Raw genomic sequence first — 57,671 nt, forward strand, 5'->3', positions numbered from 1 at the left:
GTCTACGATGACTTCCTGCTTCTGCGTGTCCCTTTCGCGGGGAGTGAATACATTGGCTCCTGCATTCTCTAGCATGGGCAGGAGGTAGGGCAGGATGAAGGATTGGGTGAACTGGTCTTCTGTAGTGCAGAACAGCCTCGGGCGTTGCCATCCCCATTTGTCCTTGTCATTGATATAATATTTCCCGTGGCTTTGCCAAAGGGCGATGTGGCGTCCTTCCAGTCCGCGGGTGATGTCGTAGGGGCGCGAGGTACGGGTTACCCAGGGGGTACCTTTGTATTCCAGGTGGCTGAACAGACGTGCCTTGTCTTTCTTCCCTTTCCGGTAGAGGTTGGGGATAAGCTCTTCGATGCTCTTCCCGTCAGCAAAGACGGTGAGGTCGAAATAGTTCACCGGTCCTGGCAGGATTTGTCCCAGATGGCGGTAAATGGCATCAACGGTTTCAGGCCGTAGAGGCTGGTAGGCAAAGCGCTCGTTTGTATAGACAAGCAATTTCTTCTTCCGGAAGTCAATGCGGAAACTATCCAGCTTGCAGGTACCGATGTTGGCCGTATGGGTGGTGTATTCCCTAAAGAATGTCTGGAGGCGTTCTTCCACATTCTGCTCTAGTTCTTGTGCCGGAAGGAGGAATCCACACAAGAGCCATATGCCGGTTAGGATAAGTTTTTTCATACTGATGAAATATTGAAGTTGCCAATATCTGCTTTTACCAGACGGTGGTGCGTGCAAAAGTACATAAAAGAAAGCTTCACTGATGAGCGGGTTACTTTCTTTTTATTATTTTGCAGACATATAAGTAAGTCTTAAGAATTAAAAAGCATTAATCGGCAATCTTTTTCAGTTCTGTCAGTTCCGTAACTTTGTCCGGATAGAGGATGGCGTTGTGCGCAGCCATTTGAGCTGCTTTCTTATGGATTGGGTCCATTCCTTCGGGAGAATATGGGTTTTCTGTTACATTCTGATGGGTCAATGCCTCAAACCATGTGCAGGCAGCTGTATATCTGCCTATGGTTAAGTCAAGGTGGTATCCGTCCCTATTCATATGGTCGCCGATAAAGGAGGTACGTGCATTTTGTATGGCGGTTCCCGAAGGGATAATTTTCTTGATACCCACCAGGTTGGCGGCTTTCTTTACTGCATCCACAATGCTGGTGTACATTTTCATTTGGTTCTGGTCATAGTTTTTGAATCCGGTGTGGTTGGCATTGGTAGCATAAGCCCATGTCTGGTGCACCATTAATACGGTTTCCTTTCCAATTCGTTCCCTGATATAGTTAACCAATTCAGGTAGGGAAGCTTTGTAGCTGTCATAGATACCAGACAAAGGGCTGGCCTGCTGAACACTGATATAGTCCCATTTCTCATCGGCCAGTGCTTTCTCAATAGTCATTGACCGGGTTTCTGTTTTTTCCCCGTCTTTCTCTACTTTGCGATAGGCATAGGCCGGAGCGTTGTTGCGTATGTTTTGCACGTGCCGTTCCAGTGAACATCCTCCGATAAACATATTGCCGATAATCATGGTGATACCTTCAGCTTCTCCCAGTTCGTGCAAATATTGCTCTACTGCATCTTGTGAAAAGCTGTTGCCTATTGCCAATACTTTGATGGTGTCGTTATTGGCATGGCATCCATTTGCAAACAATGTAAATGGCGTGAGTAGGAATAAAATGACAAGGATGTTGATAGCATACTTTTTCATAATGGTGTTTGTTTTTAAGTTTTGTCGTTTCGATAAATAAGTAACAAAATTATTTGATTGTTTTTATATCTGCAAATATTCCTTGGGAATATAAGAAGGCTGAGACATGAAAAAATGAGATGCATTGCCGGAGCAATACATCTCATCCTATTGTTAATATTTTATCCGTTTATAGCGGAATGTATTCCACAAAGGCTTCCATCGCCTCATAGGAAGCAAGTCCGAGGCTGTCATACAAGGCAGCTGTTCCGCGGTTACGGTCCTCGCTGCGTTGCCAGAACAGACGTTCGTCATTGCCCAGGAACGGTGCACTTTCCATCTGCGATTGATGCTTCAGGATAGAGTTACGCTTGGCACGCAGTTCTTCCGGGCTGATGGGCACAGCCATCTCGATGTTTTCGATTTCCCATTCGGCCCATGCACCGCGGTACATCCAGATGCGGCATTCCTTCAACCATTTGGCACCTTCTTCTTTTTCCAAGTCAATGGCGGCAAATACGGCGTCCGTACAAACACGGTGTGTGCCGTGCGGGTCGGCCAGGTCGCCGGCAACGAAAATCTGATGGGGTTTCACTTCACGCAATAGGTTGCGTACAATTTCCACGTCTGCTTCGCTGATAGGATTCTTCTGTATCTTGCCCGTTTCGTAGAATGGCAGGTCAAGGAAATGACAGTGATCCAGAGGGATATTATTGTATGTACATGCAGTGCGTGCCTCACCACGGCGAATCAGTCCCTTGATGGTCAAGATGTCGCGTGTATCCATGTCACCGTCTTTCTTCTCCTTCAAGTATTTACGGATTTCAGTATATTTGTCATTGATGACCTGGTCTTCGCTGTTGTTGAAGATTTGGTTGAACCCGTTGATGAAGTGCAGGAAGCGGATAACTTCTTCATCGCCTACGGCAATGTTACCGGAAGTTTCGTAAGCTACATGCACGTCATGTTTCTGCTCTACCAGACGACGGATGGTGCCTCCCATGGAGATAACGTCATCATCGGGATGCGGAGAAAATACGACCACACGTTTTGGATAGGGCTTTGCACGCTCAGGACGATAGGTGTCGTCAGCATTCGGCTTGCCGCCCGGCCATCCGGTGATGGTATGTTGCAGGTCATTGAATATCTTGATGTTCACGTTATAGGCTGAGCCGAACAATGCCAGCAGTTCGCTCAGACCGTTTTCGTTGTAGTCCTTGTTGGTCAGTTTCAGAATGGGTTTTCCGGTGAGTTGGCACAACCAGACGATGGCACTGCGGATGAGCTTGTCGTTCCATTCGCAGGAGGTTACCAGCCAGGGGCGTTGGATACGCGTCAAATTGGCGGCGGCAGACAAGTCGATAGCTACATGTGCATTGTTGTGAGTCTGCAGATAAGATGCAGGGATAGTATCTGTTACCGGACCTTCAACGCATTCTTTCACCTTTTGCGCTTTCTCCTCACCCCATGCCAGCAGATATATTTTCTTTGCCGAGAGGATGGTGGCTACTCCCATGGTGATGGAGCTGATGGGGGTATTTTCAATGCTACCGAACATCTTGGAAGCTTCATTGCGGGAGTCGTTGTCCAGCAATATCAGACGAGTGGTAGAGTTCAGGCGTGAACCCGGTTCATTGAAACCTATATTACCTACACGGCCAATGCCCAGCAAAGCGATGTCTAAGCCACCGAAACTTTCAATGCGCTGCTCGTAAAGACGGCAATATTCAAAGATGGCGTCTTTGGCGATGGTGCTGTCGGGGGTGAAAACATTCTGTTTGTCAATGTCCACATGGTCTATCAGCATTTCCTTCAATGCGTTGAAGTTGCTGTTGATGGCATTGGGAGCTAATGGATAATATTCGTAGAGGTTGAATATGACTACGTTGCGGAAACTTAATCCCTCTTCCTGGTGCATACGTACCAAGTCTGCATATACATTGCGCGGAGAGTTACCGCCTGCCAGTGCCAAGACACAGAAACGTCCCGCCTTTTGCTTGTCACGGATTAACTGTGCAATGTCAAGGGCAATCTGGTTGGCGCCTTCTTCTGCAGACTCATAAATATCAGTCGGGATTTTTTCCAGTCGGGTCAATACCGACCGTTCAAATGCATTCTCAGGTCTATAGTACCTGGGGGAGACTCTGTTGAGAGTGATTTGAGAGCTTAGATTGGTTTTCATAAAATTTATTATTAATAAATGATTAAGTATTGAACTGTTCTTTCAATCAACAAATATACGAAAAACAATGTTCATCCGCATATTGCTGAAGATTAATTAAGAAATACTGGTCGTCCCATATCTCATATGGGTTTTGACGGTTGTACGGAAAGTGTCTTCGGTCATTCCATAAAGTCACGGCCAACCGCCACCGTGAGTATGGATTTTACGTTGGGTCAACATAGGATTTAGGGGTTAGAATTATTAAATTAATCATGTTGTCGCTTTGACATTGTTTCGAAGGACAAAAATAGGTACTTTTTGGAGAAGATGTACTCCTTCTTTTGGGTATTTTCATTAAATACTCTAAAAAAGAGGATTTGGTGCATTTTGTATAATGTCTCGTTCGTTTGGGGTATAAGTGAGGATAATCATATAAAAATAGACCATTCATCGCACTTTTTGTCGTTTGGGTTTGTTATATTTGTGTGTGTTTATAAACTCTAAAATATCAATGTATGAAAAGCTGGAAAGTAGAAGCAGCCATCATAGCCGTGGGGCTGCTTTTGTTGGGAATCATGGTAAAAGGCGGTATCAACAATTTTGTGAATAAGGACCGTGTGGTCAGTGTGAAAGGGCTGGCCGAAATGGAAGTGCCTGCCGACAAGGTAGTCTGGCCTCTTGTCTACAAAGACATAGGTAATGACCCTGCACTGCTTTATGCCAATATGGAGAAGAAAAACGCTGCCGTCGTGAGTTTCCTTGAAAACAACGGTATTGAGAAGGAGGAAATCAGTATTGCACCGCCCGAAGTGATTGATATGCAGGCCGAACGTTACGTTGACCGCAACGTGGCCTATCGTTATAATGCCACGTCTGTCATCACTGTCACTTCCAAGAATGTGGATAGGGTGCGTAAGCTCATGTCGGGGCAGGCTGAACTCTTGAAGCAGGGTATTGCCATCACGGGAGGGGATTATAAATATAATGTGTCTTATGAATTCACCGGTCTCAACGAAGTGAAGCCCAGAATGATAGAGGAGGCCACGAAGAACGCTCGTGCTGCAGCCGAGAAGTTTGCCAAGGATTCGGACAGTGAACTGGGGAAAATCCGCAATGCCTCGCAAGGGCAGTTCTCCATAAGTGACCGCGATGCCTATACTCCTTATATAAAAAGCGTACGTGTAGTGACTACTGTGAACTATTATTTGAAGAAATAACGAACTCGTCCGCATCTTTCCAAGCGGGAAACTTTAGCCTGAACTCCTGCAGGGAGGAAAGGTTGAGGGAGGCGGTGGCAATCGCCTCTTCGTTGTCGGGCACAGTGGCAAGCACTTCCCCCTTCGGAGAGTAGACCACACTGCCTCCGCTGTGTGGAATGTCTCTGCCGTCCTTGCCGATACGGTTGACACCGCAGACATAACTGATGTTTTCCAGCGCGCGCGCTTGCAGCAGGATGTCCCAGACTTTCCGGCGGGGAATGGGCCAGTTGGCGACGTAAATCAGGAGGTCGTATTCATTGCTCGTATTGCGGCTCCAGACCGGGAAACGAAGGTCATAGCATACAAGCAGCAGTATATTCCAGCCGCGATATCGGATGATGGGACGCCGGTTGCCGGGGGTGAAATGTTCTGTCTCGTGCCCCATCCGGAAGAGGTGGCGTTTGTCGTAATAGTAAGCATTGCCTTCGGGCGTAAGGAAGAATGCGCGGTTGTAGTAGGATGGCTTTCCGCCTTCCGAGGCTGTTTCGCAGGCAATATAGCTGCCGGCAAGAGCAAGCCGGTACTCTTCGGACCATTGGCGCAGTGTTGCTATGGTTTCTCCCGTTGTGGGTTCGGCCAAGCTGGCGGTGTCCATACTAAAGCCGGTGGAGAATGTTTCCGGTAAAACAACAATCTCCGTTGTTCCACGAAGAGTTTCTAACTTCTCGCGGAGACGACGGAGATTTTCTTGTTTATTTTCCCAGACGATGTCTGTTTGCAAGATGCTTATTCGCATGGCATTAATGCTTAATACCTGATTAGATATTTCCTAAATCAAAATTTTCGGGATTTTTTCCTTTAAAGTTCTTGAAGTACAGTTTTATCTCGCGCATATCCTTTTCGATGTCTCCGGTAGGCATGACAGCCTTGGTAGAGGAGATGGTCTTGGAAGGATAATCAATCCCGATAAGCATGATGGGCACTTGTGCTTTAAGTGCTATGTAATAAAAACCTTTCTTCCAGTTGGGATTGGCTTTACGGGTTCCTTCCGGTGTAATAGCCAGGTGGAAATGCTTGCTGTTTGCAAACTTTTCGGTCATTTGGTCCACTAAGGAAGATTTACGTCCCCGGTTCACCGGAATGCCGCCAACGGCTTTGAATATCAGTCCCAGAGGAAAAAAGAACCATTCCTTTTTCATCATGAAACTGGTCTTGCGGCCGATGGCACCATAAAACAATTTACCGATAAATAAGTCCCAATTGGAAGTATGGGGTGCCGCACAAATTACACATTTGTCGTAGTCGGGCACCGTCACGTTTGTCTTCCAGCCCAGCAGGCGATAATAAATGAAGCTATAAAAGGCTTTCTTCATCTTATTTCAGTTTGCCCATTGCGTCAATAATTTCGTCTACTTTTGCATTGAAGTCAGCACGAAGTTTTTTGTAGAAACCTTTTACATTTCCTGGCTCGGTGTGGCTGATGCGGCTTATGAATTCATCTTGCATTTTCAGAATTTCAGCCATCAGTTCATCGGCTTTTTGTTTGTCTGTTCCAGGCACATATAAGCTGTTTACAAGACACTCTGTGAACAATTCACCTGCAATATAGTTTATATTCTTCTTTAGTTCTTTTCTACTTGCCATAATCTTTACGTTTAAAATGAATAATCTGAATTATTTTCGGTAAAGATAATGTTTTTCTTTGTTAGTGTAGAGCAAAAAAGGTTTTTTATGTGTTTTTAATTTAGTGGTTTTGTGGAATTATTCCACAAACTGTGGACACATTCCACAGGGAAAAATGGAGGATGCCACCATGAATAAAGAACTGCCGTCTGCTTTTCTGCTTGATATATAGTTTGTTAGACGTAATGGATGAGATGGTGATAGATTGGCATCGGATTTGCTTTAATAGAAAGAAACAGGGTTAAATTTAATATACAAACAAGCATGAGACAGTTTTTTACGAAAAAAGAATTGAAACTAAAGAAGAAGAGGTTGCTGATGATGGTTGCCTGCATGGCGGTATTGTTGGCAGGTTACGTTATTCTGACTTGGCCTAAGAAGGTGGAATCGGAAGCTCCTACCGTGATTGTGGAATCTGCGGAAAAAGGAGATGTGGAGATATATGGCGAGTACGTGGGACGTATTCGCGCTCAGCAGTTTGTAGAGGTACGTGCGCGTGTGGAAGGGTATTTGGAGAATATGCTTTTCGCAGAAGGAACATATGTCACCAAGAACCAGGTACTTTTTGTGATAAACCAGGACCAGTATAGGGCAAAGGCTGACAAAGCTCGTGCACAGTTAAAGAAGGATGAAGCGCAGGCATTGAAGGCAAAGCGCGATTTGGAGCGTATCCGCCCCCTCTATGCGCAGAACGCTGCCAGCCAGCTGGATTTGGACAATGCCCAGGCTGCTTACGAGACTGCAGAAGCCTCAGTAGCGATGAGCCAGGCCGATTTGGACCAGGCTGAATTGGAATTGGGATATACGTTGGTCCGTTCTCCGCTATCGGGACATATCAGTGAAAGAAATGTGGATTTGGGAACATTGGTCGGACCGGGAGGCAAGTCCTTGCTGGCTACGGTTGTGAAAAGTGATACGGTTCTGGTAGATTTCAGCATGACGGCATTGGATTACCTGAAAAGCAAGGAACGGAATATCGATATAGGGCGTCAGGACTCTACACGTTCCTGGCAGCCGAACATTACGATTACTTTGGCGGATAATACCGTCTATCCTTATAAGGGCTATGTGGATTTTGCCGAACCTCAGGTGGACCCTCAGACCGGAACATTCTCCGTGCGTGCCGAAATGCCGAACCCTAACAAAGTGTTGTTACCGGGGCAGTTTACAAAGGTTAAGCTATTGCTGGATGTACGTGAGGGTGCTGTCGCCGTTCCTCAAAAGGCGGTTACCATTGAGAAAGGTGGTGCATATATTTTTGTGATGCGCCGGGACTCTACGGTTGAAAAGCGTTTCATTGAACTGGGACCTGAATTTGGCAACAATTGGGTGGTTGAGCGTGGTCTGGTTGCCGGAGAACAAATTGTGACTGAAGGTTTCCACAAGCTGACTCCGGGTATGAAAGTACGTGCCCAGGCTGCCGTTCCTAAAAAGGAGGAAGAGCAGACGAGTGATTCTCTGAACAAGCAGGTTGTTTCCGAAACGAAGCAGACTACTCCGGCTGAGAATAAATCAAAGGACAACAACCCTTCAAAGTAATGATGTTATGAAAGTAAGTTTCTTTATAGACCGCCCGGTATTCTCGGCGGTGATATCGATTGTGATTGTAATTGTCGGTATCATTGGCCTGACCATGCTGCCGGTAGACCAATATCCGCAGATAACGCCTCCCGTAGTGAAAATCAGTGCTTCCTATCCGGGAGCCAGTGCATTGACTGTTTCGCAGGCGGTGGCAACCCCTATCGAGCAAGAGATAAACGGTACTCCCGGTATGCTGTACATGGAGTCCAACAGTTCTAATTCCGGAGGATTTTCAGCTACGGTCACTTTCGACGTGTCTGCCGACCCGGATTTGGCTGCCGTAGAAATACAGAACCGTGTGAAACTGGCGGAGAGCCGTTTGCCAGCCGAAGTGATTCAGAACGGTATTTCTGTGGAAAAGCAGGCTCCCAGCCAATTGATGACTATCTGTCTGACTTCCAGTGACCCGAAGTTCGACGAAATTTATTTGAGTAACTTTGCTACTATCAATGTACTCGACTTGTTGCGCCGTATCCCCGGTGTGGGACGTGTTTCCAACATCGGTAGCCGCTACTATGCCATGCAGATATGGGCGTTGCCCGACAAACTTGCCAACTTCGGACTGACGGTGCAGGATTTGCAGAATGCCCTGAAGGACCAGAACCGTGAGTCTGCTGCGGGTGTTTTGGGACAACAGCCGGTGAAGGGACTCGACATTACTATCCCTATCACTACCCAGGGACGTTTAAGTTCGGCAAAGCAGTTTGAGGACATTGTGGTCCGTGCCAATGCCAACGGTTCCATTATCCGTCTGCGCGATGTGGCGCGTGTTTCATTGGAAGCATCTTCATATAGCACGGAGAGTGGCATCAACGGTGAGAATGCTGCCGTTCTCGGTATCTATATGCTTCCCGGGGCCAATGCAATGGAAGTTGCAAAGAGCGTAAAGGCTGCTATGGAGGAAATCAGTGCAAATTTCCCTGAGGGGATGAGTTATGAGATTCCCTTCGACATGACGACTTATATTTCCGAATCCATTCACGAAGTGTACAAGACGTTGTTCGAAGCGCTGATTCTGGTGGTGCTGGTTGTATTTCTATCCTTGCAAAGTTGGCGTGCGACGGTGATACCGATTGTTGCGGTACCTATTTCCCTGATTGGTACCTTCGGTTTCATGCTTATTTTCGGTTTCTCTCTGAACATACTGACTTTGCTTGGATTGATTCTCGCCATCGGTATTGTGGTGGATGATGCCATTGTGGTGGTGGAGAATGTAGAACATCTTATGGAGACGGAGAAATTGAGCCCGTATGAAGCTACCAAAAAGGCGATGAACGGATTGGCAAGTGCCTTGATTGCCACATCATTGGTGCTCTGTGCCGTGTTTGTGCCGGTAAGTTTCTTGAGCGGAATCACCGGACAGTTATACCGTCAGTTTACCATTACTATCGCCGTTTCCGTATTGCTTTCTACGGTAGTGGCCCTGACGCTTAGTCCCGTCATGTGTTCGCTCATATTGAAGCCCGACAGTGGAAAGAAAAAGAACATAGTTTTCCGCAAAATCAATGAATGGCTGAACTTGGGCAATCACAAATACGTGGCTGTCATTAACCGGGTCATCAGGAATCCCCGCCGCTTGATGAGTGCGTTCGGCCTGGTACTGGTTGCCATTTTCATTATCCACCGGTTGGTGCCTACCAGCTTCCTGCCGGTAGAAGACCAGGGCTATTTTAAGATAGAGTTGGAGTTGCCGGAAGGTGCTACTTTGGAGCGAACCCGTGTGGTGACCGACCGTGCCGTGCAATACTTGGAGAAGAATCCCTATGTGGCCTATGTGCAGAACGTGACGGGTAGCAGCCCCCGTGTGGGTAGCAACCAGGCACGCAGTGAGCTGACGGTTATTCTGAAACCGTGGGAAGAGCGTAAGGGGATTTCCATCGATAAGATAATGGAGAATGTGGAGCAGGATTTGAAGGAATATCCCGAATGCAAGGTCTATCTTTCCACGCCTCCGGTCATTCCGGGATTGGGTACCTCGGGAGGTTTCGAAATGCAGCTTGAGGCGCGTGGAGAGGCGACGTTTGACAACTTGGTGCAGGCGGCAGATACGCTGATGTATTATGCCCAGAAGCATAAGGAGCTGACGGGGCTTTCATCATCCTTGCAGTCTGAAATACCGCAACTTTATTTTGATGTGGACCGTGATAAGGTGAAAATGCTGGGTGTGCCCCTGGCGGATGTATTCTCTACCATGAAGGCCTATACCGGTTCAGTATATGTGAATGACTTCAATATGTTCAACCGTATATATAAGGTGTATATCCAGGCCGAGGCTCCTTATCGTGAGCATAAGGATAATATCAACTTGTTCTTTGTAAAGGCAAAAGACGGAGTGATGGTGCCGCTTACTTCCTTGGGAAATGCCTCTTATACCACCGGTCCGGGCAGTATCAAGCGTTTCAATATGTTTACCACTGCCGTCATCCGCGGTTCTGCGGCACAAGGCTACAGTTCCGGCCAGGCAATGGAGATTATGGAGCAGATTGCACGTAACCACTTGCCGGACAATATCGGTCTGGAGTGGAGTGGCCTTTCCTATCAGGAAAAGAAGGCGGGAGGACAGACGGGTCTTGTGCTTACGCTGGTATTCCTTTTCGTATTCCTCTTTTTGGCTGCGCAATATGAAAGTTGGACGGTGCCTATCGCTGTATTGCTTTCACTGCCGGTTGCCGCTTTGGGTGCCTATCTGGGCGTTGTGATATGCGGATTGGAGAATGATATTTATTTCCAGATCGGCTTGGTGATGCTGGTGGGGCTTGCGGCAAAGAATGCCATTTTGATTGTGGAGTTTGCCAAGGTGCAGGTTGACAAGGGAGGAGACTTGATACAGTCTGCCATCCATGCTGCCCAACTCCGTTTCCGGCCTATCCTGATGACTTCCCTCGCCTTTGTATTGGGAATGCTTCCTATGGTGTTGGCAAGCGGACCGGGCTCGGCGAGCCGTCAGGCCATCGGTACGGGTGTTTTCTTCGGAATGATATTTGCCATTGTATTCGGTATTGTGCTTGTACCGTTCTTCTTTGTCCTGGTATACAAGACAAAAGCCAAAGTGCAGCATAAGATTAAGAAAGACTGATTTTAAAGACAACGTTTATGAAAAGAAAGAACATATATATTATTTTGTTGCTGAGTATGTTTGCCCTTACCTCATGCAAGGTGGGCAAGAGCTATGTGCGTCCGGAGATGGCATTGCCGGATAGCCTGGCACAGCAGCAGGATAGCATGAGCATAGCCGATGAACAGTGGCAGGCAGTTTATACGGACAGCACGCTGCGTGCTTTGATAGACCGTGCTCTGGAATATAACAAAGACATGCTGATTGCAGCTTCCCGTGTCAAGGAGATGGCTGCCCAAAAACGTATCAGTGTTGCCAACCTTCTGCCGCAGCTCACCGGAAAGGTGGAGGCTGAGCGCGAGGTGGAGAATTACGGTGGTCATAGCCGTGATGTAGGCAATACTTACGAAGCCAAGGCGTTGCTCTCTTGGGAACTGGACCTTTGGGGAAACTTGAGATGGAAAAAAGTGGCTGCTGTGGCCGAATATTTGCAAAGTGTGGAGGCGCAGCGTGCGTTGCGCATGACCATCGTTGCCGAAGTGGCGCAGGCTTATTATGAGCTGGTAGCCCTTGATACGGAACTGGAGATTGTGCGCCAGACACAAAAGGCGCGTGAAGAGGGAGTGCGCTTGGCGCGTATCCGTTTTGAAGGAGGGCTGACCTCGGAGACCTCTTATCAACAGGCTCAAGTGGAGTTGGCTCGTACGGCTACTCTTGTTCCGGATTTGGAACGCCGTATCTCTCTGAAAGAAAATGATATATCCTTCCTTGTGGGGGAATTCCCTACCCGTATCAAGCGTGTCAATTTTCTGCAGGAACTGGATGTGCCGGAGTCCTTACCGGTAGGTCTGCCTTCCGATTTGTTGGAACGTCGCCCCGATGTCCGTGTGGCGGAGCAGCAGTTGAGGGCTGAACATGCCAGAGTGAAAGTTGCTTATACCAATATGTTCCCCCGTTTGGCCCTGACCGGACAATTTGGATTGGAAAGTGATGTGTTATCCAATTTCCTGGAATCTCCCTATTCCTTATTGAATGGGGCAGTCTTGGCACCACTTTTCGGTTGGGGAAAGAACCGTGCTGCATTGAATGCACAGAAGGCTTCTTTTGAAGCCGAAGTGCATAGCTATGAAAAGACAGTGCTGAATGCTTTTAAGGAAGCGAAGAATGCCATTGTAGATTTCAATAAGATAAAGGAGGTCTACCAACTGCGTGCCAAACTTGAACGTTCTGCCAAGGGATATGTGGATTTGGCACAGTTGCAATACATCAACGGCGTCATCAATTATATGGATGTGCTCGATGCCCAGCGTGGTTATTTCGATGCCCAAATAGGGGTGAGCAATGCCATCCGCGACGAACTTATTGCCATGGTAAATGTCTATAAGGCATTGGGGGGTGGCTGGCAAACCGAATGACGTGTGATTAAAGAAGACAGCAAGGGCGTGTATGTACCGAAATATTTGATGGTATATACACGCCCTTGTTCTATAATTGGCTTATTTCATCTAGGATTCTGTATTTAGAGTCTCCTTGTTTTCTTTCTTTTCCTTTGCCTTTTCTACTTCAAGAGCTACGTTTACAGCATTCATGCCTTTAAGGCCACGTTCGAGGTCGAACGTCACAATATTGTTTTCTGCTATATCTGTCAGCACATTGTTAATGTGGAAAAAGTATTTTTCGACCCCGGATAAGTCCTTGATGAAGCCGAAGCCTTTCGATTCATTGAAAAACTCGATACGTCCTCTGCGGATGACCGGTTCTTCCTTGTCTTTTTTGGGAGTTGATATGACGATTTCTTCCAGCTTTATTTCTTCTTTGGGAGTGTTTTCTGCCGGAGGAGTAGAGGTTATCATGCCGTTTTCGTCAACATAGGCAATCATATCTTCAAAGCTATTGGCTTTGTTGGATAGTTTTTTTTCTTCTTTCTTTTTTTGTTTTTCAGCTCGTCGGGCGAGTCTTTTCTTTTCATTTTCACGCTTGTCTGCGGAGATGGATTTGGCCATGTATTTTTATTTATTGAGTTATAAAAAAAGCAGGGGGCATTGCTACAACACCTCCTGCTTTTGTCAGTAGTTAAGAATATTAATATCTTCTAGAGTTGTAACCGCCTCTTCTGTCGCGATTGCCGCCATTGGAAGGTCTTTCTTCGCGGGGGCGTGCCACGTTTACCGAGATTTGTTTGTGGTCAAATTCAGCACCGTTCAATTCGTCAATGGCTTTTTGGCCTGCTGCATCGTCCGGCATTTCTACGAAACCGAAACCTCTGGATCTTCTTGTTTCTCTGTCTGTAATGATTCTTGCAGAAGAAACTTCTCCGTACTCTGAAAATAAATCGCTCAAATCAGCGTCTGTTGTGCTGAAGTTTAAACCTGAAATGTAAATGTTCATTTGAAATTTTAATTAATTGTAATTATTAAATTGGAGTATGGAGAATAATTATGGAAGAGACCGCCTAATAATAGTTGTATATTAAAAGAAGAACAATGCGATAACGACTCGTAACTCAAACTTTGCGGCAAAGATAACACAATAAATCAGTTAATTGCTTTCTTCTCCTTTTTATTTTAGGATAAAAAACGATAAATGTCATTTTATACATTATTTCGGCCTCTCGTTTGCATATCTTACGAAAAAAAGCGAAATTTGCGACGCTTTTAAACGGAACTTTACTAACACCTTTAAATAATTAAGAGAAATGACTAAAAGTGCATTGCAAATTGCAAGGGCTGCCTATCAGCCCAAACTTCCGAAAGCGCTGAAAGGAACTGTTAAGGCTGCAGAAGGCGCAGCTACTCAGTCTGTTGCTGACCAGGAAGAAATCAAGAAATTGTTCCCCAACACGTACGGAATGCCTTTGATTAAGTTTGAAACTACCGATGAGGTGGTTAACTTCCCCGCAATGAACGTGGGTGTTATCCTTTCCGGTGGACAGGCTCCTGGCGGTCACAATGTGATTTCCGGTATTTTCGACGGTATCAAGAAGCTGAACAAAGACAGCAAATTGTATGGCTTTATTCTGGGCCCTGGCGGCTTGGTTGACCATAATTATATGGAACTGACTGCTGACATCATTGATGAATACCGCAATACGGGCGGCTTTGACATCATCGGTTCGGGCCGTACCAAGCTGGAAAAGGAAGAACAGTTTGAGAAAGGTTATGAAATCCTGAAGGAACTCGGCATCAAGGCACTGGTAATCATCGGTGGCGATGACTCCAACACCAATGCTTGCGTACTGGCTGAATACTATGCTGCCAAGAATTATGGCGTGCAGGTAATAGGTTGCCCCAAGACCATCGACGGTGACTTGAAGAATGATATGATTGAAACTTCTTTCGGTTTCGATACGGCTTGCAAGACTTACTCTGAAGTAATCGGCAACATCCAACGTGACTGTAACTCTGCCCGTAAATACTGGCACTTCATCAAGCTGATGGGACGTTCTGCTTCTCATATCGCTTTGGAATGTGCATTGCAGGTACAGCCCAATATGTGTATCATCTCTGAAGAGGTTGAAGCTAAGGATATGTCTTTGGACGACATCGTGACCAGCATTGCCAAGGTTGTTGCTGAACGTGCAGCCCAGGGCAACAACTTCGGTACGGTTCTTATCCCCGAAGGATTGGTTGAATTCATCCCGGCCATGAAGCGTCTAATTGCTGAGTTGAACGACTTCCTTGCTGCCAATGCAGAAGAGTTTGCTCAAATTAAGAAATCTCACCAACGCGATTATATCATCCGTAAACTCTCTCCGGAGAATGCTGCCATTTACGCAAGCTTGCCCGAAGGCGTGGCTCGCCAATTGTCTCTGGACCGCGACCCGCACGGAAACGTACAGGTATCTCTGATTGAAACTGAAAAGTTGCTGTCCGAAATGGTGGGTACCAAGCTGGCTCAGTGGAAAGAAGAGGGCAAGTTCGTAGGCAAGTTTGCTGCACAACACCACTTCTTCGGTTACGAAGGACGTTGCGCTGCTCCGTCAAACTTCGACGCTGACTACTGCTACTCTTTGGGTTATGCAGCATCTGCATTGATTGCTAACGGAAAGACCGGTTACATGTCTTCTGTACGCAACACTACTGCTCCTGCCGAAGAATGGATTGCAGGCGGTGTGCCCATCACTATGATGATGAACATGGAACGTCGCCACGGTGAAATGAAGCCGGTTATCCAGAAGGCTCTGGTGAAGCTGGACGGTGCTCCGTTCAAGGCATTCGCCGCTCAGCGTGATCGTTGGGCTATGGAAACAGACTATGTTTATCCGGGTCCTATCCAGTACTTCGGTCCGACAGAAGTTTGTGACCAGGCTACGAAGACTTTGCAGTTGGAGCAGGCTAAATAAGTTGACGCATCAACTAGTTGACAATAAAACGGAGGGGCGGTTCATTCCGCCCTTTCTTTTCATTTACTCATGGCAACCAAGACCTCCACAAATTCCCGGCGCAGAACTGCTGCCGTTCGTCGTTCTTCCTCTCCGCGGAGCAAGAAGAAAATGCAGCCGCGTACCATGCCCGTATGGTTGCGCAATCTTTTGGCGGTCTGTATCATTCTTGTTTTTTCTACCGGCTTTTACTGGTTTTTCATTCGTCCTTATGCTTATCGCTGGAAGCCTTGTTATGGTCAGAAAGGTTACGGTGTATGTATGCCTTGCAACTATGAGGTGCATGGCATAGACATATCCCACTATCAGGGAAAGATAGATTGGGAACTCCTGACACATAATAGAGAAGCCCAATTTCCCATTCACTTTATTTTTCTGAAAGCTACCGAAGGCGGCGATCATGGTGACGATACGTTTACGCAGAACTTCGGCCAGGCGCGTAAATACGGTTTTATCCGTGGTGCCTATCATTATTTTATCCCTAAGACCGATGCCCGCAAGCAAGCCGATTTCTTTATCCGTACCGTGCAGCTGGCAAAGGGAGACCTGCCTCCCGTACTTGATGTGGAGACTACCGGCAAGCAGTCACCGCAGGAACTTAAAACGGCAGTCAAGACTTGGCTGGATAGAGTAGAGGCGCATTACGGCGTAAAGCCTATTCTTTATACTTCCTATAAATTCAAGAAACGCTATCTCAGCGATTCCATTTTCAATGCTTATCCTTATTGGATAGCCCATTATTATGTAGATTCCGTGCGCTATGAGGGCAAGTGGCACTTTTGGCAGCACACCGATGTAGGCACTGTGCCCGGTATCGAAAAAGAGGTGGATTTGAACGTCTTTAACGGGACACTGGAAGAGTTGCAGGCGCTTACATTGCAGAAGTAATCCGTCGTTACTGTTTTTCATCTGTCCGATAGTGGACATGTGTTCATTTTCGGACACAGGCTTAGTTTCGTTTTTCTTTGATAATCTGATTGTTGGCAGTTTGGTCTGTCTTTTGCTTTTTATCATACATTAATATGTATCTGTATGATAGGAAAATACTTGCAACAATCTTTTATGATGCTGAAGCAGCAACCCTTGTTCAGTTGCTTCTATATTGTCGCTACCGGACTGGCTATCTCTATGGTCATGGTACTGGCTGTCTTGTATTATATAAAGATAGGGGATATCTATCCTGAGACCCATCGTAGCCGTATGCTTGTTGCATCTTCAGCTCATATGCAATATACAAAAGATACGGACTGGAATACTACCTGGAAATTTTCCATCCCTTTTGTAAAGGATTGCTTTTACTCTTTGGAGGGAGTGGAAGCTGTGACTGCCGTGAGCGATGCCGATAGCTGGTTTGTGAAAGTAGGGAATGTGAAGCGTCCTCTTTCAGCACTTGTGAAGCTGACCGATACCGGCTTCTGGAAAGTATTCGATTTTTCCTTCATTTACGGACAACCTTTTACTGATGCCGATTTTCAGAGTGGCATGCGTACAGCGGTTATTTCGGAAGATATGGCTCGCCGTGTTTTTGGAAAAGGGGATGCCGTGGGGGAGTATATCAAACTGAATTATACGGATTACCGTGTATGTGGGGTCGTGAAGTCGCCAAGCTATGCCATGAAGCTGAGTTACGCGCAAGTCTGGTTGCCTTATACCTGCCAGCCTGCCTATGTGAGAGACAATAACCAGTGGGGAGTAATCGGACCGTTTCAGGTGGCAGTTCTTCTGCCCTCGGCAGCAGATGCCGACCGGGTGAAATTGCAGGTAGATGAATATGTACGCAAATTCAATACTCTGCCGCATGATGATTATCATCTGGTGATGCACGGTCAGCCTTATCTTTATTGGAAGACGCTGTTTTATGTCAATGACATGGACGACTTGGATTTCTTTGTGATAGTCCGGCAAATGGGATTGTGGCTGCTGATGCTGTTGTTAGTACCTGCACTCAATTTGTCAGGAATGATTTCCTCGCGCATGGAGCGCAGGCTTCCTGAGATGGGAATACGGAAAGCATTCGGTGCTACCGGGGAACGTCTTTTCTCACAGATTGTATGGGAGAATCTTTTGCTGACGTGCTTGGGAGGCATTATGGGGCTGATACTCTCTTTCAGCATGGTGTACTTTGCTAAGAGTTGGTTGCTGACCATGCTTGACGGAGGAACGCAACCGTTACCGGACAGTGTTCAGATGAGCATAACGACGGATATGCTGTTCAATCCTACCTTGTTTGCAGTTACGTTTGTGGTTTGTGTGGTACTGAATTTACTTTCGGCATTGATACCCACCTGCGTGGCTTTGAAGAAAGATATTGTTTATTCGCTCAGCCGACAAAAATAATAAGTTATGTTACAACAAATCATGAATATGCTGTGGAACAGCCGTCGGCACAATCTGTGGATTATGCTGGAACTGGTGGTGATAACGATAGTCAGTTGGGCTGTTCTGGACCCGTTGTTTGTCTTGACATACAACCAGTCCATCCCGAACGGTTACGATGCTGAAGGACTCTACCGTCTGGAGGTGACGCGTAATAAGGCGGATACACTTTCCGTTCCTGCCCGGGACTTTGAACGGATTATGCAGGGATTGCGCCATCACAAGGACATTGAGTCAGCTACATGTGTGCTGTCCGGAGCCTATCCCAGTTCTCCGGGTAATAATATGAATAGAGTTTTTAAAGATTCAGTAGAGGTACGCATGACGTATATTCCCTTTTTTACGAACTCCGGCTTTTTCCGGACTTGGCGTTTCCGTTCGGCTAAGGATGGTGCTTGGGAGACACTTGAGAAGCTGGAAGTTCCCAAAGGCAGCGTGATAATGTCGGAAGATGCCGTCATGTTGCTTTCCGAAGGCAAGGATTTGATCGGGCAAAGCGTGTACAGTACTTATGATTCCACGGAAATTCGTGTTGCAGGAATCATGAAGCCTATTAAAATGCGGAACAGTATGCAACCTTATCTGGTACGCTTGGTTTCCTATGGAAATGAAGAACAGATGCCCTCATGGGCCTTTGATAGCGGGCTGCGTATATTTTTCCGGACAAAGGCGGATGTTTCCGAAGGGCGTTTTATAGAAGAATTCATGTCGTGGGTGGATGATAACCTTTCGTCCGGTTCGTTGGTGTTCACGAAACTGACTCCTTTCCATGAAGTGCAGCGTGAAAGTGATTTGCAGGAAGGAGCTACGAACGAGATACGGATGAAGTATGCTTTGGCCTATTTCTTCATGATAAATTTGCTGTTGGCTGTAAGCGGTACCTTCTGGCTGCATACACGGACTCGCCGCGAGGAAATAGGTATCCGCCTATCCTATGGAGCCTCTCCCGGAGGTATCTGCCGAATGTTGATAGGAGAGGCTTTTATCATGACAACCATAGCTGTCTTTGTCGGTTGTTTCTTGTATTTCCAGTGGGCCTATTATGAAGGATTCTATACGCTGGATGACGGCGTGCCGGGATATGGCGACCTTTACCTGACCAATCATTTCTTTGCACATTTCTGCATCGTATCACTGCTGGTATATGTGGTGATGATGGCGGTGACATGGCTTGGTGTATACATTCCAGCGCACAGTATCAGCCGTATATCGCCGGTAGAAGCGTTACGGGATGAATAAATGCTCATTTTCTGAACTTCACCGCTGCCCATCGGTTCTTCTCACGATGGTGGACAAAGTGCAGTCCGTTACGTTCGGCTTCTTCGCGGATGACGGGAATGTCATCTATGTAGAAACCGCTCATCAACAACTCCGCTCCGGGATTCATGCGAGCTATGTAGTGCTTCATGTCCGCCAGGAGGATATTGCGGTTGATGTTGGCGATAACCATATCAAACGGACCTTTGCTTTTCAGAGAGGAGGCATCGCCTTGGGATACGGCAATGTTGTCCACTCCATTCAATGCTATATTTTCGAGGGAGTTGCGCACGCACCATTCATCTATGTCGATAGCCGTACAAGGAGAGGCTCCACGCATGCGTGCCAGTATGGCAAGGATGGAAGTTCCACAACCCATATCGAGCAGTGATTTGCCTTGCAGGTCACTGTCCAGCAGTTCGCCGATGATGAGGCTGGTGGTCTCGTGGTGCCCCGTGCCGAATGCCATCTGCGGATTGATGACGATGTCATATTCAGCCTGGGGAACATCATTGTGGAAAGTGCTGTGGATGACACAGCGGTCTCCGATGACGATGGGCTGGAAGAAGTTCTTTTCCCATTCTTCGTTCCAGTCTTTATCTTCGGCTTCCACATAGCTGTATGCTATTTGCGTGTCGGGCAGGGGGAAGTCGGCAAGTGCCTCTTTGAGGACGGTTTCGCTATAAAGGTCTTTCTGTATGTAAGCGGTGATGCCGTCGGTCTGCTCGACAAAACTTTCAAAGCCGGCTTCGCCCAAGACGCCGGAAAGTACATCGTTGACTATTTCTGTGCACGGAACGGTGCGGAATGTAAATTCTAAATATTTCATCGGAATATGATTGTTTGTTAAATACAGAACATGATTTTTAGAAGCAAACCAGTTTCTGCGTATATTTGTTTATCTTTCTGCAAAGGTAATGCAAACCGAGGGTAGAATAAAACGAACGTGCTCTTTTTTATCCGGCAGGGACTTTGATTTATTGAATGATAGGGTATTTAGGGAATTCCCTATAAATCTTTGGGGAAAATCTGCTGCATGGGATAAAATCCGGCGTTATCTTTGTGACGTGAAGAAATAGATAAACGTAAAATCCATAGACCAAACTAATATGAAAAAGATTGTTTTTTTATCGCTTTTTGCCTTGTGCCTCCCATGGACACTGGTGGCACAAAGTATAGATGACGACCTTTACTACACTCCTTCCAAGAATAAGGAAGAGAAAAAAGAAGAGGTGAAGCAGGAGAAGAAAGTCGCTGCTCCCGTAGAAGAGATTGTAGTAAAGTCGAATGTACCGACCACTGTCTATTCATCGCCGGGAAGCACTACTGTTGTAGTAAAAGACCGTAAGGGAAACACCCGCGATGTGGACGAATATAACCGCCGTTATGACTCCCGCGACAATGATTTCGTGATGGAGAACGATACCCTTTACATCAATGAAAAAGAAGATGACGGCCTGGACGGCGAATGGGTGAACGGTGAATTTGAAGGTTCGCAGGATGATTACGAGTATGCTACCCGTATCATCCGTTTCCGTAATCCCCGTTATGCCATCAGCATCAGCAGCCCGCTATATTGGGATGTGGTCTATGGCTTGAATTCCTGGGATTGGAACGTGTATACCGACGGATTATATGCATATGCTTTCCCTACATTCACCAACCGCTTGTGGTGGGATTGGCGCTATAACTCTTATGGTTGGGGCGGTTATCCTTACTATGGCTGGGGATGGAACAGCTGGTACGGTCCGAGCTGGAGCTTTGGCTGGGGCGGCTGGTACGGCGGTGGCTGGTGGGGACATCATCATCACCATCACTATCATCCCGGATATTATCCCGGTGGCGGTGGTCATTGGGGAGGCGGCCATTGGGGAAATGCATATACCAATAGACGTTCTTATGGTTCGAGCCGTTCTTCATATGCCGGAAACAGAGTATCGTCTTCCACTTCCCGCCGTTCTTCTGTTGTAAATGGAGGGCAGACTGTACGTCGTAGCAGTACTACTTCCGGTCAAGTGAGACGTAGCAGTACCGGTACGTCAGCCCGTCGGGTGGTGGGTACAAGAAGTTCGTCTACAGTTCGTTCGGGTTCTTCTGCAACTCGCTCAAGTGTAAATCGTTCGAGTGCAGCTTCTACCCGCCGTTCCACTTACACCCGTCCAAGCAGTACGCGTAGTAGTTCATATAATAGCAGTGTAGAAGGAGTTCGCAGCAGTCGTTCTTCCGGTGTACGTTCTTCTGTTGGAACTTCAACACGCAGCAGAACTTCATCGACTTATAACAGAGGTTCAAGCACTGCGCCGACACGCAGCTATTCTAATGATAACAATCGTAGCAGCAGTCGTTCATATTCTGCTCCTGTACGTTCATCCGGTAGCACCCGTTCTTCTTCCAGCTTCTCTTCAGGCAGTAGCTCACGTTCCAGTTACTCCAGTGGTGGTGGCGGTGGTGCCAGTCGTTCCAGTGGCGGCGGTGGTTCCAGAAGACGGTAAGTATAAGTATGTTTTAATCTAACAAGACTAAGAATTATGAAGAAGATAACCATGATAGCCCTTGCTATGTTTACAGCTGTAGGCGCAGGGGCACAGACAATATATGATGCAACGAATATTGCACAGAAGGAATTGAATGGAACCGCCCGTTTTGTCGGAATGGGCGGAGCTATGGGAGCATTGGGTGGTGATATTTCTACCATAGGAACCAATCCTGCCGGTATCGGTATTTATCGTAGCAATGATGCTATGCTTACCTTTGGCTATTCAATGACGGGTACAGAAAGCAATTATGTAGGTAATAAATTTGAAACGAACAAGAACCGCTGGAGTTTTGATAATGCCGGTTTTGTGATAGCTTCGAAGATAGGCAATCATACTCCTTTGCGGTATGTGAATTTTGGTTTTAATTACCACAAATCAAAGTCATTCTATAAGAATATGACGATGCAGGGGTTGATGGGAAGCATAGATAATCAATATGTATCTCAAGTGCGGAGTATGGCGCAGCAGGCTACGGATGCAGCTTATGCGTTCTATCATCGTCCTCAATATGATTACCCGGATCAAGGAGCTTATTTGGACTATGGGCGCAAGGATATTTATCAACATAATTATGCTGGATGGCTGGGGACTATGGGGTATCAAGGTGCACTTGTTCTTGAGGATATAGAAAGTGAGGACTATAATACTTATCCTCCTTATATTCCTTCCGAAGCGGATGCTTACTTCTTGTCGCGTGAGCGTGGCGGTGTTGACCAATATGATTTCAATATCTCCTTCAATATAAATGACCGTTTTTACTTTGGTGTTACTCTGGGTGCTTATGATGTGGATTACAACAAGTATTCCCTTTATGATGAAAAGTATGCCTATACATTGGAAGGAGATACACATGTTTATGATGACGAAGGTTATTCCTTGGAGAGCTTTAATCGTATACATGGTTCGGGTTTCGACTTTAAATTCGGCGCCATTTTCCGGCCGATTGAAGATTCTCCGCTTCGTATAGGTTTAGCTGTGCATACTCCTATCTATTACAAACTGACTTATACTACGGGGGCATTACTGACTTCGGATTTGTATTTGCCTGATGATGCGGGGAATGAACGTCTTACTCGTACAACTGTAGATACTTATTCTGCATTGGGCGGTAGAGACATGGACCGTGACTTTAAACTGCAAACCCCGTGGGTGTTTAACGCCAGTTTAGGCTATACGGTAGGTAATAATCTGGCTTTGGGAGCTGAATATGAATATGAGGATTACTCAAGCATGAAGTTCAAATATCCTGAAGGTGATGAGATGGCATGGGAAACGGGTGAGGCTGACCTCTGTATGAAGGGGGTAAGTACGCTTCGTTTAGGAGCAGAATACAAGCCGATACCTGCTTTCTCTCTGCGTGCCGGTTACAATTACAGTACTGCAGCCTATAAAAAGGATGCTATTAAGGCATTGCCTTCCAATTCTATAAATACAGATACGGATTTTGCCAATAGCAAATCGATGAATACTTTCACTTTAGGTATCGGTTATCGCTTTTCTTCGTTTTATGCGGATTTGGCTTATAAATTCGATACTTATAAATCTGATTTCTATCCGTTTTATAATGATATAAATGGCTTGGTAACACCGCCAACAACGGAAGTTACCAACACTCGCAGTAAAGTGCTATTTACATTGGGCATGCGTTTTTAGAAGAACAATTTTTATTGCAGATAACCTTTCATTGTCAATACCTTAGGGTATAAAAGAACTCCCCGGAATGTACAAATACATTTCGGGGAGTCTTGTGTTATAGGGGAGGGATTACAGATACCATGCCACGCCAAATGAATAGGGAGATACTTCCGGTCCCTTGTCTTTCTGGAATAATCCGTATGTGGAGTAGCGCAGGTAAATGCCGATATTACCATAACCGGCTTGTGCCAGCAGGTTTATGCCGACGGGCTGCACATACATACCTTTGCCTACGGTTTTCTTCTTGCCTCCGTTGATGTGTGAGAATGACTTCACGCTGTGACGTATCTCAAATTCGGGACCGGCATTGAAGAACACTTTGTTTCTTCCCACTCTTTGCTGCCATTCCATCAATACGGGTATACGGAAGAAGAAATGGCGCAGACGGCTTTTATTGTAACTGGTGTCTTCGTTGCCTGCGGTGAAGATGCTGGTTCCGTTTTCCTTCAGCAAGGCATAGTTACCGTCGATATTGAAAGAACGGTATCCCCAGCTGACTCCCAGGTTGATTCCCCAATGCGGGTTCTTCTTGAAGTTGTGATATACGGAGAGGATGTTGAAGCCGAATTCCCATGACTTGGATAAGTCGAGTCCCATCTTGTCGCTTGCTCCGAAGGAAAGGAAGTCGTTAGCCAGCCGGCTGTAGCCAATATACAGACCGGAACAGTGCGGTTCGTAAGCATTGTATCTTCTCTTTTTGGGGATGAATGGCAGTGCGTCGAGGAAAGTGCGCTTGTCTGCATCCACTTTCTCGAGATAGACTCCTTCATAAATTTGTACTTCTTTCTTTTCTCCGTCTTCCAACTGCTCTTCGTACACCTTGATGCGCATGTCTCCTTTTCCTTTCCGGATGATGATGGAGTCGCCTTGTGTCTGTACTGTAGCTTTCTGTTCAGGGTCAGTCTGTTGTTGTGCTGCCATGCGGCCGGCCGGCACAGCAAGCAGGCAGGCCAAAATCATAATTCTGGTTTTCATATCGTATATTGTTTTTAGTGTTATTCCGATTTGTAAAGCATATCCATCATTTCCTTTTCACTGAGCAGACCCTCTATGTAAATCAAAGTGCCCATGGAGTCTTTTCCTATCTTGAAAATGATGTAGCGGTTCAGCTTCTTTCCATTGCGTTCCACCTCTTTCAGTTGGTAATAAGCGCTACGCAGCACACCGCTTTCCATTACCTCCTGCGCCTTCTTTGCGTTATCTTGCTTGTCGTGTACAATGGCCTGCTGAATTTCCCGGCGATAGGGGGATACATTCTTGAACACAAGGCTCTTGTAGGTAGTCATGCGGTAAGATTTCAGGATACTGCCGTTCAGTTCTACCCTGGTCACGTCCTTTTGCTCGCCATACTTGCTGAATAGGTCGGCTATTTGCAGTCTCTCTTGTGCATGTACAAAGGCTGGCAGGCAAATCAGCAGGGAAAAGAGGCACAGACTACGTATGCAAATCAGTATAGATGTTTTCATAACCTTGTTATATTAGTGTTGAAACAGTAAGTTGCTTAAATCTTCATCCGTGAAGCTGGCGTTCTGCAGGGCTTCCAGTGCTTTGGCTTCCACCAGTTTCTCGTCTGTATACCGCTGGCCGTCGATGACGACATAATTTTCGGGAACATCGGAAAGCGGAAATATAATCTTAGCTACCCCGAGAAGCAGGAGCAATCCGGCGGCAATGCCGCTGACAGCATAGAATGTGCGATAGAGACGGAAAGGCTTCCGCTGTGCGGGTACTTCCTTTGCCGATTCTGTTGTTACGGATTTTTCCTCTGTCGGTTCTGCCATTGAAGTTGCTTCCCGGTTCAGATAAGCGAATAGGGGGCGGTACGTTTGCAGGTGCTCCGGCACTTCCTCTTCGGTAAAGAAACGGCGCAGTTCACGCTCTTCTTCGCAGGAAGTTTCCCCTTCGAAATATTTATCCAGCAGTTCATCTATCTTCATGGCTCATTTCTCCTTTCTTTTCTTTCTTGTATGGTTCGCAGGTAAACGTCTCTCACTTTCTTCCGGGCTCTTGACAGATTGCTGCGGATGGCTTCCGGTCCGCATCCCGTGATTTCGGCGATTTCGTCCGTTTCGTATCCTTCGATGTCCTTCATCTGCATGATGGTGCGTTGAAGATTGGGCAGCGAGTGGATGATTTCGTGCATCAGGTGGATTTCATCTTTGATTTCCAACAGCCGTTCCGGTGTTCCGGTGGGGGATGCCGCCTGCACTATGTCGAGAGATAGGGTGTCGTTGCGTTTGCAGCGCCACATATCTATACAGATGTTGTGCGTCAACGTCATGGCAAATGCTTCGATGCTCCGGTATTGCTCCAGTTCAAGCCTTTTGTTCCATAGCTTGAGCAGTACCTCCTGGACGGCATCTTCTGCATCCTCCGGTTCGTCGGTCAACTTCCGTGCATAGTTCAACAGCTTGGCACGGAGTGGAAGAACGGTTATTTTGAATTCTTTGAGTTCCATTTACACAGATAAGACGAATGGGAAATACAAACGTGACATTGTAAAGTGAAAAAAGTTGGAATAAAAAAAGGGACTTACTAACATTAGCAGTCCCTTTTCTTCACATTACTATAAAAGTATAGGATTATTTCTTGAAATAGCGGTTGTACAGACCTTCGAAACCTTTACCGTGACGGGCTTCGTCCTTAGCCATTTCGTGAACGGTGTCATGGATAGCGTCGAGGTTCAATGCTTTGGCACGGGTAGCGATACGCTTCTTGTCTTCGCATGCACCTGATTCTGCGTTCATTCTCTTTTCGAGGTTTGTCTTGGTGTCCCATACGCAGTCGCCCAGCAGTTCGGCAAACTTGGAAGCGTGTTCTGCTTCTTCCCAAGCGTAACGCTTGAAAGCTTCTGCAACTTCAGGATAGCCTTCACGGTCTGCCTGGCGGCTCATTGCCAAGTACATACCAACTTCTGTACATTCGCCCATGAAGTGGTTGTTCAGGTCTTTAATCATTTCGTCGTCGCAACCTTTGGCTACGCCGATTACGTGTTCGTCGGCAAATACCAGCGGGCCGTCAGCTGTTGCTTCTTCAACTTCTACGAACTTGCTTGCGGGAGCTTTACACAATGGGCACTTTTCGGGAGCTGCATCTCCTTCGTATACGTAACCGCATACAGTACATCTAAATTTTTTCATTTTCTCTCAGATTTTAATTAGTTGAATTAGTTATTCTTTGTTGTTCTTAAACGTTCTTCTTCTATGCAATGTTTACAGATTCCTTTATAATAGTAGTGGATTTCCTGCACATCGTGCCCGTCCATATCCATGTCGACCACTTTCTTGATGTTGTTATTGCACATCAAGTCATAAATCTTTCCGCAACGCTTGCACAAGAAATGACCGTGCGGGCTGGTATCGGCATCATAACATGTGTTACGCTCGTCGATAGTCAGGGTTTGTGCGGCACCTTGCTCGCTCAGTAGTTTCAAGGTATTGTATACCGTTGTTTTAGACAGTGTCGGTATGGAGGGAGACAGTGCCGTATAGATTTCATCCACCGTGGGATGCGTACGATGCTCTATCAAGTAATTCATGATGGCTATGCGCTGTACTGAAGGCTTGATATTATGATTCTGCAATCGTTTTACTACATCCATATAATCTAAAGTTTCAAACTTGTAATTATTACATTTTTAATTCACTTGCAAAGATAGGAAGTTCCTATAATTCTCCAAAAGATTTTTGGAAAATTTTTAGTTGCGGTCATTAAAATTGTTTATATATGTTCCTCTTCTTGTAGGTAGGTTGCCGTATTTTTGTCATAAAAGCGAAGGCAGGATGCACCCGGTTTTAGTCAGTTTCTCGTGCCGATATAGATAAAACGTTTTTCCCTTATCTCTCTTAATCAGAATTTTGCCGTATCTTTGCACCGAATAAATAATATAGCATCCTTATGAATTACGGATATGTAAAAGTAGCGGCGGCTGTGCCCCGTGTCAAGGTGGCTGACTGTAAGTTCAATGCCTCAGAGATTGAAAAAGAGATTATTATAGCCGATGGGAAAGGTGTGCAAATCATTGCTTTTCCGGAGTTGTGCATTACCGGATATACTTGTGGCGACCTCTTTGCCCAGCAACTTCTGCTCGAAGAGGCGGAAATGGGGCTGATACAGATTCTGAACAATACGCGCCAGATGGATATCATTTCGATATTGGGCATGCCCGTTGCACTGAACGGTGTGTTGCTGAATGCGGCGGTTGTCATTCAGAAGGGGAGAGTGCTGGGCGTTGTCCCGAAGACTTATCTTCCCAATTATAAGGAGTTTTATGAGAAGCGCTGGTTTACTTCCGCATGTGATGTGGCAGAAAACAGTGTGCGCCTTTGCGGGCAGATTATTCCGATGGGGAGAGACCTGCTGTTCGAAACGGCAGATACCACTTTCGGAGTGGAGATATGCGAAGATTTGTGGGCACCCATACCGCCCAGTTCCACGCTGGCACTGCAAGGTGCGGAAATCTTGTTCAATCTTTCGGCCGACAATGAAGGTATCGGCAAGCACAATTATCTGCGCTCGCTTATCAGCCAGCAGTCGGCACGGTGCATTGCCGGTTATGTATTCAGCTCATGCGGTTTCGGAGAATCCACTACGGATGTGGTGTTTGCCGGCAACGGACTGATTTATGAGAACGGGACTCTGCTGGCGGCAAACGAACGCTTCTCTTTCGAAGGGCAGGTGGTCATCAGTGAAATTGATGTGGAACACTTGCGTACGGAGCGCCGGGTGAATACGACCTTCGCGGCTTGCCATGCAAATTGTGTTTCGGCCCTTCCGGTACGAATCTCTACGGAGTATGTCAACAGCAGGGATTTGAACCTAACACGTACTTTTGAACCGCATCCATTTGTTCCGCAGGGGATAGCGTTGGACGAACGCTGTGAGGAGGTATTCTCCATCCAGGTGTCCGGACTGGCGCAACGTCTGGTGCATACTAAAGCGAAGAGTGCCGTTATCGGCATTTCGGGCGGACTGGATTCTACGCTGGCGCTGCTGGTTTGCGTAAAGACTTTCGATAAGTTGGGATGGTCCCGCCAGGGTATTGTCGGTGTCACCATGCCGGGATTCGGAACGACCGACCGTACTTACACGAATGCCATCGACCTGATGAACTCCCTCGGTGTGACTGTCCGCGAGGTCAGTATCAAGGAGGCCTGCATACAGCATTTCAAAGACATAGACCATGATGTCCATGTGCACGACGTGGTTTACGAGAATGCGCAGGCACGGGAGCGTACCCAAATCTTGATGGATATTGCCAACCAGACCTGGGGAATGGTTATCGGTACGGGCGACCTTTCGGAACTTGCTTTAGGATGGGCCACTTACAACGGCGATCACATGTCGATGTACGGTGTGAATGCCAGCGTCCCCAAGACTCTGGTGAAGCACTTGGTGAAATGGGTGGCAGAGCATGATATGGACGATGCTTCACGTGCTACCTTGCTCGATATTGTGGATACTCCCATCAGCCCGGAACTGATTCCGGCAGATGAGAACGGTAATATCCAGCAGATTACCGAGGATTTGGTGGGGCCGTATGAGCTTCACGACTTCTTCCTTTATTACTTCCTGCGCTGCGGTTTCCGTCCTTCCAAGATATTTTTCCTGGCAGCACACACATTCAAGGGGATGTATGATGAAGAAACCATCAAAAAATGGTTGCAGACTTTCTGCCGTCGTTTCTTCAACCAGCAGTTCAAGCGTTCCTGTTTGCCGGATGGTCCGAAGGTGGGCAGTATCTCTCTGAGTCCGCGCGGTGATTGGAGAATGCCGAGCGATGCTTCGTCGGAGATGTGGCTAAGGGAGGTGGAAGGACTCTAATTCTTTACTTCGGGTATGCCGTAATATCGATATGGGTATTTGATGACTGCATCTTGTTTGCATTCTTGCTGCATGTATTTTGCAGTGCGACTGCAAACGTGTTGCAGTATCACTGCATAACTGTTGCAGTCGTACTGCATATCGGTGTGCAGTGCCACTGCAACGGCTTTGCAGTGGCACTGCAAAATGTATGCAGGATTTTGCAGTAATAAGCTGCTGATTGATAACTAGTTGTAAAAGTAGGGATATGCTGCGTGTATGGAAAAGTGCAGCTTAGTTTCGTTTCCCGTAGTATCGTTTGTAGATTTTCTTGTATTCTTTTCCCTTTTTGAAACTATCCAGCCATGTGTTGAGGCTGTCCAGCAGGATAGGGGACTGTTTGCTTACCCCCCAGGAATAGAATTGCGTGAAGCTGATGGCGGTATTGATGTCTATTTGAGGAATGCTGTCGGCTGCGGTACGGGCAATGCTTTCGTCGCATACGGCATAGTCGATGTCTCCATGGGCTACCAAGGCAATCAGTTGTTCGGAACCGTACTTCTCTATTTCCTCAACGTAGATGGTGTCGCCTATCTCATTTCCCAGGTTGCGGATGCGTAGTATGGAAGGGGAGCCTTTCACTACGTGCAGTGTCTTTCCAGCCAGGTCCAGTTGGCTTTTGATGAATAATGACGAGTCGGAAATATTCTCAAGCTTGCGTTGCACCAGCACTTGCTTGTTCAGCACAATAGGGGTGGTAAGCAGCAAGGAGTCTTTCAGCTCACTGGTGGCGAGGATGCCGTAGGCAATCACGTCATATTGCCCGTCGGCCAGGCCTTCCAGCCGCTTGTTGAAGCTCATTTCCGGTGATATGGCCGCTTGCAGCCCGTGGTCGCGTGCAAAAGCTTCTATCAGCTCGTAGTGGAAACCGGACAAGGTGTCATCATCCACATAGAAACTGATGGAGTTGTATTCCGTCGAAGCATGTATGATGCCTTCGGCAGCTATCTCGGCATAATCGCGCGGATGACCTTTCGGTTTCTCTTCTTTCTTGATGAGATAGTGGGCAATGAGAGCCGCTGCAATTCCCAGAAGTGCGTATTTGAGCAGTCTGCTTTTCGTCATACAGTCATCTGTTAGTCATAGAAATTCCATGAGACGCCAATTTTGAACAAGCGCGGATTGATGGGGTAGTGCGGCACCAGGAAGGAATTGGCGCTTCCCATACCCGCGTTGACGTGATACATCATGGCAAAGATACGCGTCCGCTTCAAGTGCAGGTTGGCATATACGTTTACGATGGGGTAACCGCCTATTTCCACCAAATCGTCCGTAGGTTGCAGATGGAATTGCTGGACGCCGGGTGCATAGGCGGGTGCGTTGTACTTGGTGAAGTAACGGACATCGGCACCCAACTGAACGGTCAGCACCTTCTTGGCGAGTTTAGCCAATATGTAGAAGTTATGGTAGAGCGAGAGTTGGGGCAGTGGAAGTACTGTTTCATTGCTCGTCTTCTGCCAGGTCACCTCATTGTCCAGGTGGAAGACACCGAGGCGGAAGTCTTGTTTCAGTGTGGCGGACAGCACTTGTATGTTGCCTCCGTTCTGTTCGGGCAGGGCGCTTTGGTTGAAGTAGGTGTAGTTCTTGATATTCTCTACGCCGGCACGGAGATTGGTTCCCCAACGGGAAATGTTCAGCTCGCCTTCCACACGCGTACGGAATTCCTTGTCCATGTTGTCGTTGTCCCAGTTGTAGTGGTTGGAGTGATAATGACGCATATAGAAGGAAGGAAGCGTGTTGCTCACATAACCGCGGGCGTAGAAGTTCACCGTATCTTTCCATAGACGGAAGTTCAGGTCCAGATTGGCGTTGACGCGGAACTGCCCGATGGCTTTGTCTACCAACCCCACTTCACCGTTTACGTTGTAGTGCAACAGTTTGCCTTCGCGCTTGGCGAGCTCGCCGCCCACGAAGATTTCCTGTTCGGTGTAGCGGATGCGGCGCATGTCGGTAAGCGTGTCCGTGTTCATCAGGTCGTACCGGCTGAACTTGTGGGAGATATAAGCCGTAAGTCCGGCTTTGGCATATTTGTTGAAACCTTCCAGCAAGGCTATTCCGAACACGTTCTTTACACTGAATGCCGTGGTGGAGTCGTTGCTGTAATTCTTGTAAAGCTTGTAGTCTTCCGGGAAGAATCCTTCGGGCTCGCTTCCCGAACGGAATTGGTGCCGCGACCGCTCTACTTTCAAGGTATGGATAAAGCTGGTGACGGGGACGAACTCTTCTTCGAAAAGTGAGTCGTTGTCTGCGGTAGAAACAGACGGCAGGCTGTCATTGGCAGCTGCAAGTGTGCTGACCGATTTTGATGCTATGCTGTCGTTTGGCAATGCTATGTCGTTGTTCGAAGCGGATATTTCGGATTCAGAGGACGGGGAGGATGAGGCTTTGGGTGCGGATACCATCGGTTTGCCTTCTTGTGTGTTCCGTACTCTCCGCGTAAAACCAAGACGATAGCGCTGTGTCAGATAGATATAAAAATCCTTGTTACGGTTGGAACTCTGTTCCAATTTGACCGGAATAGTGGTGGACTCGTACTCTTTCTTTCCTCCGGACATGTTTTCGGGACGGGTGATGTATTGGTCGTCTGCAATACCGCCGTTCTCGTTCATCTTCAGGAAAAAGTTGTTGTAGACTGCTTGTACCTGGTATTTCTCGCCGATATAGCTACCGAACAGACCTGCATTGAAGTGCGAGGTGGACTGGTTCTGGTAATAACCGCGCCCGTACAGATAGTCGATGTTGAAGCCAAATGCCAACTGCTTGTTGACGTTGACGGAGAAATAGGACTTGAAGCGTTCTTCACCGTTCACTTTGTTGCCGGCCTTGTAGTAGGTAAGATTGGTGTAAGGCACGTTGCTGTTGGTGAAAAGCACCTGGTCGGGACGTGTGAAAAAACTGGAGAAGGGAGCCATGAAGATGGTAGGTTCGCTTTCCTCCCGTTCGAAGAACAGACGTGAGAGACGTGGAGAACCTAGATTTCCCAAGTAGTTGTAATGGCCGAACATTCCTTCCACCAGATTGGTGCTCTGGAAGTTGAGGCTGGCTGTGTCGGCAGGTATGATGGTACGGTTGCCCAGTGTCTCACTTAGTTTCCACATGTAAAGCTTGGGTGGAAGACTTTGAATCTCAGTATTGGTACTGTCTTCCAGATTGTCCGGCTGGGTATTCGGGTCAATCTGGTTACCGAACCGGTCGCGATTGTTCATCGGGTTTAAGGTGTTTTGCGCCATAGCCCCCCATATCCCTATAACGGACAGAAATATATATGTCAGTACAATTCGTCTCATAATTAGGCGCAAAGATACAATAAAAAATTATTTGCTTACTGAATTCAGCCTTTTTTGCTTCTTTTAAACTGTCTTGTTTTCTGTTTTGTTCTATACTGCTTCCGGTTCTCTGCCCTTGAATCCATGCTTTTTCCGGCTTGAAATGAAATAAGCCCTTGCAATAAAATATCACAAGGGCTTATCCGTTTTCCTTTATCTCTTATTCTGGCGTAAAGTTCCTCCTCTTATGGGGAGTGGCTTTACACAGCCTTTCATTTCATTTCCTGAATAAGTTCCATCCCTTTCTTGATAGCTTCTTCGTTCATCGGTATCAAGTGGTGGTGGCGTTCGGGCAGTGTCTTCTTCAATCCTCTGAGTACACTGTCCAGTGTAACCATCGGCTTGATTTTCAATAATCCACCCAATACAATCATGTTGAATGCCTTGGCGTTGTTCATTTCATTGGCGGCATCCATGGCGTTGATGCGGTAAACGTGGATGTCCTTACGCGTCGGCGGGTTGATGATGCCGTAACCGTCGTAGATAAGTACGCCTCCGGGTTTTACCTTGCTTTCGAATTTCTCCAGTGACGGCTGGTTCAGGATGATGGCGGCATCGTACTTGCTTAAGATAGGTGAGGATATTTTCTCGTCACTTACGATGACTGTTACGTTGGCTGTACCACCACGTTGTTCCGGTCCGTAAGCCGGCATCCAAGTCACCTCTTTGCCTTCCATCAGTCCGGAATATGCCAAAATCTTTCCCATGGACAATACACCTTGTCCACCGAAGCCTGCTATAATGATTTCTTCTTTCATTGTTCTTCTGTCTTTAGCATGATTATTTATCTTTCAGGTCGCCCAGCGGATAGAAGGGGAACATGTTCTCTACCATCCATTCATTGGATTTCGCAGGAGACATCTTCCAGCCGGAGTTACAGGTGGAAACGATTTCCACAAGGTTGGAACCTTTGCCTGCCATAGAGTTCTCGAATGCTTTGCGGATAGCCTTTTTCGCTTTGCGGATGGCGGGAACGGACTGTACGCTTTGGCGTGTCACGTAAGCGGTTCCTTCCAATTGTGCAGCAATATCGGCCATCTTCAGCGGATAGCCGTGCAGATGCACGTCACGTCCGTAAGGGCTGGTCGATGTCTTCATGCCTACAAGGGTAGTGGGAGCCATTTGTCCCCCGGTCATACCATAGATGGCATTGTTGATGAAGATGATGGTGATGTTTTCGCCGCGGTTCAAGGCGTGGATGGTTTCGGCAGTACCGATACAAGCCAGGTCGCCGTCTCCTTGGTAAGTGAACACCAGGCGGTCTGGCCAAAGGCGCTTGATGGCAGTGGCAAGTGCGGGCGCACGTCCATGGGCGGCTTCCTGCCAGTCGATGTCTATATAATTATAGATGAACACGGCACATCCCACGGGGGAGATGCCTATTGCTTTGTCTTCCAGTCCCATTTCTTCGATAACTTCGGCTACGAGTTTATGAACTACGCCGTGACTGCATCCCGGGCAGTAGTGCATGGGATTGTCGTTCATCAGAGTCGGTTTCTTGGCAACCAGATTCTCGGGCTTTATAATATCTTCTTTTGTCATAATCACTTCTCCTATCTGTTGGTGAACCGTATGAAAAACTCCATCAACTTGACGAATATCGCCGCGCCGCAGACGTAGATGAACAGCTTGAAGTCATCTTTTGCAGCAAAATATATAATGATAGCTGCCAGGGCAAGTACCATGAAGAGAATGTTCAGTACGTTTCTTATTTTATCAGGATTCATTTCTTAATCAGTTTTTCTTTCAATGCATCTACTATCTCATCCGGATCGGGAACAATGCCGCCGAGGCGTCCGAAATGTTCCACTTTCACTTTACCGTTCACGGCAAGGCGGACATCTTCCACCATCTGTCCGGCATTCAATTCTGTAACGAGCATACCTTTCACCTTGTCGGCATACGCGGCAATGGCTTTGGTCGGGAACGGCCACAACGTGATGGGGCGGAGCATACCTACCTTTATTCCTTCTTCGCGTGCCAGCTCCATTGCTTTCTGTCCGATGCGTGCCATAGAGCCGAAGGCTACAATCAGGTAGTCGGCATCATCGCAATGAATTTCCTCGAAGCGAACCTCATTCTCTTCTATCTGCTTGTATTTGGCCTGGAAACGGATGTTGTTCTTTTCCATTTCTTCCGGTTTCAGTTCCAATGAGGTGATGACGTTGGGTTTGCGGCCATTGGTTCTGCCGGTAGTGGCCCATGGGCATTGTTCGATGACTTCCGCATCGGTGCGGCGTGGCTTTTGTACCGGGAGCACCACTTTTTCCATCATCTGGCCGATGACACCGTCGGCAAGGATGATTGCCGGATTACGGTATTTGAAGGCAAGTTCGAATGCCAGTCCTACGAAATCTGCCATTTCTTGTACGGAAGCCGGAGCAAGGGCAATCAGACGATAGTCACCGTGGCCGCCTCCTTTTACTGTCTGGAAATAGTCGGCCTGGCTCGGTTGGATGGTTCCCAGACCGGGACCGCCGCGCATAACGTTTACAATCAAGCAAGGCAGCTCGGCACCTGCCAGATAAGAGATACCTTCCTGCTTTAGGCTGACACCGGGGCTGGAGGAGGAGGTCATGACCATTTTACCACTTCCGGCACCGCCGTACACCATATTGATAGCTGCCACTTCACTTTCTGCCTGAAGAACCACCATGCCGGTCGTCTCCCAGGGTTTCAGTTCGGCAAGAGTTTCCAATACCTCCGATTGCGGAGTAATGGGATATCCGAAGTAACCGTCTGCACCGCAACGGATGGCTGCGTGGGCGATGGCTTCGTTTCCTTTCATTAATACAACTTCTTCTGCCATATTCTACTGATTTACAGATTTATTCTACTTTTATTTTATATACTGAGATACATCCGTCCGGACATACTGTGGCGCACGAGGCGCAGCCGTTACAAGTATCTTCCAATATCTGGTGGGCATAGTTATACCCTTTCACATTCACCTCCTTGGTGAGGGCTATTACGTTGAGCGGACACGCTACCACACACAAGTTGCAGCCTTTGCAACGTTCGGTGTCTACTACGATTGCTCCTTTGATTTTTGCCATAATTTACGTTCTTTATTTATTGATTGTACATATCCTTGTTGTAGAAGTTCAGGATGTCCATAGCCATTTGATAGGCATGTTGTGCCGGGCTTTCGGGGTTCAGGTCGATGGCATACTGATAGTTGTTCAGTGCTTGTTGCCAGTTGCCTTGTTTCCGATAGGCATTTCCCCGCAGGTAGTAAGCTTCGTCTTTGCCGGGAAAGTCTGTTTGCAGTATTTCGTCAAGCTGCTGGATGGCTTGCTCTACATTTCCCTGGTTGATAAGCTCTTTTATGGTATTCAGTCGTTCCATATCTAAAAAATATCCGGGTTATCGAACCACAAAGATAGTTTTTATTTGAAGACAATGAGCATCTTCACTGTGAAAAATAAGAAAAAGGGGCAAATAAAAAGCCCGAAGTTTCTCACGATTCTATCAGAATGTCAGAGCTTCGGGCGGATATCATAAAGAATGTGATTCTACTGCTTTACAAGTGTACCGGTATCTTGTCCACTCTTCGTTGGTGGCGTCCGCCTTCGAATGGTGTACTGAAGAATTCCCTCATAATCATGTCGGCTTCTTCGGTACTGATGAATCGCCCTGGCATGACAAGCACATTGGCATCATTGTGCTGGCGTGCCAAATGGGCTATTTCTGCCGTCCAGCAGAGGGCTGCGCGGATACCCTGATGCTTGTTCAGCGTTATGCTGATACCTTCACCGCTTCCGCAGATGGCAATTCCCGGATAGCACTCTCCGGCTTCAACGGCCAGTGCCAAAGGATGTGCAAAGTCGGGATAGTCGCAACTCTCGGTTGAGTAGGTCCCGAAGTCCTTGTAAGCCCAGCCTTTGGCTTCCAACCAGCCGCGAACATATTCCTTCAATTCGAAGCCTGCATGGTCGGAACAGATTCCTATTGTTTTCATGATGGTCAGTTAATATACCAATGTGCCAATGTGCTGATGCCTGCAGCTTGTAGGGCGCGGGCAATCAGCACATCAGCACATTGGATAATGATTATAACATTGCTTTTACTTGTTTGTAAACGTTCTCTGCGGTGAAACCGAGCTTTTCGTCCAGCACTTTATAAGGTGCCGAGAATCCGAATGATTCCAATCCCCATACTTTACCGCGGGGACCTACCAGCCCTTGCAGTGTGACGGGCAGACCGGCTGTCAGGCCGAATACCTTGGCACCACACGGGATAATGCCTTCTTGATATCCCGGAGCTTGGCTACGGAACAGACCTTCGGAAGGAACGGACACGATACGCACCTTGATGCCATCCTTGCGCAGCAATTCAGTACCGGCTACCAATGTGGCAACTTCCGAGCCTGAAGCAACGAGGATTATATTTGGATTTTCATCGGAGCCGGCTACAATATAAGCGCCTTTGGCAGCTTGTTCGTAATCGTTGCCTTCGGGCAGGTTGGCGATGTTCTGGCGGGAGAAAATCAAACCGGTTGGGGTTGTGGTATTTTCCATTGCCAGTTTCCATGCCACAGTTGTTTCTTCTGCATCTGCCGGGCGGAGTACCAACATGGAATTATGTCCCTTGTGGTTTTTCAGTTTTTCCATCAGGCGGATTTGGGCTTCCTGCTCTACCGGTTCATGGGTAGGACCGTCTTCACCTACACGGAAGGCATCGTGTGTCCAGATGAACTTCACGGGAACTTCCATCAGGGCTGCCATACGTACGGCAGGTTTCATGTAGTCGGAGAATACGAAGAAAGTTCCGCAAGCGGGGATTACACCGCCATGCAGTGCCATACCGATACAGCAACATGCCATAGTCAGCTCGGCAACACCGGCCTGGAAGAATGCACCGCTGAAGTCACCTTTCTTGAAGGCATGTGTTTTCTTGAGGAATCCGTCTGTCTTGTCGGAATTGGAAAGGTCGGCAGAAGCAACAATCATATTTTCTACTTGAGTGGCGAGAGCACTGAGCACAGTGGCAGATGCTGCGCGGGTGGCAACGCCTGCTTTCTGTTCGATGGCGGCCCAATTCACTTCGGGAGCCTTGCCGGAGAAGAACATTTCCAGTTTGGCAGCCTTTTCTGGATTGGCTTTTGCCCATGCGGCTTTGGCTGCATACTTTTCAGCCATGATTTTCTTCAGCTCAGTTGCACGCTTGGCATATAGTTCGGCCACTTCGGGGAAGATGACAAACGGATTTGTCGGGTCACCACCCAAATTCTTGATAGTGTTTATATAAGCGTCGCCGCCCAGAGGAGCACCGTGCGTGGCACAATCAGCCTCGTAGCTGCTGCCGTCTGCCTTGCGGGCACCTTTACCCATTACGGTATGGCCGATAATCAGCGTCGGACACTCTTTCTCAGCTTTGGCTTCGTTCAGTGCACCGCGGATGGCATCGGGATCGTTGCCATTGATTTTAATGACTTTCCAGCCCCAAGCTTCGTATTTCTTGCCGGTGTCTTCGATGGTTACATCCTTTGTTTCGGTAGAAAGCTGGATGTCGTTGGCATCATAGAACATGATGAGATTATCCAACCCTAATGCTCCGGCAATACGGCCTGAGCCTTGGGAGATTTCTTCCTGGATGCCACCGTCGGAAATATAAGCGTAGATGGTCTGTGGCATTACTTCTTCGAAACGTGCCTTCATGAACTTGGCTGCGATGGCCGCACCGACTGCAAATGTGTGTCCCTGGCCGAGCGGTCCGGAAGTGTTTTCGATGCCGCGCATGATGTCACGTTCGGGATGTCCCGGAGTAGGGCTTCCCCATTGACGGAACTCTTTCAGTTCGTCCAGCGTGAACTTGCCGGTCAGGGCCAATGTGGAGTAAAGCATCGGTGACATGTGTCCCGGGTCGAGGAAAAAGCGGTCGCGACCTTCCCAAGCCGGATTTTCAGGATCATATACCAGGAACTCTGAGAAGAGTACATTTACAAAGTCGGCACCACCCATGGCACCGCCCGGGTGTCCGGAGTTGGCTTTCTCAACCATGGATGCAGCAAGGATACGGATATTATCCGCTGCACGGTTCATAAGTTTGTTGTCGTTCATATTGAATCTAATTAATTTTGAATATTATCAATAGGTTATTTGGTCCTTGTAGGTTTTCCAAGGGCAAAGATAACTCTTTATGCGTAATTCACAACACTCGAAGAGTGTCTTTTTTATCAGTATTACTGCCTTTTTGCTGCTAAAATGATACTAAACGTATTTAGCTGATTTTGTGCGGTGCACGGTAGTTTTACTGTAACTCAATAGTAACGATTGATTTGGCCGGAAGTTTAATCTTGAGAATATCTTTATTGACTTTTACCTCTTTGAACGGAACGGGTTTCACATTGTCGGGATTTTCAAATGAATTGTAGTCCGTCAGATTGGTGGAAGTCAATATTTCGCCAACTGCTTTCTTGGCTTTCGTTCCAGACAGATTGATGGTCACTTCTTGTGCATTGTCTGCATCTACGTTGGACATGGAAATGTGTATCTTGCCATTTTGGTCTTTGGAGGCGGTAGCGCTGACCATTGGTATTTTGCGGTTGTCGCGTACATCCATCATGTCGCAGTTCAGCTCAAGAGGAATGTAGGTGGCATCCTGGTGTACATTGTACATTTTGAATACATAATAAGTGGGGGTGAGTACCATGTTTTTTCCGCTGGTCAGAATCATGGATTGCAATACATTGACGATTTGGGCAATGTTCGCCATTTTCAGACGGTCGGTATATTTATGGAAGATGTCGAAGCTGAGGGAGGCGACAAAAGCATCACGCAATGTATTCTGCTGGTACAGATGTCCGGGATTGGTACCCGGCTCAGTGTCCCACCAGGTTCCCCATTCGTCAAGCATCAGCGCCACGTTCTTTTGAGGGTCGTATTTATCCATAATGGTGCAATGCTTCTTGATGACATCTTCTATTTCGCGGCATTTGCCCAGTGTCCAGTAATAATCGTCTTTACTGAATCGGGTGGCGGCGCCTTTACTGCCGTTCCATCCGCTGACGGTATAGTAGTGCAAGGAAAGACCGTGCATACGGCCGCCTACGCGGTCCATCAGCACTTTGGTCCAGTTATAGTCGTAGTCGCTGGCACCGCTGGCTATCTTGAAGAGGCTATTGCCGTCATAGTTGCGGCAGTAGGTGGAATAGCGGCGGTAGAGGTCGGCATAATATTCGGGACGCATGCTCCCACCGCAACCCCAGCTTTCGTTACCCACACCGAGGTATTTCACTTTCCAGGCTTTGTCGCGACCGTTCTGGCGGCGCAGGCGTGCCATGGGGGAGTCTCCTTCGGAGGTCATGTATTCCACCCATTTGGCAAGTTCTTCTACGGTACCACTGCCTACGTTTCCGCTGATATAGGGTTCACAACCCAGCATTTCGCAGAGATTGAGGAACTCATGGGTTCCGAAACTGTTGTCTTCGATAGTGCCTCCCCAGTTGTTGTTCACCATTTTGGGGCGGTTTTCTTTAGGGCCGATACCGTCCATCCAGTGGTATTCATCGGCAAAACAGCCGCCCGGCCAGCGGAGGACGGGTACACGGAGCTCCTTCAGTGCATTGAATACGTCGGTGCGATAACCGTTGATGTTGGGAATATCGGAGTTTTCACCTACCCAAAGTCCGCCATAGATACAAGTTCCCAAATGCTCTGCAAATTGGCCGTAGATTTCTTTGGGAATGATTTGCCCGCTCTGGTCTGTGTGTAAAGTGATAGTGGCACTTTTCTGTGCGAAGAGTGACAACGAGGTGGAGAGAAATATGCTACTGATAAATAACTTTGTGTTCATAGTTTTTTAGTGTTATTAAATACTTAGTTCTTGAATCTTACTGCTGCTTCTTCGATGGGCAAACCTGCTTTATAGCTTTCAATGTAGGTGTTGAATCCGCTTACATCTTCGGCTGTCGGTGAGATTTCAATACCGGCATCTCCGGTGAATACATGCTTGTCCAGGAAGTCGGCAAGGGATTGGCTGTTTCCGTTATTTGCGAGGTAGGAAGCGAGGAGGGCAATACCCCAGGCACCACCTTCGCCGGCTGTTTCCATAACGGAAATGGGTGAATTGATGGCAGCTGCCAGTATTCTCTGGCCTACTCCTTTGGTTTTGAAGAGTCCTCCGTGACCGGTGATTCTGTCTACTCTGATTTTCTCTTCATTGAAAAGGATGTCGTTGCCGATTTTGAGAACTCCCACTGAAGCATACAGATGGGTGCGCATGAAGTTGGCAAGGTTGAACTTGTCGTTTGCCGAACGTACAAACAGTGGACGTCCGTCTGCCAGTCCCGTTATAGGTTCGCCTGATATGTAGTTGTATGAGATGAGGCCTCCGCAGTCTGCATTGCCTGTCAGGGCGTGGTTATAGAGCTTTCCGTAGATTTCGTCCATATCTACGGGGATACCCATCAGTTCCTGGTATTCTTTGAAAATATTGATCCAGGCATTGAGGTCGGAAGTGCAATTGTTGCAATGCACCATAGCTACGAGGCTTCCGTCGGGGGTGGTTACCATGTCAATCATTTCGTAGGGCTTGGACAATTCTTTCTCCAATACAATCATTGAGAAAGAGGAGGTGCCTGCCGATACGTTTCCAGTGCGCTGCTTTACGGCGTTGGTGGCAACCATGCCGGTTCCTGCGTCACCCTCGGGCGGACAGACGGGAATTCCTGCTTTCAGATGTCCCGATACGTCGAGGCGACTGGCTCCTTCGGGAGTAAGGAAGCCTGCGTTTTCACCGGCCGACAATACCTTCGGCAGAATATCTCGAAGCCTCCAGTCGTATCCTTTCGGAGCAATAAGTCTGTCGAACTTATCCACCATTTCAGAAGAATAGTTTTTGGTGATGGGATCGATGGGGAGCATACCGGAGGCATCTCCTATGCCCAGTACCTTTTGACCGGTTATTTGCCAGTGGACAAAACCTGCAAGGGTGGTCAGGTAATTGATGGATGGAACGTGTTCTTCATTATCGAGGATGGCTTGGTAGAGGTGGGAAATGCTCCAACGCAGAGGGATGTTGTAGACAAATAGTTCGGATAGGGCTGCGGCAGCCTGGCCGGTATTGGTATTTCTCCAGGTACGGAAGGGCACAAGGATTTCTTCTTTTTCGTTGAATGCCATATAGCCGTGCATCATGGCACTGACACCGATGGCTGCCAGGGTTTCTATCTCTGTATCGTAAAGGCTCTTTACATTAGCACGAAGGTCTGCGTAGCAATCCTGCAACCCATACCAGACAGCTTCGACGCTATATGTCCACAGTCCGTCGACTAACTGATTCTCCCAAGTATGGCTTCCCTGGGCGATGGGTTTGTTTTCCTGGTCAATCAAAACCGCCTTGATTCGTGTGGAACCGAGTTCTATGCCAAGGATGGCCTTACCTGCCTCAATGGTTGATTTTGCATCTAATTTCATGGTATTAATGATAATTTACGGATTTATAGTACGATTATAAACAACGGATTACTAATTGCAAACTACTAGTTACGTTTGTGGTACGTGTAATTAGTAGTCCGCAATCGGTAATCCGTAATGATTATCAGCAAAGTGCCTTGTTCAGCATATAGTAGACTTCATTCATGCGCAGTTCTTTTTTGAACTCGCTGATGGTGGTATTTTCATCGATGACTACCATTTCGATGCCGGCCATTTCGGCAAAGTCTTCCCAATATTCCACCGTCAGGTCGTAGGAGAAGCTGGTATGATGTGTACCTCCGGCCAGAATCCAGGCTGCAGCGCCCACCTCGAGGTTGGGCATTGGAATCCACAGTGCGCTGGCAACGGGCAACTTGGGCAGAGGCTTGCTCTTGATGCATTCTACTTTGTTCACAATGAGGCGGAAGCGATTGCCCAGGTCTACGATGGTAGCGGCTACACCTTCACCTTGCTTGCTGGTAAATACCAGGCGGGCTGTTTCGCTGTCGATACCGATGCTCAGACGGTGCACTTCCAGTTTCGGCTTCTGTTCGGCAATCAGTGGACAGACTTCCAACATGTGTGCCTGCAGGATGGCGCTCTTTTCTCCGTCGAAGTTCAGCGTATAGTCTTCGAGGAAGGAGCACCCCTTCGGCATGCCTTGACTCATCACCCAAGTGGTACGGTATAGTGCCGCAGTTTTCCAGTCGCCTTCGGCACCGAAGCCGTAACCTTCTGCCATCAGTCGCTGTGAGGCCAGTCCGGGGATTTGGTCAAAGTCGCCCAAATCGTTGAAGTTGGTGGTGAAGCCTTTGGCACCCGTGTCTTTCAGCACGCGGCGAATGGCGATTTCGGCCTTGGCGGAGTTCCATACTTTGGTGTAGGCTTCCGTACGTGCGTCTTCCAGTTCGGGAGCGTGGTCGTAGAGCTTGAAGTATTCTGCTACGAGTGCCTTCACGTCCTCGTCGCTGACAGCATTGTAGTATGTCATCACATCATTGATGGGATAGTAGTCCACATGATAGCCCAATACTTGTTCGGCACTGACCTTGTCACCGTCTGTCACAGCCACGTTGTTCATCTGGTCGCCGAAGCGGATGATGAGCATATCCTGCGCATCAGCCCATGCGGCAGCTACGCGCATCCATGCGGCAATCTGGTTTTGGGCTTTTTCGTCCTGCCAGTGGCCTACTACCACTTTGCGGTTCTTTCGCATACGTGTCACGATGTGTCCAAATTCGCGGTCGCCGTGAGCCGATTGGTTTAGGTTCATAAAATCCATGTCCATCGTCTCCCAGGGAATTTCCTTGTTGAACTGTGTATGGAAGTGTAGTAATGGCTTCTTCAGTTCCTGCAAACCGTGAATCCACATTTTGGCAGGAGAGAAGGTGTGCATCCAGGTGATGACTCCGATACACTTATCGTCGTTGTTGGCGGCTTTGAAGGTAGCGGTTACTTCTTTGGATGAATTGACCGTACCTTTATATACTACCTTTACGGGCAGTTTCCCGGAATCATTCAGACCTTTCACCATTTCATTACTATGTGCGTCTACTGCGATAACTGCGTCACCTCCGTACAAGAGCTGTGCTCCGGTTACGAACCATACTTCATATTGTTCAAATGTGTTCATACAATTTATTTTTATAGTTTATATTTAAAGAATGATAGTTATTTCTGTCCATAATAAGCGTTAGGACCGTGCTTGCGGCTGAAATGTTTTTCTATCAGCAGCGGATTCATGGTCAGATTGGGGTTCACGGCATAGGCTATACTTGCCATTTTTGCCACCTGCTCCATCACTACGGCATTATGTACCGCTTCGTGTGCGTCTTTTCCCCACGAGAAAGGACCGTGGTTCTTTACCAATACTCCGGGAGTATGTACCGGGTTCAGCCCCTCAAAGCGTTTTACGATGACATTTCCCGTTTCCAGTTCATACGCTCCTTCCACTTCCTCCTTCGTCATGTCTGCTGTGCAGGGTATGGCGTCGTGGAAGTAATCGGCATGTGTTGTCCCGATATTCGGTATGTCACATCCGGCTTGTGCCCAGGCTGTGGCGTAAGTAGAGTGCGTGTGCACCACACCGCCGATTTCGGGGAATGCTTTATAGAGAACCAGGTGGGTCGGCGTGTCTGAAGAGGGCTTTAACCGTCCTTCCACGACCTTACCGTCAAGATTCACCACTACCATATCTGTAGCTTTCATGTCATCGTAGCTTACACCACTGGGCTTGATGACTACCAATCCCGTCTCACGGTCGATGGCCGAAACATTGCCCCAGGTGAAGATAACCAGTCCATGCTTCACCAACTCAAGATTGGCATGGAATACTTTTTCTTTCAGTGCTTCTAACATAACTCTATTTTACAGTTTAAATTTCGGTGCCTTACGATATAGATTCTCGTTGAACTGATATAGTGCAGCTCCCCGTTTGGAGCCGGTTTTGTCTATTTTGTCCGTCTTTTCGATACAGTCCAGTTCGGCTATCCGCTTACGGAAGTTGCGTTTGTCCATGGCTTCTCCATAGATGGCTTCGTATAGACTTTGTAGCTGCGATAAGGTGAACAGCTTGGGTAGCAGGTTGAAGCCTATCGGCTCGGTAGAGGCCTTCTGCTGCATCAGCTTCCGTGCCTGCGCTACCATTTGCGGATGGTCGAAAATCAGTTCCGGCAGTTCGTTGATATTTACCCAAAATGCATTGTGTTTCTGCACCAGTTCTTTATCATACTCATTGATGTTGATTAGTGAGTAGTAGGCAATAGAGACAACACGTTCGCCCGGGTCACGGCCGATGGCTCCGAATGAGCCGACCTGCTCCATGTATACATTGTCCAGTCCGGTCAGTTCATGCAGTACGCGTTTGGCAGCATCGTCCACGCTTTCATCCTCTTGTACAAATCCTCCCATCAGAGACCATTCGCCCATTGCCGGCTGAAAGTTACGCTTCAGCAGCAGCAGGTTCAGTTCCCCTTCGTTGAAACCGAAAATGATGCAGTCCACGGAGACGTAGAATTTGGGGTTCTTACTATAATAAGTTGTCATAAGTATGTATATTTATCGTTTGACAGTTGAGTGTTACCAGAAATAAATATAGAATAGAGCACAGAGAATCACAACTCCCAGTGAAGCAATGACATCCCATTTATTCCAACTTTCTCTGATTAGTTTTTTGTAACTGCCGGTGAAGGTTATGGCTTCTATCTGCTCGGCAGTGGGTTTGGGAGTGAAACAAGAAACTACTGCCATCAGTACGAGCAGGAATACAAGCAGCCAAATTTCGAAGATGAGCCAGTTGGTCTGCCAGAACCAGCTGGTGTATTCCCAGTACCAGCCGTTCATGACGTCTTTACCGGTATTGGTAAAGATATTCGTCAGTAGGCGTACCATACCGATGATGAATCCTACAATCATGCCTACTTCACCCGCTTTCGGTGTAATCCGTTTTGAGAAGATACCCAATGCAAATACGGCTACCATGGCAGGAGCCAGGAGTGACTGGATGCCTTGGAGGTAATCGTATAGACTTCCTAGACTCATCATGATGGGAATCCATGCCATACCAAGGATAACAACTACTACTGTGGCAATACGTCCTACCAATACGTAGGTAGCTTCACTTTTACCTTTGCACATGGGTTTATAGAAATCTTCAGTGAAGAGAGTGGCACATGAATTGAAGAATGCAGCCAGCGAAGCAACCAGGGCACAGATGAAACCGATAGTTACAATGCCTTTTACACCGGCGGGCAACACGTCTTTTACCATAACGGCAAAAGCGGCATCTGTGTTTGACATGTCGAACTCGCCTTTGGCGGCCAGGGCTGCTGCCACCATGCCCGGAATGAGGAACATGAATACCGGCAGAATCTTGAAGTAACCGGCTGCAATGCTACCGCGACGGGCGCGCTTCATTACGACATCATTCGCTTCTCCTTTACTTTGTCCAAGCACACGTTGAACAATGTGCTGGTCTGTACACCAATACCAGAAACCGATGATGGAAGCTCCGATGAATACCCAAAAACCGGGATATTCCTGATACATCGGGTCTGCTTCACTCCAATGGAACATGTGGTTGGCACCGTATGCATGGCCGTCTGCTCCTACATTCATGGCATTGCGGGCATGTTCCATCATTTCTGTCCAGCCGGTAGCGATACTTCCACCACCTAGAGCTGACAGCCCCAGGAACAGAACGAGAAAGGAACCGATAATTAGAATAGGGGTCTGGATAGCTGAAAGGGTCATTACCCCCTTCATACCACTCAATACCGTGAAAAGACCGGTCAGTACAATCAGGCCGATAGCTCCGTACCAGAATGGTAGTCCAAGAAGAAATTCGAGGAAGATACCTCCGGTATAGGCTGTTACGCTCACTTTAGTCAGAATGTAGGCAATCAGTGTTATGATGGAGAGCCATGAACCCGTGCGTTGTGTGTAACGGTATTTCAGAAAATCGGGCATAGTGATGATTTTTCCCATCTTATTATTCAGCAACTGATAGAACGGAACAAACAACCATCCTAAAAGAAGAATCATCCAGCCTTGCATTTCCCAGTGAGCCATGCCTACTCCCGATTTTGCTCCGGTTCCGGCAAGACCTACCAGGTGTTCCGAGCCAATGTTGGCAGCAAAGATTGCTGCACCGATAATGTACCAGGGTTCTCCTTTACCAAATAGATAATCAGCACTGCTTGCTCCTTGTTGCATACGTTTGTCTTTCTGGACAGCACGCCATACAGCCCATATTACAGCTGCCATGCCGACTATGAGGATTACCCAGTCGAGCCATATAAATTCATGTGAATTCCAATTCATTGTACGATGTGTATTTAAAAGGTTATTTTTCTATAGTGAATTTAAAGATACATTCACTGTTGTATGTTTGTCCGGGTTCCAGTACGACAGAAGGCCATTGGGCTTTGTTGGGGCTATCCGGATAATGTTGTGTCTCAAGGCATACGGAAGCGCGCTGGTTGTAAGTAATGCCTTTTTTACCTTTTACGGTGCCGTCCAGGAAATTCCCGGTATATACTTGTATGCCTGGCTCATTGGTATAAACTTCCAGGGTGATGCCGCTTATAGGCGATGTCAGTTTGGCTGCCACTTGGGATAGGTCACCTTTAGTATTCAGTACCCAATTATGGTCATATCCGTTTCCGTTCTTTATTTGTTCAAAGTCAATCCGGTTGATGTCTTGTGCCACACTCTTGGGAGTGGTAAAGTCCATTGGTGTTTCTTTGACGGAGATGATGTCACCCGTTGGCATGAAAGTACTGTCTACCGGAGTATAGTTGTCTGCATTGATGTATAAGATGTGGTCTGTTGCTGCCTTTGAAGGATCACCTGATAAATTGAAATAAGAATGGTTAGTCATATTGATAACCGTCTTTTGGTCTGTTGTTGCACTGTATTTTATATCAATGGCATTGTCATCCGTTAACTTGAAAAGTACTTTTGCCGTAACATTACCCGGGAAATTCTCGTCTCCATCCGGTGAAATGCGGGTGAGCTCCAGAGTTGTGCTGTCAATGGGATTGGCACTGTATACTTGGTATTGCCATCCTTTGGGGCCACCGTGCAGGCAATGTCCGAAATTGTTCTGTGGTAACTGTATGGTATCTCCGTCAAGAACGATTTTCCCTTGGTTAATCCGGTTGGCGTAGCGTCCGATAGAAGCACCAAAGTCACTTGGTATGTTGATGTAATCGGCAATGCTGTCAAAGCCCAATACTACATCCTGCATAACTCCATTTTTGTCGGGTACCATAATGGATACAATACGTCCTCCAAAGTTTGTGATGCATACTTCCATGCCCGCTTTATTCTTCAGCGTATAAAGCTGTGTCTGGGCGTCATTGACTGTTGTTTGGAATTTTACTGGATCAAGACCGGACAGCGTAAGCGTTGTTTCTGTCTTTTGATTGCACGCAGTTAGCATCATTGCGGCAATTCCTGCAAGTAGAACATGTCTTTTCATGGTTTTGTATTTAATGTAAATGAGATGATTATCTTTCTTTGGGTGTAAAAGTAACACTTTTCTTTAGTGTAGGCTGTACACTTTTATATGTTATGCAACATAAGTGTCAAGAAACATATCTGTGCCAACTGGCTGTACAGATAGATGTGTTCGGAATAAACTTCTCGGATGATTTTGTTTTTAGAGTGGAAAACGGTGGAATAGGGGAGAAGAAAAAGGCGCTTCTCATTACTGGGAAACGCCTTTTATTTGAATGCTGATGTCTATTATTCTAATCTGCGGGCACCGTCGCTGATGACTACATCATATACTTTTGGGCTTCTGCCGAACTTCTTCTTGAATTCATCTTTTGCTTTTTCGATGAATGTACTGTACAATTCATCCTTTACCAGATTGATTGTACATCCACCGAATCCACCGCCCATGACACGTGAACCGGTAACTCCACAATCGAATGCAAGGTCATTCAGAAAATCGAGTTCTTCGCAGCTTACTTCATACAACTTACTCATGCCATGATGTGTTTCATACATCTTTTGGCCTACAGTTTCATAATCGCCTTTCTCCAGGGCGTCGCAAACGTCGAGTACGCGTTGAATCTCTTCGATGACATATTCTGCACGCATATAGTCTTCTGCGCTGATGTCGGCTTTGGCTTCTTCCAGCATGCCCATGGTAACGTCACGCAGGAATTCTACGTGTGGATGCTTCTTCTGAACAGCGGCAACAGCAGCTTCGCAGCTTTGACGACGTTTGTTGTATGCTGAAGATGCAAGTTCGTGTTTCACTACAGAATCTACAAGAACCAGACGATAGCCTTGCGGGTCGAATGGGAAATACTGATATTCCAGTGAACGGCAATCCAGGCGGATGAGGCTTCCTTTCTTTCCGAATACAGAAGCAAATTGGTCCATGATACCACAGTTTACGCCACAATAGTTGTGTTCTGTAGATTGTCCCACTTTTGCCAATTCAAATTTGTCTATCTTGTTGTCACCGAACAAGTCGTTCAAAGCATAGGCATAGGTACTTTCCAAAGCTGCTGACGAGGACATTCCTGCACCCAGAGGCACATCGCCTGCAAAAGCGGTATTGAAACCTTTTACATCTACACCGCGTTTCATCATTTCCCGGCACACGCCAAAGATATATCTTGCCCAGCTTGCGCGGGGTGCATCTTCTTCATTCAAGCCAAATTCCACGTAATCTTTCAGGTCGATGGAATAAGCTTTTACTGTGTTTGTGCCGTTGGGCTTTATTTCTGCAATCATTCCCTTATCGATTGCTCCGGGGAATACAAAACCACCGTTATAGTCTGTATGCTCACCGATAAGGTTGATGCGACCCGGAGAAGCATAAACAGCTCCCGTTGTTCCGTCAAAGTGCTTGATGAAACGGCTTCTTACGTATTCTATATCCATGATATTTATATTTTATAAGGTGAATAAATAAATTACCTATATTTTCTTGTTAATCGACCTTGATGTCCTTATTGACATTTTTGCAGCCTACCAAACCGTAGAACAACAGATAGCCAAGGGCTGCGATGATAACCCAGTAACTCGGCATGAAACCTGCAATGTCGGCCACCAAACCTTGGATAACGGGCAAGATGCCGCCGCCGCATACCAATACCATGAACAGACCGGAAGCCGCTGCCAGATATTTACCCAATCCTTCTACGGCCAAATTAAAGATACCACCCCACATGATGGAAGTACACAGACCTACCAGTACCAGATACATTGCATTGATGGGTACTTCTGCAAATCCGAAAGAGAGACCTCCCGTAGCACTTTGTTGGAGTACCGGCAGATTGACAAGCGAACCGGTAGATGAGAAGATGGCAAGGAATACCAAAAGTAAGCCTAATGCGGAAGTAAAGGTAAGCATTGCCTTACTGGAGATTTTTGCACCCAATGAAGCGCCGGCCAGACGTCCAATCAGCATGAGGAACCAATATGTACCTACAACAAAACCGGAAATGGTGGAAGAAATGCCTGCTCCTCCCTTTTCAATCGGATCGGTCAAGAACAAGTTCAGAGTACCCGGTACACCAACTTCGACACCTACATATACAAAGATCGCTATAGCTCCCAAAATGAAGTGGCGGAATTTTAAAGCGCCTGACATCAACTTACCGATAGGTTCTGTTGAAGTTGCAGCATTGGGTTCCGGTATGGGCACAATCAAAAGAACGAAGAACGCGATGGCAAATACAGCCATTGCTGTGTACATTACAGGGAATATCTGAGAGATAGTAGCTTTTTCAATGGAACCGGCAATCAGGATACCTACGAACATCGGAGTAATGGTGGCCATTACGGAGTTGAAAGAACCACCCACTTGGATAAGCTGGTTTCCTTTGTTACCTTCGCCGCCGAGCTTGTTCAGCATCGGGTTGACTACCGTATTAAGCAAACACATGGAGAAACCGGCGATGAAAGCGCCAATCAAATATACGGCAAAAGCCATATCAGGGCTTGAATGACCTGATAAATATTGGATACCTACACCGATAAAGCCTACAGCTACTGCTATCAATGCCGTTTTTTTATACCCTACCCGTTGTAGTAAGATGCCGCTTGGTATTCCCATCACTGCATATGCAATAAAGTTACCAAAGTTACCCAACATCCCTAAAGCGTTGGATACTGAAAACTGATTTTTCAGTACGATTCCCATAGGGGCAGCAAGGTTGGTAACAAATGAAATCATACCAAAAAGGAAGATCATCGTGATAATTGCGATGAGTTTACCATTCTGTTTTTGTTGTGTCATGGTTTTGTAAAATTAATAAGTTTATAAATTGGATTAGTTATTTCATTCTTGTACACCAAACTTGTAGATTGTCACTTGCTGGTACTCATCACCCGGTAGCAATACTGCCGACGGAAAATGGGACTTGTTGGGCGTATCGGGAAAACACTGGGCCTCAAAGCAGACTGCACTTCTTGCAGGGAAAGTGGCTCCATGGGCACCTTCAAAGCCTCCGAGCCAGTTTCCAGTGTAAAGCTGGACGCCATTTTCAGTGGTATATACTTCCATAGTTCGTCCGCTGTTGGGCTCTATGCAGGTGGCTGCAAGGCTCAGCTCTCCACTTTCAGTCTTGTTCAGTACATAGCAATGGTCATATCCTGCGCCATTCACAATTTGTGTATGTTTCTCATCAATTCGTTCACCAAGAGTATGGGGAGTACGGAAATCCATAGGAGTACCTTCTACCTTCAATATCTCTCCGGTAGGAATGGATACTTCATCGATGGGTACATAAAAATCTGCGTTGATGGTAACGATATTGTTTAAGACTGTAGGGGAGGGATTGGCTATACCGGCAAGATTGAAGAAACCGTGATTGGTCAGATTGACGATGGTGGCTTTATCGGTAGTAGCCCGGTATTCGATGACCAGAGCATTGGTCTCATCCTCCAGGCGATAAGTCATTTCTACTTCGAGATTTCCGGGGAAGCCCTCTTCGCCGTCAGCGGATGTGTAGTTGAAGATGACTGTTGATGGCTCTGGCTGGACAGCATCCCATACACGGGTATGGAAACCAGTCGGACCACCATGCAGTGAGTTGGGACCATTGTTGATTGCCAATTGGTGCTCTTCGCCGTATAAAGTAAACTTTCCTTTAGCTATCCGGTTACCGTAGCGTCCGATGGTAGTGTTTAGAAAAGGTTCCGGGCTGTTGATTACATGTTCAATACTGTCGTGTCCTAATACAACATTGGCATATTTGCCATTTTTGTCGGGTACCATGATGGAAAGTATTGCACAGCCGTAATTAGTAACTGCAACTTCCATTCCCTGGGCATTCTTCAGGATAAACAAATCTGTCTTTTTGTTATTTATATCCTTTTGAAAGTCTTTTTGGTTCAAACCGGACAAATTACTTTCTGTTGGAGTAGTGTTTATCATATCCATGGTATTAATTAAATTTCTTGCAAATAAAAAGAAATTCTTTTGTTCCCCCAAGTAATTGGAAGGAAATGTGGAGAACATTTTAGGAAAGTTTAGCGTTTAACAAATGGAATACAAATTGATATTTTTTGTATGTTTGCCCCCGGAATCTAAAAAAATCACATCATTAACAGAAAGTTCTAATAAAAACAACGAATGTATCCTCTAAAATTTGAGCCTATTCTGAAGCAGACGCTTTGGGGAGGCGACAAGATTATTCCATTCAAACATTTGAATGATACCCTTGCCAATGTAGGCGAGAGTTGGGAAGTGTCGGCAGTAGAAGGCAGTGAGTCTATAGTGGCCAATGGTGCAGACAAAGGATTGACGCTGCCGGATATGGTCAGAAAATATAAGGAAGACCTGGTAGGAGAAGCCAACTATGCACGTTTCGGAAATAAGTTTCCTTTATTGATAAAGTTTATTGATGCCAAGTTGGACTTGTCGATTCAGGTACACCCGGGTGACGAGTTGGCTAAGAAACGTCATAACAGTTTTGGTAAAAATGAAATGTGGTATGTTATTGCTGCTGACCAGGGTGCCAAGCTGATTTCCGGTTTTGCAGAGCAGATTACTCCGAAAGAATATAAGGAACGAGTGTATAATGGTACGTTTGCGGATGTTCTGCAGACTTGCGCCATTAAACCGGGCGATGTGTTTTATGTGCCTGCAGGTCGGGTACATGGAATCGGTGCGGGAGCTTTTGTAGCAGAAATACAGCAAACGTCGGATATCACTTACCGTATTTTTGATTACAATCGTAAGGATAAGGATGGTAAATCAAGAGAACTGCATACAAGCCAGGCCATTGATGCCATTAATTTTGCAGATGTGCAGGACGATTTTCGTACGGAGTACGAGCAGGTGCAGAATGAACCGGTAGAAATGGTGGCAAGCCCGTATTTCACGACTTCCATCTATGACATGACGGAAGAAATCACTTGTGACTATTCTGAACTGGATTCTTTTGTTATTTTTATTTGTGTGGAGGGTTCTTGCCGTATTATTGATAATGAGAAGAATGAAGTTTCCGTACAAGCGGGCGAAACAATCCTGCTGCCAGCTGCAACCCAAGAAGTGACGATTGTGCCTGAAGGAGCAGTGAAGTTGCTTGAGACGTACGTATAAAAGTGCTCAGACTATATCGGATAAAAAAGAGGGGATGACTGTTATGGCCATCCCCTCTTTTTTTATCCGATATTCTATCTCTTTCTTCCAAATATTTTTCTGAATTTCTTCATTACCTTTACCCCCAATACTATACCGTCAAAAACAGCCATACCCGTGTTGAATGCTCTCATCATGGCATTTGCCTTGTTGGTGGCTGGTTCCAGCGGAGCAAAAATCTCTTGTGTGAGTCCGGTCATAATCTCTTTCTGGAGTCGTATTTCCTGTAGCAGCATGGCTTTTTTCTGGGCTATGCTTTCTAAAGTGACGGGAGTGGTATTGGTCGTATTATCCATGAATATTTCGAATTAATTGTCTAAGAATAATTCTGCGATAAGTTTTACTGTCGGATCAATAATGAGCTTTTTGCGGAATAGGACAAGCAGAACGATGAGTAGGATATGGAAGCACGTGATAAGTGCAAAACTCATCATTAGCCCGCCTACCAGCGGAGCTAAGATATAGACCAGCGTAAACGACAGATGAAACAGAACCACTACGCCGAGTATGACGACCAATAGCACCAATAAAAGCGTAGAAAGCAGTTTGGACAGTTTTTCGGTGACTTCCAGTTTGGTATATTCTTTTTGCAGCTCCAGGTATTTCTTGAATTCAATGAAGAGCTGCTGCATATTTTCTATACTTTTGTCGTCTGCAAACATAGTGGTTCTGTTTTTTACCTTATTCCGTTACCTCACCTTTGATTTCCGCAGCAATTTCATCTACCAAGTCTTCCATTTCGCTTCGGTTCAGACGAATCCCTTTCTTACGGAGAATTTCTGCGATTTTGTTACGGGTGTCTTCTCCTTTTTCAGGAGCAAATAAGATACCGAGGGCTGCACCTACTGCGGCGCCACCCAGGAAAGCTGCTAAAACATTTAATCCTTTCATAATGATATTCCTTTCTTTTTTGAGGTTCGTACGACAAAACTAACAAATTTTTTTGAAACTTTGTTCGGAATATCAGTTTTTTTATGATTGTCTTTATCTTCCAACTCCTTTTGGGGTGTTGTTTTGCGAGGTTTGCTTTTTTCTTCTCCAAAAGTCTCCATTCGTACGGCTCCCGCGATAGATTTTGTTTTCCTTGGTTTTGGCCTTAATTTCTTCAGTCTTGATTTTCTGGGCTTTTAAACCATCGGCGGTGACAAATGGGTGTTCTTTTATTACTGGGATACTTTTCCCTATCAATTTTTGGATATCTTTCAGGTAAGGCAGTTCTTCCGATTCGCAAAAGGAGAGGGCAATACCGTCGTGGCCGGCACGTCCGGTTCGTCCGATACGGTGCACGTATGTTTCCGGAATGTTGGGCAACTCATAGTTGATGACGTGTGATAGTTGGTCCACGTCGATACCTCGTGCTGCAATATCGGTTGCTATCAGTACACGCAGTTCATGGTTCTTAAAGCCGGTCAGTGCTCGCTGTCGGGCATTCTGCGACTTGTTTCCATGTATGGCTTCGGCTCTTATTCCGGACTTACTAAGGGTACGTGCAAGTTTGTCTGCTCCATATTTAGTTCTGGTGAAGATAAGTACGGACTTGATAGCCGGATTCTTCAGCAGATGAATCAGTAAGTCTTTTTTCTCTTTTTTCTCAACGAAATAGACTGATTGGGAGATTGTGTCAACCGTAGACGATGCAGGGGTGACTTCCACTTTCTCGGGGTGCGTCAGCATGGAGTTTGCCAAGGTCTCTATTTCCGGAGGCATTGTGGCCGAGAAGAAGAGAGTCTGCCGTTTTGCTGGCAACAACTTTAATATGCGTCGGATATCATGTATGAATCCCATGTCTAGCATCCGGTCCGCTTCGTCCAATACGAAGAACTCGAGCGCTTTTAGGTTAATGAAACCTTGGTTGACCAGGTCTTGCAGTCGTCCGGGAGTTGCAATCAGTATTTGTACTCCACGTTTCAGTTCGTCTGTCTGTGGCTTTTGTCCTACACCGCCGAAGATGACGGCATGTCTCAATCCGGTATACTTACCATATGCACTGAAGCATTCTCCTATCTGTATGGCCAACTCGCGGGTCGGCGTCAGAATGAGTGCTTTGATACTTTTGCGGTTATCCGTTTTATATAACTTTTGCAAGATAGGGATGGAAAATGCGGCGGTTTTGCCTGTTCCGGTTTGAGCACATCCTAATAAGTCTTTTCCTTGAAGTAATATAGGGATCGATTTTTCCTGGATTGGGGTAGGGGTGGAATACCCCTCTTCTTGAAGAGCCTTCAATATAGGTTCTATCAAATTCAAATTTTCAAATGTCATGTAATCAATTAAGTGAGCCTCATGCTCTGTTTATATTTGGCAAATATACGTCAAGTCTTCCGGGAAATCTCTTTTTATGGAGGGGTTTAATTATATTTAACTAAGGATGCTGAGGTATAATCGCATGTTATGGTGTACTTTTGTTCCATATTTAGATAGTGGCATGGAAAAATGATGAAATTGCATTTAAAATATCTTTGGATTGTATTGGTGGCTTGTACTTTGACCGCTTGCATGAATGGTGGTGGTGACTTGGCCGGTAAGTGGCAGTTGCGTCAGTATCAATATGCCGACGGTACATCAGAGAAGGTGGACAGTGTATTCTATAATTTTCAAAAAGGAAGTTTTTCTGCCATATGTTTGTTGAAAGATGGAGGGTTGACTACGTTTTTTGGAAATTATTCTTTGAAAGGTGCTGAAATTTCCATTATTTTGTTGCCTGAAAGCGTTAACGATAAAAATTATGATACTTATTTCGGGTGGCCGGAAGGAAAATGTACCTTTAAAGTAGAAGATTTGTCCTACTCTTCATTGCGTTTGGAATATGAGGGCACGAAATCTATTTTTCGAAAATTTTGAGATAAAGAATAAGAATAGACGATTTTACTAATAAAAACAATAGAAAAGATGAAAAAATTAGCCGTATTGGGAATGGGAGTATGCATAGCTCTGGCATTCTCTTCTTGTAAATCAAGTGAAAGTGCTTATAAGAAAGCATATGAAAAGGCAAAACAGCAGGAATTGGCCGAGCCGCAAACAACTGCCCCTGCTGAAGAGGTGGCTCCAGTGGTTACCGCTCCGGTAGAAGTAAAGGTGGTGGAAAGTGCACCTGCCGGCATGCGTCAGGAAAAGGTGACTGTGGTATCAGGTGGTACCAGCTTGAAAACCTTTAGTGTAGTTTGCGGAGCTTATAGCGTGAAAGCTAATGCGGAAGGTGTGAAGCAGGCATTGGTGAATGAAGGCTATACTGCAATGGTGGTTTACAATGCAGAAAGAAACCTGTATCGTGTAGTTATCGGTACATTCGATGACAGAGCATCCGCCGAGAATCTGCGCGACTCTTTCAAAGCTAAACATCCTTCGAATGATGACTTCCAGAAGGCATGGTTGCTGTATAGCGTCAATTAATAGAATTCTTTTTGGTAATTCATAACAGAAAGGAATGTATGTTTCCTTTCAAGATGAGGCAGTAACTGCGAAGTTACTGCCTTTTTCATGATATGCCGAAAGAATGTGAAGGCTGGCGCTGTCGCGTGTTTGGTTTGGCAAAACAAAGTGTTTCCTTTAACAGAACAGTTTGTTTCATTAAAGAGAACACTTTGTTTCTCTTAACAGAACATCTCGTTCTATCGCATAAAAACAAAATGTTTTTATATACTGAAACAACTTGTTTTTAAAGGTTGAAACAAAGTGTTCAGTACTGTGAACTAACGGACTAATTGAGAAAAGACCCAGATAAACTCATGTTGTCACAGTCTCTTTAGTTCCTCTTCCTTCGTGAATATTTCACTCTATTTCTCTGCTCCGGATTGATTTTTCTGATTGTGAAAAGTGCTTATAATATTCTCTCTTTCGTTTAAAAGAAGTTATAAAACAAGAGGTGGAAACTTTTAGACCTGAAAAAGTTTTTAATTTTGTGCCTTATCTTTGAGAAGAATATAGTATGGAACGACGATATATACTGAATGCGATTGATGCCGCTTTGCAGGCTGGCGAGAAAATTCTTTCCATTTACGATGATCCGGCATCGGATTTTCAGGTAGAAAAAAAAGCGGATAATTCTCCTCTTACTATTGCCGACCGTAAGGCTCATGAAACTATCTGCCGTTTTTTGGCTGATACACCTTTCCCTCTGCTAAGCGAGGAAGGCAAACATTTGCCTTTTTCGGAACGACGGAGTTGGGAAACTTTATGGATTGTAGACCCTTTGGACGGTACGAAGGAGTTCATTAAGAGGAACGGTGAGTTCACAGTGAATATAGCTTTGGTGCATCACTCAGTACCGGTAATGGGAGTCATTTATGTGCCGGTAAAAAAGGAGCTCTATTTTGGAGTGCATGATTCGGGTGCTTATAAGCTATCT

At 46.6% G+C, this 57,671-nt stretch carries 54 protein-coding genes (2 of these 54 only partly in view); 15 read left to right on the forward strand and 39 right to left on the reverse strand.

Features of this window, described 5'->3' with window-relative positions; translation table 11 throughout:
• The 3 genes from DW096_RS05220 to DW096_RS05230 all read right to left on the reverse strand — a co-directional run.
• On the reverse strand, positions 1 to 672 hold the start of the coding sequence (locus tag DW096_RS05220) for a xanthan lyase (protein WP_118930925.1). 2,259 nt of this gene lie to the left of the window's left edge; only the first 672 of its 2,931 coding nucleotides appear in the window; it begins with the start codon at positions 670 to 672; its stop codon lies beyond the left edge, outside the window.
• A 148-nt stretch (positions 673 to 820) separates the two neighbouring features.
• Positions 821 to 1,699 (reverse strand): DUF4886 domain-containing protein, encoded by an 879-nt coding sequence (locus DW096_RS05225; RefSeq protein ID WP_005836017.1) that lies wholly within the window; start codon positions 1,697 to 1,699, stop codon positions 821 to 823.
• Between the two features lie 169 nt (positions 1,700 to 1,868).
• Positions 1,869 to 3,860, reverse strand: coding sequence for a glucosamine-6-phosphate deaminase (locus DW096_RS05230; protein ID WP_005826674.1), 1,992 nt, complete (start codon positions 3,858 to 3,860; stop codon positions 1,869 to 1,871).
• 497 nt (positions 3,861 to 4,357) lie between these two features.
• On the opposite strand from DW096_RS05230, the gene DW096_RS05235 reads away from it, so the two are divergent.
• Entirely contained in the window at positions 4,358 to 5,059 is a 702-nt protein-coding gene (locus tag DW096_RS05235; RefSeq protein ID WP_005826670.1) for an SIMPL domain-containing protein, read from the forward strand.
• Here DW096_RS05235 and DW096_RS05240 read toward each other — a convergent pair.
• From DW096_RS05240 to DW096_RS05250, 3 genes are read right to left on the reverse strand one after another with little or no spacing between them, the layout of a single operon-like run.
• Entirely contained in the window at positions 5,031 to 5,837 is an 807-nt protein-coding gene (locus DW096_RS05240; RefSeq protein WP_009036814.1) for an amidohydrolase, read from the reverse strand. The two genes, DW096_RS05235 and DW096_RS05240, sit on opposite strands and share 29 nt — an antisense overlap.
• Before the next feature lie 22 nt (positions 5,838 to 5,859).
• Entirely contained in the window at positions 5,860 to 6,414 is a 555-nt protein-coding gene (locus DW096_RS05245) for a 1-acyl-sn-glycerol-3-phosphate acyltransferase (protein ID WP_005826663.1), read from the reverse strand.
• 1 nt (position 6,415) lies between these two features.
• Complete coding sequence (locus DW096_RS05250; protein ID WP_005826660.1) at positions 6,416 to 6,685, reverse strand: hypothetical protein; 270 nt, start codon at positions 6,683 to 6,685, stop codon at positions 6,416 to 6,418.
• A 303-nt stretch (positions 6,686 to 6,988) separates the two neighbouring features.
• Between DW096_RS05250 and DW096_RS05255 the strand changes: the two genes are divergently transcribed.
• Genes DW096_RS05255 through DW096_RS05265 form a run of 3 tightly spaced genes read left to right on the forward strand, consistent with a single transcriptional unit; the run spans position 6,989 to position 12,775 of the window.
• Positions 6,989 to 8,263 carry an efflux RND transporter periplasmic adaptor subunit gene (locus DW096_RS05255; RefSeq protein WP_005826657.1) on the forward strand — a complete coding sequence of 425 codons (1,275 nt, stop codon included), beginning with the start codon at positions 6,989 to 6,991 and terminating at the stop codon, positions 8,261 to 8,263.
• A 7-nt stretch (positions 8,264 to 8,270) separates the two neighbouring features.
• Positions 8,271 to 11,381, forward strand: coding sequence for an efflux RND transporter permease subunit (locus DW096_RS05260; protein WP_117962606.1), 3,111 nt, complete (start codon positions 8,271 to 8,273; stop codon positions 11,379 to 11,381).
• Positions 11,382 to 11,398: 17 nt separating this feature from the next.
• Positions 11,399 to 12,775: an efflux transporter outer membrane subunit gene (locus DW096_RS05265; RefSeq protein WP_005826651.1), complete on the forward strand. Its 1,377-nt coding sequence runs from the start codon at positions 11,399 to 11,401 to the stop codon at positions 12,773 to 12,775.
• Positions 12,776 to 12,865: 90 nt separating this feature from the next.
• Here DW096_RS05265 and DW096_RS05270 read toward each other — a convergent pair whose 3' ends face one another.
• Together DW096_RS05270 and DW096_RS05275 are read right to left on the reverse strand one after the other, a co-directional pair.
• A complete protein-coding gene (locus DW096_RS05270) occupies positions 12,866 to 13,363 on the reverse strand; it encodes a cold-shock protein (RefSeq protein WP_005826650.1) in 498 nt (165 codons plus the stop codon).
• A 79-nt stretch (positions 13,364 to 13,442) separates the two neighbouring features.
• On the reverse strand, positions 13,443 to 13,748 hold the full coding sequence (locus tag DW096_RS05275; RefSeq protein WP_057088124.1) for an RNA-binding protein: 306 nt from the start codon (positions 13,746 to 13,748) through the stop codon (positions 13,443 to 13,445).
• Positions 13,749 to 14,055: 307 nt separating this feature from the next.
• On the opposite strand from DW096_RS05275, the gene DW096_RS05280 reads away from it, so the two are divergent.
• The 4 genes from DW096_RS05280 (at position 14,056) to DW096_RS05295 (ending at position 19,356) form a co-directional block, all read left to right on the forward strand.
• Complete coding sequence (locus DW096_RS05280; RefSeq protein WP_005826644.1) at positions 14,056 to 15,702, forward strand: diphosphate--fructose-6-phosphate 1-phosphotransferase; 1,647 nt, start codon at positions 14,056 to 14,058, stop codon at positions 15,700 to 15,702.
• A 69-nt stretch (positions 15,703 to 15,771) separates the two neighbouring features.
• Entirely contained in the window at positions 15,772 to 16,629 is an 858-nt protein-coding gene (locus DW096_RS05285; RefSeq protein ID WP_165859458.1) for a glycoside hydrolase family 25 protein, read from the forward strand.
• A gap of 144 nt (positions 16,630 to 16,773) precedes the next feature.
• A complete protein-coding gene (locus DW096_RS05290) occupies positions 16,774 to 18,078 on the forward strand; it encodes an ABC transporter permease (RefSeq protein WP_016273402.1) in 1,305 nt (434 codons plus the stop codon).
• A 6-nt stretch (positions 18,079 to 18,084) separates the two neighbouring features.
• A complete protein-coding gene (locus tag DW096_RS05295) occupies positions 18,085 to 19,356 on the forward strand; it encodes an ABC transporter permease (RefSeq protein ID WP_016273403.1) in 1,272 nt (423 codons plus the stop codon).
• A gap of 4 nt (positions 19,357 to 19,360) precedes the next feature.
• On the opposite strand, the gene prmA is transcribed toward DW096_RS05295, so the two are convergent.
• The gene (gene prmA / locus DW096_RS05300) at positions 19,361 to 20,203 is read right to left on the reverse strand and encodes a 50S ribosomal protein L11 methyltransferase (RefSeq protein ID WP_057256391.1); all 843 of its coding nucleotides are present in this window, start codon (positions 20,201 to 20,203) and stop codon (positions 19,361 to 19,363) included.
• Positions 20,204 to 20,483: 280 nt separating this feature from the next.
• On the opposite strand from prmA, the gene DW096_RS05310 reads away from it, so the two are divergent.
• Both DW096_RS05310 and DW096_RS05315 read left to right on the forward strand, forming a co-directional pair.
• Entirely contained in the window at positions 20,484 to 21,866 is a 1,383-nt protein-coding gene (locus DW096_RS05310) for a hypothetical protein (RefSeq protein ID WP_117749533.1), read from the forward strand.
• Positions 21,867 to 21,902: 36 nt separating this feature from the next.
• Complete coding sequence (locus DW096_RS05315; protein WP_044468198.1) at positions 21,903 to 23,564, forward strand: OmpP1/FadL family transporter; 1,662 nt, start codon at positions 21,903 to 21,905, stop codon at positions 23,562 to 23,564.
• A 111-nt stretch (positions 23,565 to 23,675) separates the two neighbouring features.
• Here the strand turns inward: DW096_RS05315 and DW096_RS05320 are convergent, their stop codons facing one another.
• From DW096_RS05320 to DW096_RS05345, 6 genes are all read right to left on the reverse strand, one after another.
• A complete protein-coding gene (locus DW096_RS05320) occupies positions 23,676 to 24,581 on the reverse strand; it encodes an outer membrane beta-barrel protein (protein ID WP_117749532.1) in 906 nt (301 codons plus the stop codon).
• 20 nt (positions 24,582 to 24,601) lie between these two features.
• On the reverse strand, positions 24,602 to 25,072 hold the full coding sequence (locus DW096_RS05325) for a DUF4252 domain-containing protein (RefSeq protein WP_005826627.1): 471 nt from the start codon (positions 25,070 to 25,072) through the stop codon (positions 24,602 to 24,604).
• A gap of 12 nt (positions 25,073 to 25,084) precedes the next feature.
• Positions 25,085 to 25,543, reverse strand: a complete 459-nt coding sequence (locus tag DW096_RS05330) for a hypothetical protein (protein WP_044468197.1) — start codon at positions 25,541 to 25,543, stop codon at positions 25,085 to 25,087.
• Positions 25,540 to 26,064 (reverse strand): RNA polymerase sigma factor, encoded by a 525-nt coding sequence (locus tag DW096_RS05335; protein WP_117962612.1) that lies wholly within the window; start codon positions 26,062 to 26,064, stop codon positions 25,540 to 25,542. Before DW096_RS05335 ends, DW096_RS05330 begins: the two co-directional genes overlap by 4 nt.
• A 124-nt stretch (positions 26,065 to 26,188) precedes the next feature.
• Positions 26,189 to 26,746 (reverse strand): NADH peroxidase, encoded by a 558-nt coding sequence (locus DW096_RS05340; RefSeq protein ID WP_005826622.1) that lies wholly within the window; start codon positions 26,744 to 26,746, stop codon positions 26,189 to 26,191.
• Positions 26,747 to 26,772: 26 nt separating this feature from the next.
• A complete protein-coding gene (locus DW096_RS05345) occupies positions 26,773 to 27,207 on the reverse strand; it encodes a Fur family transcriptional regulator (RefSeq protein WP_005826619.1) in 435 nt (144 codons plus the stop codon).
• A 296-nt stretch (positions 27,208 to 27,503) separates the two neighbouring features.
• Here DW096_RS05345 and DW096_RS05350 point away from each other — a divergent pair, with 296 nt between their 5' ends.
• Positions 27,504 to 29,429: an NAD(+) synthase gene (locus DW096_RS05350; RefSeq protein WP_022402096.1), complete on the forward strand. Its 1,926-nt coding sequence runs from the start codon at positions 27,504 to 27,506 to the stop codon at positions 29,427 to 29,429.
• A 273-nt stretch (positions 29,430 to 29,702) separates the two neighbouring features.
• On the opposite strand, the gene DW096_RS05360 is transcribed toward DW096_RS05350, so the two are convergent.
• The 20 genes from DW096_RS05360 to DW096_RS05460 form a co-directional block, all read right to left on the reverse strand.
• The gene (locus DW096_RS05360; protein ID WP_044467289.1) at positions 29,703 to 30,533 is read right to left on the reverse strand and encodes a transporter substrate-binding domain-containing protein; all 831 of its coding nucleotides are present in this window, start codon (positions 30,531 to 30,533) and stop codon (positions 29,703 to 29,705) included.
• An 11-nt stretch (positions 30,534 to 30,544) separates the two neighbouring features.
• Positions 30,545 to 32,755: a putative porin gene (locus DW096_RS05365; RefSeq protein ID WP_117962614.1), complete on the reverse strand. Its 2,211-nt coding sequence runs from the start codon at positions 32,753 to 32,755 to the stop codon at positions 30,545 to 30,547.
• 251 nt (positions 32,756 to 33,006) lie between these two features.
• The gene (locus DW096_RS05370; protein ID WP_005826606.1) at positions 33,007 to 33,552 is read right to left on the reverse strand and encodes a 2-oxoacid:acceptor oxidoreductase family protein; all 546 of its coding nucleotides are present in this window, start codon (positions 33,550 to 33,552) and stop codon (positions 33,007 to 33,009) included.
• Positions 33,553 to 33,574: 22 nt separating this feature from the next.
• Positions 33,575 to 34,336, reverse strand: coding sequence for a thiamine pyrophosphate-dependent enzyme (locus tag DW096_RS05375; RefSeq protein WP_005826605.1), 762 nt, complete (start codon positions 34,334 to 34,336; stop codon positions 33,575 to 33,577).
• 11 nt (positions 34,337 to 34,347) lie between these two features.
• Positions 34,348 to 34,521, reverse strand: a complete 174-nt coding sequence (locus DW096_RS05380; RefSeq protein ID WP_005826603.1) for a hypothetical protein — start codon at positions 34,519 to 34,521, stop codon at positions 34,348 to 34,350.
• Positions 34,518 to 35,603, reverse strand: a complete 1,086-nt coding sequence (locus DW096_RS05385; protein WP_016273409.1) for a 3-methyl-2-oxobutanoate dehydrogenase subunit VorB — start codon at positions 35,601 to 35,603, stop codon at positions 34,518 to 34,520. The genes DW096_RS05380 and DW096_RS05385 overlap by 4 nt, the downstream gene beginning before the upstream one ends.
• Positions 35,604 to 35,622: 19 nt before the next feature.
• On the reverse strand, positions 35,623 to 35,850 hold the full coding sequence (locus DW096_RS05390) for a ferredoxin family protein (protein WP_005826600.1): 228 nt from the start codon (positions 35,848 to 35,850) through the stop codon (positions 35,623 to 35,625).
• A 16-nt stretch (positions 35,851 to 35,866) separates the two neighbouring features.
• Positions 35,867 to 36,142: a tetratricopeptide repeat protein gene (locus DW096_RS05395; RefSeq protein ID WP_005826598.1), complete on the reverse strand. Its 276-nt coding sequence runs from the start codon at positions 36,140 to 36,142 to the stop codon at positions 35,867 to 35,869.
• Between the two features lie 175 nt (positions 36,143 to 36,317).
• The gene (gene rpiB, locus DW096_RS05400; protein WP_005826596.1) at positions 36,318 to 36,755 is read right to left on the reverse strand and encodes a ribose 5-phosphate isomerase B; all 438 of its coding nucleotides are present in this window, start codon (positions 36,753 to 36,755) and stop codon (positions 36,318 to 36,320) included.
• Positions 36,756 to 36,846: 91 nt separating this feature from the next.
• The gene (locus DW096_RS05405) at positions 36,847 to 38,856 is read right to left on the reverse strand and encodes a transketolase (RefSeq protein WP_009036826.1); all 2,010 of its coding nucleotides are present in this window, start codon (positions 38,854 to 38,856) and stop codon (positions 36,847 to 36,849) included.
• A gap of 190 nt (positions 38,857 to 39,046) precedes the next feature.
• The gene (locus tag DW096_RS05410; protein WP_117962616.1) at positions 39,047 to 40,591 is read right to left on the reverse strand and encodes an alpha-N-arabinofuranosidase; all 1,545 of its coding nucleotides are present in this window, start codon (positions 40,589 to 40,591) and stop codon (positions 39,047 to 39,049) included.
• A gap of 23 nt (positions 40,592 to 40,614) precedes the next feature.
• Positions 40,615 to 42,213 carry a xylulokinase gene (locus DW096_RS05415; RefSeq protein WP_016273410.1) on the reverse strand — a complete coding sequence of 533 codons (1,599 nt, stop codon included), beginning with the start codon at positions 42,211 to 42,213 and terminating at the stop codon, positions 40,615 to 40,617.
• Between the two features lie 124 nt (positions 42,214 to 42,337).
• Complete coding sequence (gene araA, locus DW096_RS05420) at positions 42,338 to 43,846, reverse strand: L-arabinose isomerase (RefSeq protein ID WP_117962618.1); 1,509 nt, start codon at positions 43,844 to 43,846, stop codon at positions 42,338 to 42,340.
• A 38-nt stretch (positions 43,847 to 43,884) separates the two neighbouring features.
• Positions 43,885 to 44,571: an L-ribulose-5-phosphate 4-epimerase gene (locus tag DW096_RS05425; RefSeq protein ID WP_044468144.1), complete on the reverse strand. Its 687-nt coding sequence runs from the start codon at positions 44,569 to 44,571 to the stop codon at positions 43,885 to 43,887.
• Between the two features lie 9 nt (positions 44,572 to 44,580).
• Complete coding sequence (locus tag DW096_RS05430) at positions 44,581 to 45,258, reverse strand: NUDIX domain-containing protein (protein WP_044468143.1); 678 nt, start codon at positions 45,256 to 45,258, stop codon at positions 44,581 to 44,583.
• A 33-nt stretch (positions 45,259 to 45,291) separates the two neighbouring features.
• A complete protein-coding gene (locus DW096_RS05435; protein WP_044468142.1) occupies positions 45,292 to 47,034 on the reverse strand; it encodes a sodium:solute symporter in 1,743 nt (580 codons plus the stop codon).
• Between the two features lie 22 nt (positions 47,035 to 47,056).
• A complete protein-coding gene (locus DW096_RS05440; RefSeq protein WP_117962620.1) occupies positions 47,057 to 48,196 on the reverse strand; it encodes an aldose epimerase family protein in 1,140 nt (379 codons plus the stop codon).
• 266 nt (positions 48,197 to 48,462) lie between these two features.
• Positions 48,463 to 49,617 (reverse strand): galactokinase, encoded by a 1,155-nt coding sequence (gene galK / locus DW096_RS05450; RefSeq protein WP_005826576.1) that lies wholly within the window; start codon positions 49,615 to 49,617, stop codon positions 48,463 to 48,465.
• 49 nt (positions 49,618 to 49,666) lie between these two features.
• A complete protein-coding gene (locus DW096_RS05455) occupies positions 49,667 to 50,977 on the reverse strand; it encodes a sugar MFS transporter (RefSeq protein ID WP_005826573.1) in 1,311 nt (436 codons plus the stop codon).
• 42 nt (positions 50,978 to 51,019) lie between these two features.
• Positions 51,020 to 52,117, reverse strand: a complete 1,098-nt coding sequence (locus DW096_RS05460) for an aldose epimerase family protein (protein ID WP_034528954.1) — start codon at positions 52,115 to 52,117, stop codon at positions 51,020 to 51,022.
• Between the two features lie 198 nt (positions 52,118 to 52,315).
• On the opposite strand from DW096_RS05460, the gene DW096_RS05465 reads away from it, so the two are divergent.
• The gene (locus DW096_RS05465; RefSeq protein WP_005836045.1) at positions 52,316 to 53,287 is read left to right on the forward strand and encodes a type I phosphomannose isomerase catalytic subunit; all 972 of its coding nucleotides are present in this window, start codon (positions 52,316 to 52,318) and stop codon (positions 53,285 to 53,287) included.
• 74 nt (positions 53,288 to 53,361) lie between these two features.
• Here DW096_RS05465 and DW096_RS05470 read toward each other — a convergent pair whose 3' ends face one another.
• The 4 genes from DW096_RS05470 to DW096_RS05485 form a co-directional block, all read right to left on the reverse strand.
• Entirely contained in the window at positions 53,362 to 53,622 is a 261-nt protein-coding gene (locus tag DW096_RS05470) for a hypothetical protein (RefSeq protein ID WP_005826570.1), read from the reverse strand.
• A 12-nt stretch (positions 53,623 to 53,634) separates the two neighbouring features.
• On the reverse strand, positions 53,635 to 53,988 hold the full coding sequence (locus DW096_RS05475) for a phage holin family protein (RefSeq protein ID WP_005826569.1): 354 nt from the start codon (positions 53,986 to 53,988) through the stop codon (positions 53,635 to 53,637).
• A gap of 19 nt (positions 53,989 to 54,007) precedes the next feature.
• Positions 54,008 to 54,217, reverse strand: a complete 210-nt coding sequence (locus DW096_RS05480; protein WP_005826568.1) for a YtxH domain-containing protein — start codon at positions 54,215 to 54,217, stop codon at positions 54,008 to 54,010.
• A 93-nt stretch (positions 54,218 to 54,310) separates the two neighbouring features.
• On the reverse strand, positions 54,311 to 55,588 hold the full coding sequence (locus tag DW096_RS05485; protein WP_087332666.1) for a DEAD/DEAH box helicase: 1,278 nt from the start codon (positions 55,586 to 55,588) through the stop codon (positions 54,311 to 54,313).
• Positions 55,589 to 55,762: 174 nt separating this feature from the next.
• Between DW096_RS05485 and DW096_RS05490 the strand changes: the two genes are divergently transcribed.
• The 3 genes from DW096_RS05490 to cysQ form a co-directional block, all read left to right on the forward strand.
• On the forward strand, positions 55,763 to 56,167 hold the full coding sequence (locus DW096_RS05490) for a lipocalin-like domain-containing protein (RefSeq protein WP_172685027.1): 405 nt from the start codon (positions 55,763 to 55,765) through the stop codon (positions 56,165 to 56,167).
• Positions 56,168 to 56,215: 48 nt separating this feature from the next.
• Positions 56,216 to 56,716, forward strand: a complete 501-nt coding sequence (locus DW096_RS05495) for an SPOR domain-containing protein (RefSeq protein WP_005826564.1) — start codon at positions 56,216 to 56,218, stop codon at positions 56,714 to 56,716.
• A 535-nt stretch (positions 56,717 to 57,251) separates the two neighbouring features.
• Positions 57,252 to 57,671, forward strand: partial view of a 3'(2'),5'-bisphosphate nucleotidase CysQ gene (cysQ, locus tag DW096_RS05500; protein ID WP_005826562.1) — the 5' portion only. The gene runs 405 nt beyond the window's last position; the window shows 420 of its 825 coding nt (coding positions 1–420); the start codon lies at positions 57,252 to 57,254; its stop codon lies off the right edge, out of view.

Source organism: Bacteroides sp. AM07-18, assembly GCF_003602695.1.
Taxonomy (GTDB): Bacteria; Bacteroidota; Bacteroidia; order Bacteroidales; family Bacteroidaceae; genus Bacteroides; species Bacteroides uniformis.

Coding starts and splice junctions, on each gene's coding strand:
- DW096_RS05225 (WP_005836017.1), bottom strand. CDS start 1,699: ATGAAAAAGTATGCTATCAACATCCTTGTCATTTTATTCCTACTCACG.
- DW096_RS05230 (WP_005826674.1), bottom strand. CDS start 3,860: ATGAAAACCAATCTAAGCTCTCAAATCACTCTCAACAGAGTCTCCCCC.
- DW096_RS05235 (WP_005826670.1), top strand. CDS start 4,358: ATGAAAAGCTGGAAAGTAGAAGCAGCCATCATAGCCGTGGGGCTGCTT.
- DW096_RS05240 (WP_009036814.1), bottom strand. CDS start 5,837: ATGCGAATAAGCATCTTGCAAACAGACATCGTCTGGGAAAATAAACAA.
- DW096_RS05245 (WP_005826663.1), bottom strand. CDS start 6,414: ATGAAGAAAGCCTTTTATAGCTTCATTTATTATCGCCTGCTGGGCTGG.
- DW096_RS05250 (WP_005826660.1), bottom strand. CDS start 6,685: ATGGCAAGTAGAAAAGAACTAAAGAAGAATATAAACTATATTGCAGGT.
- DW096_RS05255 (WP_005826657.1), top strand. CDS start 6,989: ATGAGACAGTTTTTTACGAAAAAAGAATTGAAACTAAAGAAGAAGAGG.
- DW096_RS05260 (WP_117962606.1), top strand. CDS start 8,271: ATGAAAGTAAGTTTCTTTATAGACCGCCCGGTATTCTCGGCGGTGATA.
- DW096_RS05265 (WP_005826651.1), top strand. CDS start 11,399: ATGAAAAGAAAGAACATATATATTATTTTGTTGCTGAGTATGTTTGCC.
- DW096_RS05270 (WP_005826650.1), bottom strand. CDS start 13,363: ATGGCCAAATCCATCTCCGCAGACAAGCGTGAAAATGAAAAGAAAAGA.
- DW096_RS05275 (WP_057088124.1), bottom strand. CDS start 13,748: ATGAACATTTACATTTCAGGTTTAAACTTCAGCACAACAGACGCTGAT.
- DW096_RS05280 (WP_005826644.1), top strand. CDS start 14,056: ATGACTAAAAGTGCATTGCAAATTGCAAGGGCTGCCTATCAGCCCAAA.
- DW096_RS05285 (WP_165859458.1), top strand. CDS start 15,772: ATGGCAACCAAGACCTCCACAAATTCCCGGCGCAGAACTGCTGCCGTT.
- DW096_RS05290 (WP_016273402.1), top strand. CDS start 16,774: ATGATAGGAAAATACTTGCAACAATCTTTTATGATGCTGAAGCAGCAA.
- DW096_RS05295 (WP_016273403.1), top strand. CDS start 18,085: ATGTTACAACAAATCATGAATATGCTGTGGAACAGCCGTCGGCACAAT.
- prmA (WP_057256391.1), bottom strand. CDS start 20,203: ATGAAATATTTAGAATTTACATTCCGCACCGTTCCGTGCACAGAAATA.
- DW096_RS05310 (WP_117749533.1), top strand. CDS start 20,484: ATGAAAAAGATTGTTTTTTTATCGCTTTTTGCCTTGTGCCTCCCATGG.
- DW096_RS05315 (WP_044468198.1), top strand. CDS start 21,903: ATGAAGAAGATAACCATGATAGCCCTTGCTATGTTTACAGCTGTAGGC.
- DW096_RS05320 (WP_117749532.1), bottom strand. CDS start 24,581: ATGAAAACCAGAATTATGATTTTGGCCTGCCTGCTTGCTGTGCCGGCC.
- DW096_RS05325 (WP_005826627.1), bottom strand. CDS start 25,072: ATGAAAACATCTATACTGATTTGCATACGTAGTCTGTGCCTCTTTTCC.
- DW096_RS05330 (WP_044468197.1), bottom strand. CDS start 25,543: ATGAAGATAGATGAACTGCTGGATAAATATTTCGAAGGGGAAACTTCC.
- DW096_RS05335 (WP_117962612.1), bottom strand. CDS start 26,064: ATGGAACTCAAAGAATTCAAAATAACCGTTCTTCCACTCCGTGCCAAG.
- DW096_RS05340 (WP_005826622.1), bottom strand. CDS start 26,746: ATGAAAAAATTTAGATGTACTGTATGCGGTTACGTATACGAAGGAGAT.
- DW096_RS05345 (WP_005826619.1), bottom strand. CDS start 27,207: ATGGATGTAGTAAAACGATTGCAGAATCATAATATCAAGCCTTCAGTA.
- DW096_RS05350 (WP_022402096.1), top strand. CDS start 27,504: ATGAATTACGGATATGTAAAAGTAGCGGCGGCTGTGCCCCGTGTCAAG.
- DW096_RS05360 (WP_044467289.1), bottom strand. CDS start 30,533: ATGACGAAAAGCAGACTGCTCAAATACGCACTTCTGGGAATTGCAGCG.
- DW096_RS05365 (WP_117962614.1), bottom strand. CDS start 32,755: ATGAGACGAATTGTACTGACATATATATTTCTGTCCGTTATAGGGATA.
- DW096_RS05370 (WP_005826606.1), bottom strand. CDS start 33,552: ATGAAAGAAGAAATCATTATAGCAGGCTTCGGTGGACAAGGTGTATTG.
- DW096_RS05375 (WP_005826605.1), bottom strand. CDS start 34,336: ATGACAAAAGAAGATATTATAAAGCCCGAGAATCTGGTTGCCAAGAAA.
- DW096_RS05380 (WP_005826603.1), bottom strand. CDS start 34,521: ATGAATCCTGATAAAATAAGAAACGTACTGAACATTCTCTTCATGGTA.
- DW096_RS05385 (WP_016273409.1), bottom strand. CDS start 35,603: ATGGCAGAAGAAGTTGTATTAATGAAAGGAAACGAAGCCATCGCCCAC.
- DW096_RS05390 (WP_005826600.1), bottom strand. CDS start 35,850: ATGGCAAAAATCAAAGGAGCAATCGTAGTAGACACCGAACGTTGCAAA.
- DW096_RS05395 (WP_005826598.1), bottom strand. CDS start 36,142: ATGGAACGACTGAATACCATAAAAGAGCTTATCAACCAGGGAAATGTA.
- rpiB (WP_005826596.1), bottom strand. CDS start 36,755: ATGAAAACAATAGGAATCTGTTCCGACCATGCAGGCTTCGAATTGAAG.
- DW096_RS05405 (WP_009036826.1), bottom strand. CDS start 38,856: ATGAACGACAACAAACTTATGAACCGTGCAGCGGATAATATCCGTATC.
- DW096_RS05410 (WP_117962616.1), bottom strand. CDS start 40,591: ATGAACACAAAGTTATTTATCAGTAGCATATTTCTCTCCACCTCGTTG.
- DW096_RS05415 (WP_016273410.1), bottom strand. CDS start 42,213: ATGAAATTAGATGCAAAATCAACCATTGAGGCAGGTAAGGCCATCCTT.
- araA (WP_117962618.1), bottom strand. CDS start 43,846: ATGAACACATTTGAACAATATGAAGTATGGTTCGTAACCGGAGCACAG.
- DW096_RS05425 (WP_044468144.1), bottom strand. CDS start 44,571: ATGTTAGAAGCACTGAAAGAAAAAGTATTCCATGCCAATCTTGAGTTG.
- DW096_RS05430 (WP_044468143.1), bottom strand. CDS start 45,258: ATGACAACTTATTATAGTAAGAACCCCAAATTCTACGTCTCCGTGGAC.
- DW096_RS05435 (WP_044468142.1), bottom strand. CDS start 47,034: ATGAATTGGAATTCACATGAATTTATATGGCTCGACTGGGTAATCCTC.
- DW096_RS05440 (WP_117962620.1), bottom strand. CDS start 48,196: ATGAAAAGACATGTTCTACTTGCAGGAATTGCCGCAATGATGCTAACT.
- galK (WP_005826576.1), bottom strand. CDS start 49,617: ATGGATATAGAATACGTAAGAAGCCGTTTCATCAAGCACTTTGACGGA.
- DW096_RS05455 (WP_005826573.1), bottom strand. CDS start 50,977: ATGACACAACAAAAACAGAATGGTAAACTCATCGCAATTATCACGATG.
- DW096_RS05460 (WP_034528954.1), bottom strand. CDS start 52,117: ATGATAAACACTACTCCAACAGAAAGTAATTTGTCCGGTTTGAACCAA.
- DW096_RS05465 (WP_005836045.1), top strand. CDS start 52,316: ATGTATCCTCTAAAATTTGAGCCTATTCTGAAGCAGACGCTTTGGGGA.
- DW096_RS05470 (WP_005826570.1), bottom strand. CDS start 53,622: ATGGATAATACGACCAATACCACTCCCGTCACTTTAGAAAGCATAGCC.
- DW096_RS05475 (WP_005826569.1), bottom strand. CDS start 53,988: ATGTTTGCAGACGACAAAAGTATAGAAAATATGCAGCAGCTCTTCATT.
- DW096_RS05480 (WP_005826568.1), bottom strand. CDS start 54,217: ATGAAAGGATTAAATGTTTTAGCAGCTTTCCTGGGTGGCGCCGCAGTA.
- DW096_RS05485 (WP_087332666.1), bottom strand. CDS start 55,588: ATGACATTTGAAAATTTGAATTTGATAGAACCTATATTGAAGGCTCTT.
- DW096_RS05490 (WP_172685027.1), top strand. CDS start 55,763: ATGAAATTGCATTTAAAATATCTTTGGATTGTATTGGTGGCTTGTACT.
- DW096_RS05495 (WP_005826564.1), top strand. CDS start 56,216: ATGAAAAAATTAGCCGTATTGGGAATGGGAGTATGCATAGCTCTGGCA.